This is a genomic window from Calothrix sp. FACHB-168, from assembly GCF_963889195.1.
In the GTDB taxonomy this organism is placed as follows: Bacteria; Cyanobacteriota; Cyanobacteriia; order Cyanobacteriales; family Nostocaceae; genus Aulosira; species Aulosira anomala_A.
Genome location: NZ_CAWPNJ010000019.1, coordinates 279679 through 337349, shown reverse-complemented (window position 1 = coordinate 337349; position 57671 = coordinate 279679). Strand labels below are relative to the sequence as shown.

Genomic DNA, 57671 nt, shown 5'->3' with positions numbered 1-57671 from the left:
ACCAGCGCATCTTTTATCTTTTATGAGATGCGCTGATTAAACCCTTGAGAAAACCATATCCTAATACCAATTGATTTCTGAAAAAATTTAAGTATATGTAGAAAATACTGCATGAATAAAACTCTTGTGGGGTGGACATCTTGTCCGCCCAGGACGGGCGAGACGCCCATCCCACAAGAAAATTATATTGCCATATTTTAAGGTTGCCACGCCACATAATACGGTGCGTTACACTTCGTGATAACGCACCCTACATATACTTAGATTTTTTCAGAAATCAAATCGGATTCCTATAGTTGAAGTAAAATTACAAGAAGGTTAAAAATCTTTGCATATACAAAAATTTACCTATTTAGCCTAAATTAAACCCAATTAACTGAATAACTTAACAACGCCAACAGACTTAATTTGCGTACAATCCGCATTTGCTTACGTATAAATACTGATGCAAATAGGTATATAAGCTGTTGATAATAAATCTTGGTTATTGTTAATGCAGAACTCCCTGATAACAAGTAATTTTTGACTATTAGGTAAGTTTTTCACATCTGAGGTCGAAAATATGCGGAGCGATCGCTTCTCATATCGTCCAGCTTTGGTATGCGATCGCCTGGTATCAAAAGCCAAAATAGTCGCAAGATATGGGTATTGAGGAGAACGATTTAACTTTTATTGTCAGTTCCCAAACCTATCCGACGATTGGCGTTAACCCTCTTCTGCAAAAGTTCACTGACACAATCACCACAAAACCTTAATTCTCAAATCTAATATGAGTATGACCTCTTGGTTTCGTAGACTCTCTGCTATTGCTTTTGCCATTATCGTTAGCTTAACGTTCTCTACATTGTCGGCTAACGCTGTCGTTTCAAGTGATTACAATAAGTTGCTTATGACTAACGCATGTGTTAAATGCGATTTATCAGGAGCCGATTTATCGAATAAAGATTTATATGGTAGCGCTCTCAGTGGCGCAAATCTATCAAACGCCAATCTCTCTGGTGCTTTACTCAATGATGCAACACTCGAAGGCGCTAACCTAACGGGAGCCAATTTATCGGGAGGCATCCTCATGGGGACAAACTTAAAGGAGGCTCATCTAACAGGGGCTAATCTAGCTGAGGCAGATTTATATAATGCTCTGATGAGTAATACAAGGTTATCAAACGCCAATCTCACTTCAGCTGATTTAGAAGCAGCCATTCTCTCTGATGCAGATTTGTCTAATGCATCCCTGACAAATGCCAAGCTAAGGGGAGTAATTCTCTCTCGTGCTAATCTATCGGGAACAGATTTGTCCAATACTAAGATGAGAAATTCAAGGCTATCACAGGCAAACCTTAGAGGAACTAAGCTATTTGGTGCAGATCTGTCTAATTCTCTCATGCCTGATGGAACTACCTATAATGGAGATGTCACTCAGTTTGGTGCCTATCAGTAAACTGAGAAAAGCTCAGAATTAAGCATGAAATGTTAGGTGGGTTGCAACTTTTGCTAACCCACTATGCAGCAAAATTTCTTCTTAATATCAGACATATTTGAGAAATTTTAACTCAATAAATACCTCTACAATTAGTTGCGGTTGAGCATAAAATTTTCACACCACACGGGAGCATCCCAATTTTGACGCAATACCCTAGAAGGGTATTGCTATACCAACAAAGCCTGCCTTCTTTTGCTAAAAGTTTGATAGCCTGCGTTCGTCGAAGACGTTCCCGAAGGGTAGGCAGGCTTCGTATTTCTAGCCCCACCCTTATAGGGTGAGGGCGTTTTTGCACATTTGGGATGCTCCCCACCACACAACAATATTTGTGATAACTTGTTTATAACTTGTTGTTAATTGTTCTCAACTCATCAAGGGTTGCTATTTTCTATATTGCTTTGCGCTCATCTTTAAGCTGGTACAATATTGTGTTTGAATTTTTGGAGTTGACCTTGAACCCAATTACCGCCTCTAGCTGTACATTGATGGCAAATTTCCCCGTAGCCGTCTCCATCATCATTACAGACAATTAGTCTGGCTGCTAGCATCTGAAAAGTTTGGCGACAAATTAAACAAACTTGACTACTTTTTTCACTATTGCATTCTATTTGAAATTGCATATTAATTCTCCTTATTTAAAAGCACTTAAATATGTTTATCAATAACATATTCTTTTGTATATCTCGCATCTGCAATACGAAGTGAATTCTGTAAATATTGCATGTGATTTTAACTACAATAAATTCGTAAATCAGAAAATACAGCAAGCATTTCCTGGTTTACCTTTTTTGTAATTAATTCAAGTTTCTGAGATGCGGCACCCATAATACAGCCCACTATATCCGCGTTTCGGTAAGCGTTGCCAACCTTACAGATACGGATATTTTTTTCATAAATTAAATAGGATTTCTATATTATTAAATTCTCTGAGTAACCGCATCTATTGAGGGGTAGGATTATGAAAATTAAAAGCTTTATTTTAGAATCTATGAGTTATTTTTGGGTAAAGAAAGCCACCTTATCTAGTCCTGCAGTCATATAAGCACAAGCCATGTGTGATGAGTTATACGCCCAACCTACCCTTCCTTGACGATCTACGAGGATACATCCCGCTTCACCTTTAACTTTAGATTTCAAAGCCTTTATTGCCATTTGTGCGGCTTCGTCTGGATGTCTGTTACTAGCGAGGAAATCGATCGCAGTTTTCGCCAAAACCACCGGGATAATCGACTCGCCATCACCTGTAGTAGAGCAAGCACCGAGTTTATTATCAGCGTATAAACCACAACCAACAAGGGCAGTGTCACCGACGCGACTACATTGTTGCTTCGTAATCCCGCCTGTAGAAGTACCAGCAACTAAGATACCGCTTGCATCTAAAGCTACACAACCAACAGTGTTAGGGCGATCGCTAACTTCTCGATCCTCTTTCCACTGTTCCCATTGCTCCTCGGCAATCAAGTCTTCTTTTTTACACATTTCAGCACCGCATTCGGTAGCAAAGCGTTCTGCACCTCGCGCTACTAATAGCCTGGGTTTATCATCCATAATTTTGCGGGCGACGGAGATGGGATGACGGATACCTTGAACGGCTGCAACTGCACCCCAACTTAAAGAGCCTTCCATAATTGCTGCGTCTAACTCTACTTCGCCATCGCTGTTGAGAGTTGCGCCCAGACTAGCGTTAAATGTTGGATCGGCTTCTAATACGCAGATGGCTGCTTCCACTGCTTCTGCAGCACTACCACCACTAATCAATACTGCCCAACCTGCTTCTGTGGCGGCTGTACAACCGACATGATTTGCAGCTACTTTTTCTTCGGTAATAGTTTTCGCTCCACCGTGAACGATGATAGTCGGTATCATAGAATTTCCTTTAATTAGTAAGAATGTTGCGGCATTGTAATTGATTCTGTAGGTTCATCGATGAGTTCGAGCGATCGCCTTTTTAATGTCTCTAAACCTAAGTGCTGAGTTGCTGATATAAACACAGATTCAGGGTATCTTTCTTGCGCTGCTACTAAAATTTCCTTGGTGACGCGATCGGTTTTGTTAAAAGCAATCAGAGTCTTTTCGGGAATCTCCGGCATTTCGGCTAGTATTTCCTCGACGCTGACAATATGGTTTTCCCAAGCTGGATGAGATAAATCCACAACGTGAATTAAAGCATCTGCCTCTATCACTTCCTCTAAGGTGGCGCGAAAAGCATCCATTAGCGGTGGTGGGAGTTCGTGAATAAACCCGACTGTATCTGTCAGCAAAATTGAGCGGCGTTGTTTTGTTTCCGGTTCAATAATTACCACCTTACGTGTTGTCGGATCGAGGGTGGCGAAAAGTTGATCTGCCGTGTAAACTTCAGCATTAGTTAACACATTCAATAAAGTAGATTTACCTGCATTCGTATAACCCACTAATGCCACAACGGGAATTTCTTGTTCTTGTCGTTGTTGTCGAATCCGGGCGCGATGTGCTTGTAATTGGTTAACTTCTTCTTGTAGTTGGGCAATTCGTCGTTGAATCACTCGCCGTTCCGTCTCTAGCTTAGTTTCCCCAGGCCCCCGTGTCCCAATTCCCGCACCTAATCTAGACATTTCCTGACCGCGACCGCGTAGCCGAGGTAACATATATTCGAGTTGTGCCAATTCTACTTGTAATTTTCCCTCTTGAGTCCGCGCCCGTTGAGCGAAAATATCGAGAATTACCTCTGTACGATCTACAACTCTTATACCTATTTCTTGTTCCAAATTGCGGGCTTGAGATGCAGAAATATCTCTGTCGAAAACAATCAAATTAGCACCAACTTTTTGGGCTAAAAGCTTGACTTCTTCCACCTTTCCTTTACCAACAACAGTTTGCGGATGGGGGCGATCGCGCTTTTGTCGCATGACATCGAGGACAATTCCCCCAGCACTTTCAACTAAACGCACCAATTCCGCAAGTCCATCTTCAAACCTTTGGGTAGATACATCATCGGTATGTACTCCAACCAATAAAACTCTATCTTGGTCAGATATGATGTCTTGAGAAAGAAATACACTTCCTCCAGCATCAGCAATTTCTTTTTCCCATTCCGCAACTAAAATATCGAATTCTTGTTCTGTTAAATCATCCAAAGTTAGAGGAGGCGAAATTACCCAAGGATTTTCTGGATCGGGGAAAAGATAAGCTAAAAAAGCGTCATCTATTTCACCATTAACTATTGTTAAAACTACCAAAGCATCTAAACGCTGATTTGTCATTGCAACCAACGCTGCTACATCAGGCGATTCAGATTTAACTTGAGTAGTAATACAACGAATTCCGCTTAAACGTTCTGCACTGCGCCGGGGTAATTCATCAGGTGGAATTTGCGTCTGATTTGGTGTTCCAACTGCAACGCGAATAACTTGTCCGCGCCGATTTATATAACAACAAATTTGGTGATGGATATCGGTACTTAAATTAGCTAAGGTTTGAGCAAACTCTGCCGTAATAAATCTATCTCCCGGTTCCCTTTGCTCGTAAAGCTGCTGTAATCGTTTAATTTGGCTAGCTTTTATTCCTTGAATATTGCCATAAATATTTTGCATAAAGTAAATAATTCACAATTAACTTTTTAATTCCGTATCTTATATTTTGATTCCTTTTATGTTAATTTAATCTACCAAAGGAAATAGGCACTAAACCTTTACACAATGCTTGTTTTATGTAATGTATTTGTAATTGGGCATGGGGCATTGGATTTAAAAATGTCTTTAATTTTGAATTTTGAATTGTTAACTTCTCTCTTCCAAGTAGCGGCAAATGGCACTATCAAGATGTGGCATTAATTCAGCGCGACTGCTACCGAGAACGCTGTAGGCTGGACGGGGAGCGATAAAACCTAATTCTTGGGTGGGTACAGAAATTAAACTGTTGACACTCACACCGGCTTTTTTGGCGGCTAATCTTGCCAAGTCAGCCCAAGCAATAGCGCCTTTATTTGCTAAGTGCCATAAACCGTTCTCGCCATCAATCAGCAAATCTAGGCTGGTATGAACGAGATCCGGTATGTATGTGGGAGAGACGATCGCATCTTCTGCGGCGACAAAGGGATTCCCCGCTGCTAATTGACGTAAGGCGATGGTGACGAAGTTGTACTCATCCCAGGGGCCGAAAAATGCACTGGTGCGAATCACCAAAGATGCAGGATTAGCTTGCAATACTAGCTTTTCTGCCAATACTTTGCTACAGCCATAGACATTCAAAGGAGCAACGTTATCAGTTTCCACATAGGGATGAGAAACAGCACCATCAAATACTAAATCTGAGGAGAAAGTCAGCAATGCTACGTCATGTTGGGCGCAAGCGGCTGCTAAAACTGCGGGGCCTTCAGCGTTTACCTTTAAACAAATATGGGGTTCCCGTTCGGCATCATCTACTCGCACATATCCCGCAGCGTTGACAACTGCCCAAGGTTGTAATTCATCAAGGACTTGATTAACGGAAGTTGGATTGGCAATATCCATATCTTGGCGTGTCAGCAGGCGATAGGATATACCTCTGACTTCGCACAACCGAGCAAAAGCCTTGCCCAGAGTCCCTGTAGCTCCAATAATTACCAAAGGACGAGGGGAAAGTTGAGAAGCAAATTCCTCTTTGTTTTTGCCACAGCTAACTGCTGGATAAACCAAACGTGTTGGACGATGCCACCAACCTGGGGTTTCAAGTATGGGGTGATTGGGTTTACGTCCTGCGGCTAAATCTTGTACCATTTTAGCGATCGCAGTTTTTCTGGGACGTAGCGATCGCAAATCGAATACCCCTGACTCGTAATATCCAACACAGCGAGTAAGTAAACTATTCCAATCAAAGCTGCCGAGAAGTGCCCAAGCTGTGACAGCGCGAACATCCACACCTTGTTCTCGTAGTTCTTGGGCTGCGTTCCAAACTTCATTTAGCCAGCGCAACTGTTCTTCACGGGTGCAACTGAGATGAACTTCCGTCACGGCTATGGGTAGTTGATAGCGTTCCCATGTCTCTTTGAGCAAGGTACGCGGGCCTGCTAAACCTTCAGCGCAAACTCTTACAGCTTCTACATCTGCATAGTTATCCCGCCCATTACCGCCACGGCTGCAAGCTGGATAATTTTCGAGATTTTCATCTAAAAAGCGATCGCTTGTCAGGTAGTGGTTAATGCCAATAATGTCAGGCGGACAGGGATTTTGGTTAAATACTTCCAGTTCAGCCTCGCTGATACCACAGTAGCGCAAGTAACCCCACATCGGATGAGTAGGAGTAATCCGACCCCATAATAAATCAAAACTCAACCAACGGCGCTCATTTTCAAATTCTGCTTGATAAGCCAGTTTTGCTGTACTGTAAGTCTTACCCAAATCCTCCGTTTGCACTAGTTTAGCATCGGGGTTTACTTCGCGGATAGCTTGCATCGAAAGTGCGATCGCTCGACATTCCCCCAACAAAGCACGGGCAAAAGTTAAAGTATCTCTACCATGAGGATACCAGTGTCCATACATCCCACTAAATCTAGCTGTTGTCAGTGGTTCGTTTATCGGCGTGTAATGGGTCACCCAAGGATAGCGTTTCGCCACCGCACGGGCAAAAACCGCTAATTTCTTGGGAAATTCTGGGTCTATCAAGCTCGTATCACGGGGGCCGCTACCATGATGCACTAAGCCCACAATCGGACGAATACCGAGTTCGCGCAAACGTTCTAATCGTTCATCTGCCCAAGACCAGTCAGCATTCTCTAAACCATTGGGCGCAATTCGTTCCCACAGCACAGGATAGCGAATCGCCTGTATCCCCAGTTCAGCAAATAAATCTAGGTCATCCAAGCGCGTTGCATGACCATTGCGTTCTAACTGATCGAAATACTCTTCACCCACACGATTAACAGTACACTCCACACCAGCCCACACTTCTAAAGGAAGTTGTGATTTCGTAGTGTTAAGTGTCGATTGAAAAGCAGAAGCCATAATTTACAACCCATACCAATTTTAGATTTTGGATTTTGGATTTTGGATTCAAAATCCTCACCGAACAGACAGAGGGGAAGGGCTTGCCCCATACGTGTCAACTTAACGCAAAACCCATCTACCGCAAGGAACTGAAGTTCCTTGCTAATAACCAAAGTCATCGTCAGATTCCTAAATATCTTCAAAATCTTGAGTCTACTTCAGTAGACTTGAGTTATTAGCCTTGGAATTCATTCCAAGGCGGATGACGCTTGTACAGAGGCTATTTTTAGCTTAAGTTGACACCAATGGGCTTGCCCCTACCCCCTTGCCTCTTTTCAAGCCTTAACCGCAATTTGCTTATACACAGTCAGAGCCTGCGCAACACATTGATCCATGTTGTAATACTTGTAAGTTGCCAACCGCCCAACAAAATATACTCCTGATGCGGCATCAGACAGCGCCTTATATTGCTTGTACATTTCGTTGTTTTCTGGACGCGGTACAGGGTAGTAAGGATCGCCCTCAGCTTTAGGAAACTCGTAGACAATGCTAGTTTTACTATGATCCTGACCAGTCAAATATTTAAACTCCGTCACACGGGTATAAAGATGCTCATTGGGATAGTTAATCACAGGTGCAGATTGAAACACAGCAGTATTGTGTGTCTCATGCTTAAAATCAAGGGAACGGTATGGTAGTTTACCGTAGCGATAATCAAAGAATTCATCTACAGGGCCTGTATAAACCATTTCCCTACAAGGAATTGCTTTATTAATCTCCCGGTAATCTGTGTTCAGCATTACCTTGATATTTGGATGATTGAGCATATTCTCAAACATCCGGGTAAAGCCGTGTAGTGGCATTGCCTGATAAGTATCTGTAAAATATCGATTGTCGCGGTTGGTACGGGTAGGTATACGGGCAATTACTGATTTATCTAGTTCTGATGGATCGAGTCCCCATTGTTTGCGGGTATAGCCTCGGAAAAACTTTTCATACAGTTCGCGACCAACTTTACTAACTACTACATCCTCACTAGTGCGGATTTGTTCGATTGGTTCAGCTAGGGATTTGTAAAAATCTTGTATCTCAAGTGAATTGAGACTCATCCCATACAACTTATTGATGGTGTCGAGGTTGATGGGAATCGGTACTAGCTGTCCATCTACACTAGCGAGAACACGATGTTCGTAAGAACGCCACGCAGTAAAGCGTGAGAGGTATTCAAAGACTTCGCGGGAGTTGGTGTGGAAGATGTGAGGGCCGTATTTATGTACGAGAACGCCATGCTCGTCATAATGGTCGTAAGCATTACCACCAATGTGATTGCGCTTATCTACAACCAGGACTTTTTTACCAGATTGAGTGGCGAGACGTTCCGCAATGACGCTACCCGAAAAACCAGCACCGACAATGAGGTAATCAAAGACAAAATCTCTAGTAATGATATTTGGTGCTTGGGTACTGGCTGCACCTTTAGAGTTGGCTTTATCTTCACTATCGCGAGCTGCGATCGCAGAATCAATCAGTTTCATCATCGACGCCCAAGTCCGATCCCAAGAAATCTTCTCTAGAAAGGCGTCTACTCGACTCAACCATTCTGATTTTCTGGTGTCTTCTCGCATTGCTTGTTCAGCAGCCGTGACGAAATCAGCCACTGTGTCTGCAATTCGTACCATATTCAACTCGCCGTAAGGACGCACCACATCGCGAATTGAGGTAGATACTACCGGTCTACCAGCTGCTAGATATTCTGGTGTTTTGGTGGGGCTAATAAAGCGTGTTGACTCATTACGCGCAAATGGTAACATCGCTAAATCCCACCCGGCTAAATAAGCTGGTAGTTCTTTATAATCTCTACCACCGAGATAATGTATGTTCTCGTGCTGTGGTAAAGCTGCGGGATCGATTTTCACCACAGGGCCAATAATTACTAAATGCCAATCTGGACGGGCTTCAGCAATCCCAGCTAGCAATTCTATATCCATCCGTTCGTCAACCACGCCAAAAAATCCGAGGCGCGGATGGGGAATATGGGCTTGATCTGCTGGTTCGGAAATTGTTCTCGCTTGCGCAAAGTGAGGAACATCTACGCTGCTAGGAAATGCATATACGTTGAGATGTTGATTAGCTTTACTTTCGTAGAGGCTTTGTCCGCCTGTAAATACGAGATCTGCAATTTTGAATAGTTCGGCTTCGTAATTCTTTAAGGTAGGTGATGCGCCTTTGAATGCAGACAATTCATCCATGCAATCGTAGATGACTGCTTGGGGTTGCAAGTGGCGAGTAAAAGCGATCGCCATTGGTGTGTAATACCAACATATATATTTATGGATATTATGCGCGGCAAATAACCCATCAATTAAGATTTGTAAATCTGCGTTGATTCTGTCTGCGCTCAAACCTTGTGGGAGATGGGGTAGAACCACGATTACACCAGTAGAATCTTCGCTGATATCTAACCTTCCCACGGGATCGTCAGAGAAAATTGGCTCTTCAATAAAGAAGACTCGTTTTCCTTGGGCGCAACGGCTTAAAAGATGCTGTGGCCTTTGATAGACGAAATTCCAGCGTAAATGAGATAAGCAGATAATATCGGGTGTATCTTGAAAGGTTTCTGTGATTTGGGTCTTTTTATTTGATGAAGCTATATTTAGGAGTGATTGAGATGATTGCGTCTCCTCTAAATGCGATCGCTTGTTTGTACTTTGCTTTGGCGAAATAATATTGCTAACACCATTGTTGTTAACTTTAGCTTGTTCACTTGCCATAGATGCTCTCAGTATTTCGATGATTAATTCTTACTAGCCAATCGCTAATACCTTTTCTGGTTCAGGTAGCACCAAACTCACTCTCAGGCAATGCAACATAGTTTGGCCTTATTTACCTATGGAATCGGTATAATCATTAATTTGTTGTATTAATAATAAATTACTATTAATTTTCGTATATCTCATCTATCCAAATAAATATAAAATCAATTTAGTTATTAATTCTTCAGTCTTATCTATTGTGGAAAAAATTGCTATTCTTGATTGCTAAATTAGCCCCGCAGATTAAATTGCTATAAATATGCAATTATTCATGAATTTTATCAGAAAAATGACAATATACTATAGTCAATCTTTTGGCAAATGACTGTATTATAGTAATTGCTAAATCTTGAGCTTTGGCGCGAAATTAGACTGATTTCCTCAATATATTCGTTTTAGGCAAAGATGCTAATACATAAAAGAAAAGATATTTACTGTGTATTATAAGTCTATGTGCGAGTTTTAGTCTGCCCGGTTGCGTACATATAATTAGATAAATATGGCAAAATGAATATATTAATTTTTCTAGATAATTATTAAAATTATTTTGTAGCCTTTATTACTTTCATTTTTAAGCGAATTCTGCTGTAAATAAGTAAATAAATTAATCTTGTTGATCTGAAAAACTATTTTCCCTCGCACCCAACTGTTTTAAAACTGCTTTTTGCCCTTCGCTTAAATTAGTGACTCCGGCAATGTTCATGCCTTCATAAAGGCGATCGGGTCGGAGAATCTGCAAACAATTACCTGTTTCAATGTTCCAAAAGCGAATGGTTTCATCGTAGCTGGCACTGACTAGGGTGTAGCCGCCATCTATTGTTAAATTGGCAAGAAACTTCACAGCAGAGATGACATTTGTGTGACCTTCTAAAGTTAACAGAGTCTGCTTTTTCTCCACATCCCAAAGCCGAATCAAATGATCGCTGTTTGCTGCTAGCAATCGCCCATCAGGGCTAAAGCTGACAGACATGACGACGCCAAATCCTTCCCAGGTGGCAACACAATCACCAGAATCGACATCCCAGAGTTTCACTGTTCCATCATGGGCACCGCTAGCTAGTAGATGCCCTTGGGGATGAAAGTCCAGAGTCCAAACGCGGGCGGTATGTCCCTGTAGTTCTCGCTTGAGATTGCCTGACAAACTGTCCCAAAATCGCACGATACCATCTTCAGAACTACTGGCAAACCAATGTTCCTGGGGATGGAAAGCGATCGCAAAAACATATCCTCCATGTTCTAGATCGATGGTACGCATCGCTTGTCCTGTCTCTATCGACCAAAAGCGAATGGTATTGTCATATCCACAACTAATTAACCAAGGTTGAGTCGGGTGAAATGCGACCCCAACCACCCAGCTTGTATGTCCTTTGAAGGTTTGTAAGCAGCGTCCCTGTTGCAGATCCCAGAGTTTGACGTATCCATCGTAGCTCGCACTCGCCACCCACGGTTGCTGCGGATGATAGTCAGTAGCGACAATGCGCGTTAAATGCCCTGACATGATTTGGCTGCACTTCCCTGTAGCCAACGACCACAGCCGGATACGACCATCATCTCCACTACTCACCATCTGGGTATAGCTGGGATCGAAGGCAATTGCCCACAAGCCTTGCATTTCTCCCTGAAAGGTTTTCCAGCACTGTCCAGAGTCTACTTGCCAAAATTTTACCTGAGCGGAGCCGCTACTGCTGATCAGGATTTGACCATCGGCGCTAAATGCTAGTCCCCAAACTCCCATCCGATGTCCCTGCAAAATTCGGATTTGGCGATCGCATTCAATATTCCACAGGCGAATGGTTTGGTCTTGACAAGCGAAGGCGAGAATTTGACCATTGGGACTAAAAGCTATGCCATTCATCTGCACTGTATCAATGGTCAAGGTACGAAGACATTTACCGGTTTCCACATCCCACACCTTGACTCCGCTATCGGCGCAGACACTGGCTAGGTAGGTTCCTTGGGGATTAAACCGAATCGCCCATAATGATTCAGAATGGTCATCTAATGTGCCTACGCACTCTCCTGTCGGGATCTGCCAAAATTTGACAGTGCGATCGCTACTGGCACTAGCTAGCAAATTGCGGTGGGGATGAAAGGCTAAATCTCGGATTGCACCTGTATGAACGCTCAACAAAATTGGATCGTTTGCTGTGTTGATATTTCGCAGTTGGATGGTGCCGTTTTCATGGCCACTGGCCAGCCATTGTCCATCTGGACTCAGTGCTATTTGCCAGATAGGACTATTGGTTTGCCAAGTCTTGAGACATTGCTTTGTTGCTAGATCCCACTGTTTGATAGTTTGATCGAAACTACTTGTAAATATTGTTTGCCCATCCTTGGCAAAAGTCACGCCAAAACTCCAATTTTGATGGGCACTCCAAGAATATAGCCATTGTCCTGTTGCCATCTGGTAGAAGAATAAGGTGCCATTCAGCCCCATCATCACCAGAATTTCACCATCGGGGCTGACTACCATGTTATTGATGTCGGTCACAGAATCGGCGAAGACACAGCTGGAAAAGTTGGCGTTGGCAAAGTTGACTTGTTGCAGGGGGGTATCGCGTAAATCAGCTTGGCGAATTGTTAAAAAAGAAAAGTCACTTGCTGTGAAATCGGTTTTGAGGTGGCTCAATAAGTTGATCAGATTTCCTGCGCCATAGCTTGGTTGGCTGGAGTGGCGCAAGGGGTGGAATTGTTGCTGTAAATGTTGAATCAGCGTGGTTGGACTGCCAAACTGGTCAACTAAGCGATCGCACAATCGCTCAACAATTAATCTTCTTTGAGTTTCGCGGATATAGTCTTTGGCGGTTGCTTTTAATAATGCATGGGTGGTGAGAAAATTCAATGCAGACTGACTCAATTCGCTTTGGGATAGATCGAGGATTTGTTCAGTCATGTATTCCATGACTACAGGCTGTTGCGTAAAGCGAGTTCCCTGTTGTTCCAACAAACATCGAAAGCTAAGTGCTTCTAGAGTTTCCAGCAATTTTCCTTTGGCAACTGCGGGGATGATATCGGCTTGTAGCTCGGCGATGCTTGTCCATTCGCGGTTAATCGCCAGCCAATACATAACATTTTTTTCTAATATCGATAACCTGTGGAATTGTTGATCTAATAAACGTCGAATGCCGTTAAAAATTAATGTATCTTCTTGCAAGAAATCACCAATGCTGCCATCAAACAATTCTGTAATTGAGGTAGCGATAATCTTGAGTGCTAAGGGACTATTACCATAGCGATCGCCTAACTCTTGCTTTTGTTTTTGGGTACCTACCAATCCCTTAGCCTGTAAAATCGCCTGGGCTGCTTCTTTGTCACCGTCGAGGCGTAGCGATCGCACGGCCATATCCATTCCTTCCAAGGTAGCGGCGATCGCGGGTTTTTCTCGACTGGTTAGCACTACACAACTTTGGTGTTCTACTTCTCCCACTAAGCGCAGTAACTCGCCATATTCGGCAAATTCCGGCTGAAATTGTCCAACTTGTTGGCTATCTAGGAGAGTTTCTAAGTTATCGAGAATTACTAAACAGCGAGATTGCTTTAAACAATTGAGCAGTTTTCTCAATTCTGGTTTTGTTTCCTGTTGATTGGAAACAAAAGGTACGATATCAGTTAACAAACTTTCTAAACTGGGGGCGTTACGGAGCGATCGCCAAATTACAAACTCAAATTTAGTCTCCAGTTGCTGCGCCAACTTCACAGATAATGCTGTCTTACCAATCCCGCCTAAACCCAAAAGAACAACTAAACGACAGTGTTCTTCTTCCACTATCTGCCTTAAGCGCTCCAACTCTAAATGGCGACCGTAAAAGGCTGAGACATTGATTGCTTCGCCCCAGTCGGTTTGAGTAGACTGCACAATCACAGGCGGTTTAACTTTGTCATTCTCTGTGGGTAAGAGGTTCCTTGGCTCCTCCGGTGCTGCTTCTAAGCGCTCCAGACACAGGCGAATATTTTTCTTACCGACAGATTGACCCAAGGCTTGGGAAAGCAATTCCCACAGGTGAGGACTGACTGTACGACTGAGATAAGCAGCAGAATAGCGCGTTACTGCCGCAATTTCCTCGTATGTTTTTCCCAGAATTGTCCCTTCTATGACAGCAATCTCTACGGGAGTTAGTTGTTTGCCAGTTTTCCTAAAAACACTGTCCTTAGCGATTTTCAGGGCTTTTTGCAATTCCATACGAGTTAAAGTCAGTCAGCAAATTAGGCATTAAAGATAGCTACCCTCTAAGTGCGGGGATTGTCAAAACTCTAGAAAAATGTGCTGTTGGAGATAATCGCCTAGGGTTTTGGAGGCATTTACCGCTAGTTTGAGGTTGATATTTAGGAATTTATCATAAAAACTTACGAAGTTTTACTATTGACTATTAACCACAAATCTGCATCACTTTTATCTATCTCTGAATGCTGGGTAAGGTGAGCATTATATATCTAGATTTGTTTAGCTAGAACCCTTGTATAACAGGCTTTTCTGGTGACATCAGTAAGTAAATACGAACTTTATCTTAATTTCATCAATTTTTCACATTCAAGAAGACGAATTTTATCTATCGACTCAATCAGTCAAACTAGCGAAACTATAAACAACAAGAGGTGAACAAACACCTACATAAATTATTCAATCAAAAGGAAACGAACTATGGACACTTTTCAAGTCAATTTACAATCCACATCCATCATTGATCTCAAATCAGTTTGCCGCTACTTCGAGCCTTATCAATACAGACATCAAACAGAGGCGATTAACTGGTTACAAACTCAATTGTCCTATCCCATTTTTCGTGAGTTTACCCAACGTTGGGAAAATGAAGTGGTTTCTCCCGATCCAGTGCTGCGGCTCAATAACTATGGTGCAGCCGTATTTGAGCTACAACAAATGCTGAATAAAACCGGAGCTAACCTGGTTACTGATGGTCAGTTTGGTGCCAAAACCCAAGCGGCGGTGATGCAATTCCAACGCAAACATCGCTTAACGGCGGATGGTATTGTTGGTAATCTCACTTGGGCAAAACTGAGAGAAATTGTTGATCCCCGCTATTTGTGGCAAATGTTCGACGCCTACAATCCCATCGACAACCCCCAGCAAATCCCCGCCTTAGATTGGCTACAAAACCGGATTTCGACCACGACTTTAACCGAATTCTCTCGCCGTTGGCGCAAAGCTTAAAAAGTAGAAAACCATGCGACACAATTGGTTAACTTGGAAATTCTATTGCTTTTCAGGGCTGCTGAGTGTTTGCATAGCAGCCGGTACTATACTCCCGGCTGCAACCTATGCTCAAGACTTTGACAATAGTTCAGAACGAGTTGCGACTAATATCACTTTGACTCAAGATGTCATTGATAAAGTAATCACGATCAATGAGTTCTCGCTGAATGTCAAAATGACACCGCAAGAGCGTCAGGAGTTTGGCAGCATCATGGCACGTTACTGGAACGCTGATGGCGGTAAGCTACAGCAAACTGTCAGCCAGTTGCTACCAGCCTACGATCAACTCATGCAAATGCCCGAAAAAACCCGCAAACTAGCGCGGCGAGCCAATACCCTTACCTTTCTTCTCGGGTTGGAACAGAATGCACAAGCGAAGGACGAAATTAGCATTCTGATGTTGCGGGCTTATCGTCGGGTGCATCCTCCTCTGTTGGCGGAAGTTCCGTTTGTTAGTGCCGAAGTTGCTGATGCTTTTATTGATGCCTACGTGTTTATTAATGAAGTCAAAAGTGGACGAAAAGCACCTACCATGAGCGAAGCCGCCCTGGCTAAAACTCGTTTAGGAATTGCTGCTGATTTCGCTCGGATGTCAGAGGCAAATCGAAACCAGTTTGTGGAACAGATGCAGCGAACAACCAACCTAATGCTGAACTGGGACAAAATGGAGTCTTGGGAACAACTGTTAACAAGAGCTGAGGTAGGTGCGCCCCTTTCCCCACAGGAGCAGCAAATGGTTCAGCAGATCCAGCAGCAATTAAACGGGCATTCTATGCAGATGATGGCCAATGAACTGAAGTTTATAGCCCAGAATCAACAAACAATTATGGGTAGCGCTCCCTATTGGAATCCTTCTAGCCAAGCGTGGGAACAAAAAGGTGGGATTGTCACCGAATATCGCTAACCTTTAGAGCCAGATTAAAGAGAAATTGAGGAATTACGCAGTCTCAGATATTTTTCATGCTTTTTGTCAATGGTCAATAGTCCATAGTCCAAAAACCTGAATTTTGACCATTGACTTTTGACTTTTGACCACCCTTGTGAGGGTTTTTGTGTTCGGTGCGTAAGTCCTAAAATGAGCTACACGCTTCAGGGCATGGCAGTGCCAGTGCCCCTACAATCAACGATCGTTTCTACCTTATCAACTGGCAATCTGCTGTAAAAGTAATTGCTGACAAATATATTCACTATCTATTTACTTGCAAAGGAGAACTCTCATGGTTAATGAAATTGTCAAAGTAGTAGCAGATACAACTTTAAGACGAGGCGCAACGGGAAATGGTGTGAAGGCAATACAAACCTTACTCAATTATCGGGGTGCAGGACTGACTGTAGATGGTGTTTTTGGTGCAAACACGGAAACACGAGTTCTTGAGTTTCAACGAGCAGTTGAACTGCTAGCGGATGGAATTGTCGGGACTAAAACTTGGAGTGCAATTCGCGATGGTATGGCTCAAGCTCGTGTTCCTGGTAGTGCAATTAATTTGAGAGCAACACCCGATCGCACAGCTACGATCATTCAAACTCTGCAATCCGAAGATAAGGTGAGGATTCTGGGTCGTTCTCCTGTTCTAGCTGAAGATTATCGCTGGTTTCAGGTAGAAGCCAGACAAAAAACAGGCTGGATACGTGAGGATTTAATTCGCTTATACAATCCTTTTACGATTCCCCTGCCGGTGGTGAATGGCGTGACTATTCAAATTCGCCCACGCCCTTGGTTTATGGAAATTGATCCGAAAATTGAAGCGGGAATTCGCAGTGCATTGACTTTGGGATTTCGCGATCGCATTCGCTATATGTTCCAATCTTTGGATTTCGATGGCACAGGGACAAAAGGAATCATCTTGGTTTACCTCTTGGGTAGCCAAGTTTGCGGAACTTCTGGCTGTACCTTGCTGGTATTGCAATCAACGGTAAACGGCTATCGCCTCATGTCGCGGATTCCCACAGTCCAACAACCCGTAATCATTAGCAATCAAAATATCAACGGCTATCCCGATCTGATTGTCTACACAGCTGGCGGTGGACTGACACCTGCTTATCGTCGTCTGCGCTTCAATGGTTCCAGTTATCCCACCAGTCCCACCTTAGAGCCTGTACTACCTGCTGGAACAAAGCTCACTGCTGGTGTAGTACTAGCAAGTCGCATTACACCTGACTTGGCTGCACCGTTAGTAGCAGTTTGAGCCAAGAAAGGCAGGGGGCACAGGAGTGGGAGCATCTTGCTCCCTAATCTCTAGGAAGCTTCCTAGAGCGCCATCACGACAAAATTAAGACCCCGCCCTTAATTACACATTTGCGATGCTCCCGACAAAATTGAATCATCGCCCTATAAGTGAGGTGATTCTCAAAATTACTTTTGCTTTTCTCTTATATCGACAAACCTAAACATCAACTAAACTTCGTCCATTTTGAAACCTGGAGTAGTGATGGCTCTCTAGCCCGCTACGAAGAGTAGGGAGCAAGATGCTCCCACTACTTTTAAAACTATGGTTTTCACAATAGATGTGGTTTAAATTATTAACTAGGAAATTATGTTTAAACTTCAAGCGCGATCGCACTTACTGCGAGCTTTTCTCCCAACTATAATTATTGCTTCTTGTGTGACGATGGCTTCTCATCCAGTCCAGGCTTACTGTCCAGGGTCTGGTCGCCCGCTAGAACAAGTAAACTCTCAAGTGAAACAACGCGCCATCCAACTGAAAAACGATCCTAATCAGTTTTTTGGCAAAAAGATGTTGGCAACCATTGGCGATCGCCGGATTACTTTGACTGCGGCTTTTGATCGCTTATCTGGACTAGAGAAACAACAGGTTCTAAATACTTTGCAACTCAATGGTTCAAGTTACGAAGTTTATACTGCCGATGGGCGATTGGTTTCGGTTCAGGGTGATGGCTGTAATCCACAGTATCTGTTGACGGAGCGCGATCGCTATCGTTGGTATCTCAAGCGTCCACCGATTTCCGCCCCGTTGCCAATGTTACAGGATGCTTTACGCAATGCTGGACAACCGATTTGGCGCAAAGTTAACCAGAGCATTCATCCTGAAGATGAGCGTAGAGCTAGATTAAAATTCTGGGAAACCGTAGGCTATGACAACCACAAACAAGGTTGGTGGATCGCTTGGGTGCCGGAAGGGGGTTACTTTGAAGTGACGGCTCGTAATGCGGATCATGTAAATCAACTCAAGCCTTATTTAGAAAATGCATTTCGTCAGTATCGCTATGTAGTGTTAGCGACCGATGGCACTCCCCTTTACGATACGCAAAAAGAGTTAGGCAATCCGTGGATATACTTACTAGGTAAAACTTCTACGCCTGCGGGCTGGAGTATTAGCCCCTGCGATGCTCAAAATCCCTTCCTCTGCGTGTATCGAAACAAACCCTATGTAGGCAGCGTCACATTCCAACGTTGGGCTTATGACAGCCATCCTATTCTGCAAAGGGAATTTACAAAACTTGGGTTAGTTCCCGGACTCATCACTTATAGCAACCCCAATGATAAAGCTAAGGTGCTGACAGCATTAAAAGCTGTGATTGCAGATTACTATAAAACGATTGAAAGCGATCGCGCGATCGGCTTCGGTAAAGGCTACAAGGTTCAGCTGTTACCACCAGAGGAAGTCAAAGTTGGTGGTTTACCTGGGTTGAGATATGGCTTTAAGGGTATCGATCCCTCTGGACAGGTTCGCGAGAAGTCTGTCAGCTATTTGGCATTTGATGGTAATTTAAACTTCATTATCACAGGCTACAATCAAGCCCTAGACTCTAATGAATTCAAAGACCTTACCAACTTAGAACAGTTTGAACCCCACTTGAAGATCATTGTAGAAAATCTCCAACTATCCGAGAGCGATCGCTAGTCTGCTTATTTTTTCACCTGGTATCAGTAGAGCTTGACTAAATAGGCAAATACTTTCCTAAAGTCAATACCTTAGCCAAAATAAGAGGGTAAAAAAATTTTGGCAAAAATTGCAAAATAACCAATACATAAGCCTTGAGCTTACAAAGTAGGTTAGAGACTCAAACCCTTGATATTGCGTTAGTACGCCAAAAAAAGCCTTGTGATAAATCCAGAAGGAATTTTTAGGGTTTATTGTTTTTCCCCAACCCCAGAGGAAAGGACGTTAATACATGAAATTACCCTCGTAAATTGGCAAAGGTATTGTAAAGTTACTTATAATTAGTCACCATGAACAACTTGACAGCGTTTTCACTGTCTGATACTTTAGAATCATTGCCGAAAACCAAGGCTAACTTCATATCTGGTTTGTAAACCACAGTCGCGTTCATTAGTAGCCAGCCTTTAAAAAGATCGAAGGTGATACCAAGATTCTTTAAATAGGTGGAAAATAATTTTGAACAATGGCTAAAAGCTTCAGAAAAAGATTGAACAGACCGCAAAATAGGCTCGGCTAGAGCCGAATTTACGCCTGTGGACAAGAATGAGCCGACTCCCTTGGTGGAAGCAGGAAGCAGACCCTCTAAAGAAAACTTTAGTTGAATGGCGAAGCTTAGATAAGTTTAGCCAAGTTTTGTATAGCAGGTTGTTGAAGTCAGCCTAAGAAAGTTCTTTGATCGACTCTTCAGAAATCCCCTTGACACTCCCCCGACTGCTTAAACCTCGCTTGTCTAGCGACACGCTGCGCGTTAAGCGAAGCTATGCCGAAGGCTTTACGCTCGTTTAAGCAAAAAGTCGGGGGATTCTTAAGAGTCCATAATCGAACTCGTAATGGTGTCTTCAGACCGGGGAAGCTTCACCCTTTAACACACAAGACTTGCTTGAGTGTGGCGACAACTTCAATCAAATCTGCTTGATTTGCCATTACTTGTTCTATCGGCTTGTAAGCACCAGGAATTTCATCTAATACACCTTCATCTTTACGACATTCTACACCTTTAGTTTGTTCAATTAAATCATCAAGGGTATAGACATTTTTGGCTTTATTTCTCGATAATAAACGTCCTGCACCGTGACTACAAGAACAAAAACTATGAGCATTACCTTTACCTTTAACAATGAAAGATTTTGCTCCCATTGAACCAGGAATAATCCCATAATCTTCTGTTTGAGCGCGAACTGCACCTTTACGAGTAACATACACATCTTCGCCAAAATGTACTTCTTTTTCGGCGTAATTGTGATGACAATTTACTTCTAATAAAGGTTTAGTTGCTTTACCACCTGCAAGATGTTTTTCGATAATGCGCTTAAATCGCGCCATCATCACATCACGATTAAAACGCGCATATTCTTGCGCCCATTGTAAATCGTTCCAGTAAGCCTCAAATTCTGGCGTACCAGCGACAAAATGTGCTAAATCTGGATCGGGTAAGTTATTATCTGCCATTTTTGCTAATTCTTTAGCTGTATTAATATGGCATTGAGCTAAATTATTACCAATGTTACGGGAACCAGAATGTAGCATTAACCAAACGTAGTTCTCTGTATCGAGGCAAACCTCGATAAAATGGTTCAATTTGTTACTGATTGCTTGCTTTGCTTATTTAATCTCCACAGTCTTATTTCAATACTGTTTCGACTTCTGCCTAGCACTTTCATCGAACACTCAACTGAATGGTTAGTTCAGAGATGAAAATTGCAATCGATCAAGTCATTTCTGCTTGATTCTATACCTTCTTGTTCGGTATAGTTCGGAGCACACCTTCATCCTAAGTAAATAGGATGCTCAAGTCCCTCTGCTCTCTACGGGGCGTTTTACCGCTTCCCTCGGTATTAGCAAGTAAATCTCTTAAGGTAATGCTGCAAAAACTGTCTGAACTCATCATCTGTTCTTTTACCTTTTAATTGGTTACAGTCTTGGCAAGTTATAGATATGTTAGTTATGTGGTGTAATCCGGTGCGACTTAAAGGTGTTTTGTGGTCAAATACGACTTGCTCTTTATTTAATTGAATTTGACAATAAAAGCAGCACGGATTTATTTCATATAATTCTTTTAAATCCTCTGCTTTTAACGGCTCTGACAATTTAATTATTTGTCCAGCCAAACCTTTTCGTCTTGAACCACTACTATTTAAAGACTTTGATCTTATATTCCAATATTGAGATTTGTTTTTTTACATCCATTTCTGAATTGCTCGGTCAGTTTGAACTTTTTTACACAACCTACAATATCTTCTATAACCGTCTTTGCTATCAGAGCGTTTTTCAAAGTCATCTATTTTCTTTGCTTTACCACATTTAGAACATATCCTTGTATTCATTTCTATACTTCTTATTTTACGATTTTTTTGTTGTTATATTACCGTAAATCAAGACCGAAGTATATAAAAGATTTACTATTTCTCAGCCTTCACCGATTTGGACGAGTTTTGATTACTGCATTACTACAGTAAGGGGCAATATTTTACCCCCTCCCAGAGAACCCATTTGTTTCATCGCTTTATTTTCTAGGTTTTGTACACCGCGATGCAAATCTTTAAAATCACTCCAATGTTGCCAATTAGTAACAGATTTGTCAACCTCTTTATTCTCGTTAAATCCAGTAGGAATTGCTGCTTCAATATCTAGACGAATTTTCTTGAGTTTACCTTCGAGTTTTTCACCAGTAAACGGCAGTTTAATAGCAGCCATACCGCAACCAATATCCACACCCACAGCAGCAGGAATAATGGCTTCTTTTGTTGCTAATACAGAACCAACTAAAGCACCTTTACCTAAATGCACATCTGGCATCAATGCTACATGTTTAAATACAAATGGCAATGATGCTACATTCTTTGCCATCTTGGTTTCTTCTGTCCCTAAAGGATGATTCGCCCAAGATAGCACTGGTGTTGGTGCAGTAATTTCTAACTCTTCGTAGGGCATAATTTTTCTCGATTTTCAATTTTTTGCTGGTAATTGGAAAGGTAAAACAAAATTAGATTTATTAGTCACGATACATTGTATAAGTTTACTTTTTTGACTGCTGTTACTTGGCTTTACCAAACTTAGAAAAGCGGTTACAGTTTTTTGCAGCCTTATGCCGCATACTACAATTGTAGTATGCGTATTTTCTAGATGTCAACTCAAGCATCAAAACTATCCTCAATCAAGAAAGAGCGATCGCTCAGGGCAAGCAAATAGCTGAGAAATATATTAAAATTTGTAAATAATATCACTGTGGTAGTAATAGCCTAATTTTATGGCGATTCCGCAAAATCTATTCTGGGAACGTTTTTTATCCCCTGTTGTCAAGTTTTTGATTGATGAAGCCGGGTTAGAACGTTACGCCCTAAGTATAGACTGGGACAAACAAAGCAATCGCTTTCAACGTGCTGATGTTCTCATCCCCACTTACTACAGTAACCATAAATTCCGGGGTATTGAGGGCGGTTATCTCAATCCCAAGGTAGTAGTTTCCTACGATCCAATTATGCAATACCTACTGCCGCCTAACGAATATCTAGTACGTCAAGCTTTGATTGATGCAATTAAAGTTAAACCGAGGCGCATACTCGATTTAGGTTGCGGTACAGGTTCTACTACCTTGATGTTAAAACAAGCTTTCCCGCAAGCGGAGGTGATTGGCTTAGATTTATCTGCTTATATGTTGGTAATAGCCGATAATAAAGCCACCAGTGCAGGTTTAGACATAATTTGGCGACATGGTAATGCAGAAAAAACAGCTTTCGGTGATGCAGCTTTTGATTTAGTCACAGCTAGTTTACTATTTCGGGAAATCCCTACGACTGTATCGTCAGCAATTGTGCAAGAATGTTTTCGGTTACTAGTTGCAGGAGGACAAGTATTACTTTTAGATGTGAATCAAAAGGCACTGCGTCAGCTAGAATGGCTCAATGATGCGATTGAAGAACCATATCTGAGGGAGTATGCTACTTTCAATCTGGATAAAAGTATGGAGCAAGCAGGATTTGCAACCTTACTAACCCAGGATGTCTGGTGGATACATCAGATAACTAGCGGCGTTAAACCCTTGGCGAAAGAAGATGTAACTATTCACAAACAAGTTCGTCAGTACGTATCAAAATCCACAGATAACGGTGATTTGGAGGATTTAGGTTCCCCTGTTTTTGGCATAAGCACATGAGTTTAAAGGCAGTTTTATTTGATTTTAATGGTATTATCATCAACGATGAGCGAATTCACCTCAAATTAATCGATGAGATTTTGATTGCCGAAAATCTCCAACCGCAACGAAATCATGAGCGTCAAGCGTCTCTAGGAAGAAGCGATCGCGCTTGTTTGCAAGAATTGTTCGCCAATCGTGGTAGAGTCGTTAGTGAAGAATATTTAACTCAGTTACTCAACCGCAAGGCGCAGAGTTATATCCTCGAACTAGAAAAATTAGAAAAATTGCCTTTGTATTCCGGTTTAGACGACTTGATATTTCAAGTGCGATCGCGAAGCGTCTCCAAAGGAGACTCGCACAACCTCAAAATAGGGCTAGTTAGTGGTGCAATTCGCAAGGAAATCGATTTAGTACTCGAACGCGCTAACCTAGCCGAACATTTTTCTGTAATAGTCGCTGGTGATGATATCACTACCAGTAAACCCAAACCCGATGGTTATCTGTTAGCAGTGGAACGCTTTAACCAAAAATATCCTGACTTAAATCTGCAACCACAAGAGTGTCTCGCAATTGAAGATACCCCCGCAGGTATCCAAGCCGCAAAAGCCGCCCAAATGCAGGTAGTAGGTGTGGCGAATACTTACCCATTCCATATGCTACAGCGTTGCTGTAACTGGACTGTGGATTATTTGACTGATTTGGAACTAGAACGAGTGATAGAAGTTTTTTCTCAAAAAGAGTTAAAATCAAAGGCAGAGTAATGATATAATCAAAAATAGTGAGAAAAAAGATTAGGATAACCGAAATCTTGAAATAAGGGGAATTAGCTCAGTTGGTAGAGTGCTGCGATCGCACCGCAGAGGTCAGGGGTTCGAGTCTCCTATTCTCCATTTGTCCATTAAATAATTATTGTCAGTTTTAAAGAATTATTGTCCAATTTTACATAGTTAGGGGACATAAGTTACGTATTCTCCTACCTTTCAGCCATCAATCCAGTTTTAAAGAATTATTGTCCAGAGTTGAAACCAGTTTTAAAGAATTATTGTCCAAAATGAGACTGGAAAATTTAGATATTGTAGATCCAAGTTGAAGATAGTACAGCAAGTATAAAGCTCTGTAATTACAAAGTACTAAGTACCTTGATCGGGAGTCAAAAATTTATCTTGCTTGAAAGGGATTCGTTTACAATCTCATCAACAAAATAATAAAGCGCCTTTGCTTTACTGGTTCAACTCAAGCAAAAGCTTAATTGCTATTAAACGGCTGCGTTACATCGTGCGATCGCAGCACTCCTTTCAAACTACCCTAACACCTAATTATACGATACAAAGAGGTAAACCTGAGCTTACGCAAAAATCATAGGCGTTGCATATTTGCAGGATGAATTCAGATTTTTGGATAAAGCTGAAAGTCGATTCTTTGCGCCTTTGCAACGGCAGTCGCTACAACGGGGGGAACCCCCGCAACGCGCTGCCTCGCCTTTGCGTGAGATAAAAATTATCCCATCAATCAGCAACGCCAAATCATACTTATTTTTGCGCCTTTCAACCTACTACCTAATATAACGCGAGGGTTATTGAAACATACCTCAGAGACTAAAAAATTTACATTCTCGGAGTTTTAATATACTATTTTTAACATCCTGAATAATGTAATCAATATCTTCATCTGTATGGGCTGTAGATAAAAATCCTCCATTTCCTCTCAACATAACTCCCCGCTCAAGCAGATGATAATAAAGTAAATCATAAGCTAAGAAAATTTCCGAGTTTATCGCATCTTCTTCGCTATTATCTCCTGAGTAAACCGGGCCAAAAATTGAACCGAAATTTGTCAGTTGAATAGGTAAACCTTCTCGATTAAAGTAATCATTCAGGGTTTTAACAAATTTAGTTGTGCGTAAATTCAATTCAGTTTGTAGAGTAGAATCTTGAGTTTTTAAATATTCCAAAACTGCTTTAGCAGCAGCTAAAGCTAGAGGATGTTTGCAGTAAGTTCCAGCAAAAAAAGTAGTGTTTTGGTGAGGCGATGATAAATCTCCGTAATTCCACATTCCACCATCGATCGCATCCATAAAATTAGCTTTGCCTGCAATGATGCCGATCGCAATTCCACCACCTACTATTTTACCATAGGCGGCAATATCTGCTTCAATGCCAAACCAAGCTTGCGCGCCACCTGGATGAATGCGAAAACCTGTCACCATTTCATCGAAAATTAATGCTATTCCCGATTTTTGGGTGATTTTTCTCAGTTGTTGCAGAAAGGCTTGGGGTTGTAGATCTAAATTTTCTCGTTGAACTGGCTCAACTAACACAGCAGCTAATTCTGGCGCGTAATTGGCGATCGCGTCAAGTGATTCTGGTTCACCATATTTTAAAACTAAAATATCTGCAACAAAATTCCCTGGTATTCCTGATGCAATTGGTACAGTTTGTAAATTTTTATCTATAATTTTTCCTTTCCCTAGCGTACCATCAAAATGTCCATGATAAGAGTGAGAAAATATAACAATTTTATTACGTCCGGTAACTGTTCTTGCCATCCGAATTGCTGTCATGATGGCTTCTGTACCTGTATTACTAAAAGCGACTCGCTCCATGTTTGTGAGTTCGCAAATTAGTTGAGCAACTTCACCAATAATTTCTGATTGGGAACCTAGTTGTATACCTTTTTCTAGTTGTGCGGCTAATGCTTCTTTAATAAAAGGTGGATTATGTCCGAACAGATTCACGCCATATCCCATGACTAAATCTATATATTCATTTCCATCCACATCCCATATTTTGCAACCAGAAGAATTTTGAGTCACAATAGGGTAATAAATTTCTTTGAGTAGGAATTGGAAATCAACAAAAGTTTTATTATCTGCTAAAAATGGGCGATTAGCTTGGGCTAGTTGTTTTGATGTTTTGGTTTTCTGGTTATAGCGGATAATAAAATTTTCTAAATATTCTCGCTGACTTATGGTTAAATTTACAGTAGATAATATTTCACTGAGTTTTTGGGTATCTGTTGGGTAATTGTCTTGGGCGATAAACATATATTTGAGTTGATTAACGATTACTTTTATTTAGTGCAGACAAAATAGGCTACAATAGCATCTTCTGTTTTTGCGAGAATATCTTCTTTGTTGTAGCATTCTATTTGGGAGAATCCTACATTTTTGAGTGCAGATATTATTTGTGTTTGCAAATAGCCTTTCACTAACCAAGTAATATCATGACGTTGCCAATTTTGGTTAATTAATTCAAATATAGTAATATCGATTGTACCAATTTTTTCTTCTGCGTTATAGCTCCGCCTTAATGCCCAAGCATAGTCATCTTGAATATCGCCAAGCATGGAATTATTCCAATCAGATTGATAACGCCGATCTAAGCTTAAGTCGAACATGAATATGCCATCGGGGAGGAGTGCTGTATATACGTTTTTAAATACTTTGGTTAATTCTTCGATGTTGATAATATGATTAAGTGCATAATCTGTTGAAATCACTCCATGAAAGCTTGATGATAATTGAAAATCGCGCACATCATTAAGGATAAACTGAGCATTGGGGGCGTTATTTTTGGCATATTCTATAAGTTTTTCAGAGCCATCAATTCCAGTGACTTGATATCCTTTTTGGTCTAGTTTCTGTGCTAAATGTCCTGCTCCACAGCACAAGTCAAGAATTTGGGATGTTTGGGGGAGATGGTTGAGTAGTAATTTTTTTATATCGGGGAGTAGTGATTCACTAACTTCTGGGCCCCAAGTTTCATTGATGATGCGCGCAAAGGAATTGTAAGCGGAATAATGAGTTGATGAAAGCATAGGTTTTGGGTTTTAAACGCAAAGGAAGGCGGAGGTTAGCGCAAAGTTTCGTAGATGAGAGATTTTCTGAGAAATTATTATGAATTGAGAGTTATTTTTCAACGCAAAGGAACGCAGAGGTTAGCGCAAAGTTTCGCAGAGTTTTATTGTTAGCTATGGTTGGGGGGATTTTCTAAGAAACTATTATGAATTAGGTAATAAAGGTAGGTATTTAAGAGTTGTTGATTTAGTGGTGGACAAGTAATTGTCGTTTCTGCTAATGCAGTTAGGGTATTTTGCATGTCAATTTGCTGGATTGGGGAATCTTCTGTATTGGTGTTTTGAGATTCTTTATGAGTAAGTGTTGCAACTAGGGGAGATAAGGGATTATTAGGCGATCGCTCAATTTCTTCTAATAGTTTGGAACGCCATTCTGGGTAGTCAATTGCTTGAAGTGGATAGCCAAAAGAGATGATTGAATTTACTACTTCTTCCCAAGCTAAAGGTTGAGGGTTGATGATGTGAAAAACTTTGCCTAATGAGGTTGGTTGTTGTGATAAATAAATTATGGCTTGACTGGCGTAATCTACAGGGGTTAAGTTAACCATTGTGTCATCATTGGGGACGCTACCGAGTTGGATACAACCCCGAATCATTCTGAAGGTATGATCGTCGATATTGCAAACACCTGTTTGACTATTTCCGGAAATTCTTCCAGGTCGATATATAGATATAGGAATTCCGCGATCGCCTGCAATTTGCACTAATTTTTCTGCTACCCATTTACTTTGTGTATAGCCACTACTAACATTTTTACCGTGATTGATAGGGGTATCTTCTCGAATTAGTTTTAAATTGGAATCAGCCGCATTAACAACACCAATGGTAGAAATAAAATGTACTGGCTTGACTTTAATTTGTGAGGCTAATCTTAATATTTCTTGAGTTCCTAATACATTGGCGGCTTTGAGTTGAGAATAAGGATAAGTGAAATTAACAAATGCACCATTATGATAAATGACATCAATTTTGGCGGCGATTTCTGCAAATTTATCGGCTGTCAGTCCTAACAGTGATTGAGATAAATCTCCTATTAAGGGAATAATGCGTTGATGGCAGCTTTCATCCCATAATAAATAAGATTTTAAATGATTTTGCAGTTTTTCTGTAGCGCTTTTAGTTGTATTCGCCCGAATTAAACAATAGATATCGGCTGTGGTTTTCTGTAGGAGTTCGTAAAGTAAAAAAGCTCCCAAGAAACCTGTTGCACCTGTTAATAAAATCGCTGTGGGTGGGGTGGATTGGTGGATATATTGAGTCGCAGGAATAATTGCTGCATCTAAAACAACTTCAGAATCAAGATTAATATCTAAAGTAGCTATTTGTGTGTTGTTTATTTGCGCAGCTAAATCAGCAACAGTAGGTGCATCAAATAAAACTTTTAATGGTAATTCTACGCTAAATATTTTGCGGAGCTTTGCCAAGAGTTGAGTGATGAGTAAAGAATGTCCGCCCAATTCAAAGAAATTATCGTGAATTCCTACTTGTTCTAAACCGAGAATTTCTGCCCAAATTTCCGCTAATTGTCTTTCTAAATCTGTACGCGGTGCTACATAAAGCTGTTCTAGTTCGGGACGAGTTTGTTCAGGATTTGGTAGTGCTTGATAGTCAATTTTACCGTTAGCTGTTAATGGTAATGCTTTGAGTAATATAAAACTAGAGGGTATGGCGTATTCTGGTAATTTATCTACACAAAAGTTGCGCAGAACAGTGGCGATCGCTTGATAATTTTGATGAATTGAGCGGAACTGAGGCGTAGTAACTATATATGCTATTAAACGTTTGTTACTATTTGTGTCTTCTGTAGTTGTCACTACTACTTCTTGCACGCCTGAATGTTGTTTAATTATGGTTTCTATTTCCTCTAATTCAATGCGGAAACCTCTGATTTTTACTTGGCGATCGCTTCTTCCGAGAAATTCTAAATTCCCATCATTTAAATAGCGTACTTTGTCACCTGTTTTATATAAAATTGCTTGAGAATTAGACACAAATGGATTTTGAATAAATCTGGCGTTTGTGAGTTCTGGTTGATTTAAATAACCTCTAGCTAATCCCGCACCCCCGATATACAATTCACCTGGTACGCCTATAGGTACAAGTTGTAATTTTTCGTCTAGAACATAAACTAGAGTATTAGCTAAAGGTTTTCCTAAAGGAACAGTAGATGATAGTTGTTGTGTTTGTTGAGGAATTGAGTAAGTTAATGCTCCTACGGTTGTTTCTGTAGGGCCATAATGATTAAAAATCTGACATTTAGGTGATAATTTTTGAATTTGATTTATTAATTGCCAATTGCTAGCTTCACCACCTAAAATTAAACTTTTTCGCGGTATAATTAACGCAGTTGGAGCTACAGCCAAAAGTGCAGTCAGATGAGAGGGAACTATTTTCAGATAGTCTATGGGATACTGCTGAAAATAATCGGCAAGTGCTTGCGGATCTGCGGCTGTTTCTTGGGGAATAATATGCAGACATCCACCAGTACATAATGAGGGAAAGATGACGGTATTACCTAAATCTGCGGCGAAGGTGGAAACTGTTGCAAAGCTAGCATTTTTCGCTAAGTTTAATCTGTCGATGATTGCGTAAATATAGTTAACAAGTTGGCGATGTTCGACTAAAACAGCTTTGGGTTTACCTGTAGAACCAGAAGTATAGATAGCATATACCAAATTTTCTGGCTTGGCTGTTGTTGTTAAATCTTCTGGATTGCTTTGGTTAATTAGTTCCCAGTCTGTATCCAGACAAATTATTTGTGTATTGTCGGCGGGAATTTTACTAATTAGCGATCGCTGTGTTAAAAGTACAGATACACCAGCATCTTGTAAGCGATAAGCTAAAGCTGCTGTTGGTAGTGCAGGATCTAGGGGTAGGTAAGCACCTCCAGCTTTGAGGATACCCAGGATTGCAACTATAGTATCGAGAGAACGCTCTATATATAAACCTACCAATACATCTGGCTTGACTCCTAACCCTTTTAAGTAAGATGCTAGGCGATTGGCGCGTAAATTTAACTCTGCATAAGTTAATTGTTGTTCTCCAAAGACAACCGCAATCTGATGAGGAGTTTGATTGACTTGTTCCTCAAATAGCTGATGAAAGCATTTATCTTGAGGATAGTTAGTCTGAGTGTGATTAAATTCTACTAATAATTGATGACGTTCTTCACTATCAATAATTTCCAACTGTCCTACAGACACATTTGGGTTAGTAACAACACTTGTAACTAAAGTTTGAAATTGTCTAGCTAAACGTTGAATAGTTTCGGCTGTAAATAGATGAGAGTTGTAAGCAAATTCTGTAATTAGAGAATCTTGCTGTTGAATGCAATTGAGTTTAAGTTTAAATCTTTCCCAGCAAACAAATTTTTGGTAAATAGAGAACTCTACACCATCAGCATGATATGTTTCTGGTGTTTCTTCAAATTCAAAACAAATCGGTAGACTTAGCCATTCCTGCTGACTACTTCTAATATCTGCTTCTAAAAAATATTCCTGATACTGTTCCCCTTGACGATGTTGTTCGCTAATATATGCTAAAACTTCTGTAAATTTAAATTCTGGAGTAAGCGGACAACTTAAAGGTAAAAATTTAGCTAATAATCCTAGAGTTTCATGTAGTTCTTCGTACTTTCTGCCATTATATAGATTATGGATAACAATTTCTGCTTGTTTGCTTAAGCGCTTAAGTAATATATACCAACAAGTCAAGAAAAAATTCCGATATTTTGTATTATTTGCTGCTACAAAATCAGCTATTTTTCTAGTTAAATCTCTAGTTAATGTAAAAGAGTAAATATCAGGTTGGAAATCTAGCTGACGATTATGACTTAATTCAAAATAAAGTTTTGGATATTCTATATTTTTAACTTCTTTTTCCTGCCAATAGTTTTTACCAATTTTGGCATCTTCTTCTGTTAAAAGCTCATTTTGCCATTCTGAAAATTGCAAATATTGTACAGGCTCATCTGTAAAATATTGACCCTGTAAGCAAAGAGTATAACTAAGGCTAATTTCTTTCACCAGATTCTGCATTGTCCAACCATCTGCATACAAAGATGGCAAACTGATAATTAAAATATATTGATTATCAGCTATAGACAATAACGAAAACCTTACCAAATCTGCTGTTTCCGATTGAGAAACTAAGCATCTTTCTTCTTGAAGTAATTCAGCTATCTTTAGTCTTTCTTCCTGCTCCTTAAAATTCCGCAAATTAATACAGCACCATGATATATTGCTTGATGCATTAATTACCTGAAGAGGAAACTTAATTCCTGGTCGGCGGTGAAAACCTGTCCGTAAAATTTCATGCCGATTAACAACTTTGTGCGTAGCCGCTTGCAAAACTTCTATATCAACTATTCCTGTTAACAAAATAGCAACTTGAGACACATAAATCTGGCTATCTTGTTGTAATAACCACAGACGCTTTTGTTGGGGAGAAAGTTGAAAACCTTCTAATACTTCACTTTTCATAATTCACTCCTAATTAAAAATTTCCAGAATTCATTGAAAGCGGTGGGAAACTCCATCCCCTTCTGGTTGTGTAGGGTGCGCGTAGGGCATTGATGATTTCTTCCCCATGCCCTATGCCCCATGCCCAAAAACGGAGTTTTTCATCATTTCTCCCATCGCTACCACAATTTTTCGTGGCCCCACATAAGGAAAGCGACCATGAGCAGTTAACATATTGTCCAACATCAATACATCTCCTTGCTGCCAAGGAAAGCTGATGGTAGCTTGTTGATAAACTTGATTAATTTCTGTCATCACTTCAGCTTCAATCGCAGAACCATCACCGTAATAAACATTACGTGGCAGATTTTCTTCGCCAAACATCGATAATAAAGATTCTCTAACCGTGGGTTCTAAACATGAGATGTGATGTAACTGAATTTGATTAAAAAATACTTTTTCTTTAGTGTGGGGATGATGAACTATTGCTGGTCTAATTTGGCGAGTGCGTAAATTATTATTTGCTAGCCATTCAAACTCAATCCCAGCTTGGTGACAATAATTTTCTACTACTGTTGTATCGTTAGTGTGAAAAAAGTCTTGCCAACTTACATCTAATCCTTCAATATAATTCCGAACATACATTAATTGCTTTTTCTCTAAAGTTTCTCTAATTTGAGAATCAAGCAGTTGATAAAGTTGGCGACAGTCTACAATTGGTGTTTCTCCTCCTTGTTGTGCTGGTTGCAAACAGAAAAACCAGATTTTCAACGGCCAGCAGTGCATGTGAGAACTTTCGTTATGAAAGAGAATTGCTTGATCTGCTGGATAAGGTGTAGAACCATAAACTTTACTACCTATTTCTTCCCGTGGTAAGTCGCCGTATTCACCAAATAATTCTGGACAAATAGCTTGCGCTAATTGTTCAAATCTCGCTACAGAATCAATCTGACAATCACGGAAAAGAATTGCGCCGTGATGTTGTAGCTTACTGCTGAGAAATTCTCGATTATTTTTAGCCCAATCAATAATATCAAACTCGTTAATATTTGGTTTAATTACCAAAGGAATTGTTTGTTCTGCTTGGAGATAATCGATTTTAATTAACTCTCCTGCTGGTAATTTAATGGATTTTGGTTTAATGCCCATAAATTTTTTAAATTTACTGGCTTCTTGGTTGATTTCTCCCATATTTTTTTGTTGTTTCTCAGCTTTAGTAAGCATATCTAAAGTATTGATTCGAGCATCTGGATTAGTGGCAATATTATGCAGAAGTTCTTGAAAATGTTCTGCCATACGCACGATTGTCTGTGTATCAAAAAGGTCTGCGTTATAACACCAACTAGCTTCAATTTCTTGCTCTATTTCTGATACAAACAAAGCTAAATCAAATTTAGCTTTTTGATTGTTGGTTTCTAAGGGAAGTAATGTTAAACCCGGAAGTTCTAAGTTACCTATAGGCACGTTATCCATCACCAATAACACCTGAAATAATGGTGTATGGCTTAAACTTCGTTCTGGTTGTAGTTCCTCTACCAACTTTTCAAAAGGTAAGTCTTGGTGATTGTACGCTCCTAAAGTTACCTCTCTGACTCGCTGCAAAAGTTCTCGAAAACTGGGGTAACCACCAAGGTTAGTGCGTAACACTAGCAGGTTGACAAAAAAACCAATTATTCCTTCTGTTTCGGCTCGGTTGCGGTTGGCGACATCAGTACCGATAACAATGTCATCTTGTCCGGTATAGCGGTATAGCATTGTTTGTAAACCAGCTACCATTGTCATAAATAGGGTGACATCGGCTTCACGGCTGAGTTTTTCCAGTGCTATAGACAGTTCTGGTGATAGTTTGAAGGTGTGGATACCACTACGGTTGGTGTTGGCTTTAGTTTGGGAGTAAGGTAAGTTGAGTACTGGTAAAGAACCAGCAAGTTGCTGCTTCCAGTAGCTAAGTTGAGTTTTTAGCATTTCTCCTTGCAACCACTCTCTTTGCCAAACTGCAAAGTCTGCATACTGAATAGATAATTCTGCTAAGGGAGAAGCTTCTCCATTTAAGTAAGCTTGATAAATAACTGTTAATTCTCTAATCAATATCCCCATCGACCAAGCATCAGAGATAATATGATGCATTGCGAACAGTACTATATGTTCTGTAGGGTTCAATTTTACGAGAGACAGCCGCAATAAAGGCGCTTGAGTTAAATCAAAAGGCTGTTGCGCCGCTTGGGTAATTAGCTGTTGTACTGCTGCTGCTTGAGCTGCTGTTGAAAGGGTTTGTAGGTCGATTACTGGTAAAGTTAATTGTAATTCAGGGATAATAGCCTGCACTGGTTGTCCATCTACAGTAATAAACTGGGTGCGTAAAATTTCGTGTCGTCTGATAATTTCGTTAATGCTTTGTTCAAGTGCTGTAATATTTAGCGAACCTTGAAGGCGAAAGCCATTGAAGATATTGTAAGCAGAATTACCAGGCTGCAATTGATCGATAAACCACAGTCTATTTTGAGCAAAAGACAAGGGTAATTTTACTTGGCGCGAACAGGGGAGAATGGGGTAATTTTGCCAGTTTTGCCCCTGCATCACCATTGTTTGAATTATGGCAGCTAGTTTAGCAATAGTAGGAGCTTCAAACAAACAGCGCAATGGTAATTCTAAATGCAAAATCTGACGAATTCGGGAAATTAGTTGAGTAGCTAGTAAGGAATGTCCACCTAATTCAAAGAAGTGATCGTGAATGCCTAATTTCTCAATTCCTAATACCTGTTTCCAAATTTCAACTAACATCTGTTGTACAGGTGTAGAAGCAGGAACAAAATTTGATTGTTGGATTAAATGTGTCGCGTCGGGTAGTGGTAAAGCTTGACGATCTAATTTACCATTTGGTGTTAATGGTAGTGCCTCCAAAATGACAAAAGCATTGGGTAGCATATAGTTAGGCAGCTTTGACTCTAAAAAGCGACGCAGTTCACTACTAGACAGTTGATTGGGAGCATCGATAGTGATATATGCTACTAATGTTTTATTACCTGCTTCAGCTTCTCTCAGCACAACTACACTAGCTAAGATACCAGGGTGTTGATTAATAACTGCTTCAATTTCTCTTAGTTCAATGCGGAAGCCTCGAAGCTTGATTTGATAATCCAGTCTGCCTAAAAATTCAATATTACCATCTGCTAAATATTTGGCTTTGTCACCTGTTTTATATAATCGTTTTTCTCCGTTCCAAAGGATAAATTTCTCTGTTGTTAAATCTGGGCGATGTAAATAACCTTGAGCTAATCCTTCGCCACCGATGTAAATTTCTCCGGGAATACCAATAGGAACTAGTTGGAGGTGTGAGTCTAATATATAAATTTCTGTATTCGCTAATGGACGACCAATGGGAACTAATTTATTATCAGATAACTTGATTTCTGTTGATTCAAAATATGTACTATCAATAGTTGCTTCTGTCACTCCATAAGAATTAATCAAGCGTGTTTCTTCGCCACAAATATGTTGAAATTCTTGGTATTCTTTAACATATAAAGTATCTGAACCAACTACTAGTAAGCGCATGAAGTGAAGATTTTGCTCAGTTCTTTCTAGATATTGAACTAAGTTCTTCAACACAACAGGAACAAACTCGGCACTATCAACTTTTTCTGCGAGCATGAGTTGATATAACTTTTCGGCTTCTAACAGCCATTCACGGGGACACAAGACTAACTTAGCACCACTACAAAGAGCGCGAATTAAATCCCCAGAAAAGACATCAAAGGCAAAACTTGCCATTTGCAAATGACTAGTTAGACAATCAAGCTGATAGGCTTTTGCCCAAGCATAAAATTTATTTACCAAACTGTGATGCGCGATCGCTACTCCTTTAGACTTACCTGTAGAGCCTGATGTATAAATTACATAGGCTAAATCATCTGGGGTGCTATGAGTCACCAGATTTACCTGACTCTGTTGCGAGATTATCTGCCAGTCTGTATCTAAACAAACTAGAGAGCAATTTTTAATTGGTAAGCTTGACAATAGCTTTTGTTGAGTTAGCAACACCGTAACTTGTGAATCATGCAACATGAAGCTCAAGCGTTCTTGAGGATAAGCAGGATCTAAAGGTACATATGCACCACCGGCTTTGAGAACTCCTAATAATGCCACAATCATCTCAATAGAGCGCTCGATACAAATACCAACTAGGACATTTTGATGTACTCCTAAGGAATGTAAGTAATGTGCTAGTTGATTGGCTTTGGTATTGAGTTCCCTATAGGTTAATTGCTGATTTTTATAGACAACTGCTACTGCTTCTGGAGTGCATTCTACCTGCTGCTGAAATAGTTCTTGGATACATTTATCGGTGGGATAGTCAACTGCTGTCTGGTTCCACTCTCGTAGTAATTGATGTTGCTCAAATGCTGTTAATAGTGGCAAATCCGCCAATCTTTGCTCAGGTTCGGCAACTATTGCGGCTAATAGCACCTGAAAATGTCCCAACATCCGCTCAATTGTACTGGCATTAAACAAATCAGTGCTGTACTCTATTGTTCCAGCTAAACCCTGTTCTGTCTCTGCCATTGTGAGAGCCAAATCAAAAATTGCTGTCTGTCTCTGTTCTGACAGCAAACTGAAAGTCAATTCTGGCAGTTTTAACTCTTGTACAGGCTCATTGTGGAAGTCAAACATCACATCAAATAGAGGGTTGCGATTGAGATGACGCTCTGGTTGGAGTTCTTCTACTAACTGCTCAAAAGGTAAATCTTGGTGCGCGTAAGCTCCTAATGTGACTTCCCGAACTTGCTTCAACAACTGACGAAAACTAGGATTACCAGCTAAGTTAGTCCGCAACACTAAGGTATTGACAAAAAAGCCAATTAATGGTTCTATTTCAGCCCGATGACGATTAGCGATCGCAGTTCCCACAACAATGTCATCTTGCTGACTGTAGCGATGTAGTAAAATTTTAAAGGCTGTCAGCAAAGTCATAAATAAGGTAACTCCTTCTTGCTGTGAGAGCGCCTTCAGAGCTTTGGTGAGAGACTCTGACAGTAAGAAGAATTTGGTATTACCTTGATAGCTGAGAATTGCTGGACGAGGATAATCGTGGGGTAAATCTAGTAATGGTGGGGTAGTGCCTAAGTGATTTCGCCAGTAAGATATCTGGCTTTTTATTACCTCTGCTGTTAAGTACTGGCGCTGCCAAACTGCAAAGTCTGCATATTGAATGGGCAGTTCTGGTAGAGGTGCGGGCTGGTTATTAGCTAAAGCTGTGTATATTTTTGCAACTTCTTCCACTAAAATTCCTACTGACCAACCATCAGAAACAATATGGTGAGTTGTAAATAATACTACATGTTCTATTGCATTCAGCTTGAGTATTGTAACTCGCAGTAATGGCCCTTGCTCTAAATTAAAAGGTTGCTGTGCTTCTTGTGCGGCTAGTTTTTGTACTTCCTGTTCTTGGAGGTTTGGAGTCAGGTTTTGTAAATCGACTAGCGGTAATGTCAAATCAACAGCTGAATTGATGACTTGGACTGGTTTATCGTTGACGATGGTAAAAGTTGTGCGTAATGTTTCGTGTCGCCTCATGATTTCCTTGAGGCTCTGTTTTAATATGGCAATGTTGAGTTGACCAGTTAGACGTAAAGCTGTGGGTTGATTATAAAAAGGATTGTTTGGTTCTAGTTGGGAGAGAAACCAAAGTCTTTGTTGGGCAAATGATAAAGGAAAATGGTTAGAATCCCGACTTTGGCGTGGGATTTGGGAAGGTGCAACGATCGCTTGTTTCTGATTGAGCCGTTGCAGCAGCAACTCGCGTTTTTCGGGAGATAATTGGGCAATACGTTGGTTTAAGTCGCTCATAAATCTGCTTTTTCCTCTAACTCTGCTAAAATCTCAGCTAGCATCGCCGCATCTGTTTGTTGCGCTAAATTTTGGGCTACCATTACCGCTAAATCTGCGACAGTCGGAGCATCAAAAAACTGACGCAAAGATAACTCTACTTGCAAAGTTTGACGGATGCGGGAAATGATTTGTGTAGCTAGTAGAGAATGTCCTCCCAATTCAAAGAAACCGTCATAAATTCCCACTCGTTCAACGCCGAGAATTTCTCGCCAAATTTGCGCGATCGCATTTTCTGTTTGGTTACGAGGAGCCACAAAGTTAGCAACTAATTCTGATGCAATTTGCTCTGGTGCTGGTAGTTTTTCGCGATCTATTTTGCCGTTAGTTGTTAATGGTAAACTCTTCAACTTTACAAAAGCTGAAGGAACCATGTATTCTGGTAGTTTTTCCTTCAAGAAAGCACGTAAATCTGATGATTGGGGAATTGAGGATTTTGGCTCAAAGACAATATAAGCTACTAAACGCTTGTCACCCGGTATATCTTCGCGACTGCAAACAATCGCCTGTTGCACCGCCGGATGTTGTTGTAATGTAACTAAGATTTCTTCTAGTTCAATACGAAAACCGCGAATTTTTACCTGATCGTCAACTCGTCCTAAAAATTCTAGATTTCCATCTGGTAAATAACGAGCTAAATCCCCTGTTTTATATAAACGATCAGATGGTGAATTATTAAATGGATGGGGAATAAATTTTTCCCTTGTCAGTTCGCTGAGATTTAAGTAACCCCTTGCTAAACTATCCCCACCAATATAAATTTCTCCCGGTACGCCAATGGGTACTGGTTGCAGATAAGAGTCTAGCAGGTAAATTTGTGTATTGGCGATCGCTTTCCCAACTGGTACAGTCGCACAATCAGCCCGAATTTGCTCGATAGGATAAGTCAATACGCCGACGGTGGTTTCTGTAGGGCCGTAGTGGTTAAAAATCTGACAATCTGGGGCTAATTGCTGAATTTGCGCAATTAACTGCCAACTACAAGCTTCACCACCTAAAATTAAGCGTTTTCGAGGTAATATTTCTTGAGATTGAGCAGTTGTGAGTAAAGCTGCAAGATGAGCCGGAACTATCTTCAGACAGTCAATGTTGTGGCGATGAAAATACTCTCCTAGTGCTTCGGGATTACTAGCCCGTTCTTGGGAAATTATATGCAGACATCCACCACCACACAAAGCCGGAAAAATCATGGTATTACCCAAGTCAGCTGCAAAGGTAGCAACATGAGCAAAGCTACGACAGTCAGAAAAATCGATTTTTGTGCCAATTCCCTGAAGATAGTTGCACAGTTGACGATGTTCAATTGCCACACCTTTTGGCTTACCTGTAGAGCCAGAGGTAAACAAAACATAAACTAAATTCTCTGGCTTAACTTCAGTTTGAAGATTTTCGTAACTTTGTTGAGCGATGATTGCAGAGTCTGCATCTAAACATAATACCTTTGGTGGATGCTGGGGAAGTTGTTTAAGTAACTGCTGTTGAGTTACCAAAACTTGCACTTGCGCATCTGCTAACATCTGCGCTAAACGCTGATGTGGATAGTTTGGATCTAAAGGTATATATCCACCGCCAGCTTTCAATATTCCCAGCAATCCAATTATCATGTCTAGGGAACGTTCAACATAAAGCCCTACCAAAGTTTCTGCCCCTACCCCCAGAGTACGGAGATAATGGGCTAGTTGATTGGCGCGGGTATTTAACTGTGTATAGGTTAATTGCTGCGCCTCAAAGACAAGGGCGATGTCATCGGGCGTGCGTTTGACTTGTTCCTCAAAAAGCTGATGAATACATCTATCTAGAGGCTGATTTACCCTCGTATGATTAAATTCTACAAGTAGTTGTTGTAACTCGCGATCGCTGAGAATATTTAACCGACTGATAGGGGTTTCGGGATGTGCGATCGCATCTTGTAATAATATCTCAAACTGTTCCGATAATGTTTTGATATCCTCGATATTATATAGTTGTTCATCAAAATGAAACTCACTAATTAAAGCATTCCCTTGCTGACAACAAGTTAACTTAATTTTAAATTTATCAATACAAGAGTAATACTTAACCCAAGAAAACGATAGATCCGCAACAGAATCATTTTCCTTTAATTCTGCAAACTCAAAAGCAACTGGACAAAAATTAGCCGATTTTAAACTATCTTCCCAAGTAAAATATTCTTGCCATTCCCTAGCATTACCTACCGCTTTATGTATCTGTTGTAATATTTCGCTAAATTTTATTTCCCCTGGGAGATGACAGGCGATGGGTAAATATTTTGATAATAATCCCAATGCTTGGTCTAATTCCGCATATTTCCTACCATCCCCAACAATCCCCACACATAAATCTGATTTTCTAGTAACTTTACCCAGCAATATCAACCAACAAGCCAGTAAAACATCAGCAATATTTACCTGATATTTTGAAGATATTAACTCTATTTTTTCAACTAGATAATTATCAATATTTAAAGATATACATTGCGGTTTAAAGCCACCCTGCGCAATTTGTTTATTTTCAAACCAAAAACTAAAATCATCAATCGCGGTAATATCTTGCTTGCGCCAATATTCTTTACCTAAATCTGAATCATCCGACTCTAAAAGTTGATTTTGCCATTCTGCAATATCAGCATATTGTAGCGGCTCATCATCCAGATTTTGACCATACAAGCAAGCCCTATAAGCAATAATAATCTGATTAAACAAATATCTAAGAGTGCAACCATCTGCAATCAAAGCAGATAAACTTAAAACTAAAATATGTTTATTTGCAGATAACCTGATAACAACCACTTGCAGAGGTGGTTTATTTTCCCCATCAAAAGGTAAACTTTTTAGCTCATTAAATATTTCATTTAGGCGAATTTCCTGCTCTATTTCCGACAAATCGCCAAGATATAATTCAGTAATCCCAACTTCATAATTATCTGCGATCGCCTGTAATGGTATTTCCATTTCTGGTAGACAATAAAAAGTAGTACGCAAAATTTCGTACCCCTCAACAACATTTTGCCAAGCAGATTTCAAAACATCAATATTGAGATTACCAGCGATCGAAACCGCACCTTGAACCCTAAATAGTGATACATCCTCACTCTTCGCTAACAACCAAATCCGCTTTTGCTGGGGAGATAATCTAAATCCCTCAACTGGTTCCACTCGCATATTAACAACACCCCTTTTATCACAATCAATAATCAAAAACTCTGCGCACCTCCGCGCTTCCCTCCGCGCACCTTTGCGTTTAAAAATCTTCCTTTCCCACTCACCCCAACCTAACCATCAGAAACCTTATACTCCTCCGCCATCCCAACCACAACCTTACGTGAACCTTGAAACGGCATCCTCCCATGAGCAGATAACATATTATCTAATAACAACACATCTCCCTCTTGCCAAGGAAAAATAATTGCTTCTTGCCAATAAATTTCTCTAATTTCGTCTAATATAGAATCTTCAATAACAGAACCATCACCATAATAAGCATTACGAGGTAAATCTTCTGTTGAAAAATCACTCAACAACTGAGCGCGAACAATAGAATCTAAACTAGATATATGAAATAAATGCGCTTGATTAAACCAAACTATTTCTGATGTTTGGGGATGCTGGGCAACAGCTTGACAAACTTGACGAGTTCTTAAGCTAAAACCAGAAGTTTCAGTATCTCTCCACTCTAATTCAATTCCAGCTTGATGACAATATGTTTCTACATCCAGCTTATTGTTAGTATTAAAAACATCTTGCCATGATAAATCTAATCCTACACCATAATTTCGCACATACATTACCCCTTTTTGCAAAAATTTTTCCTTAATTTTGGGATTGATCCGCGCAAAAACTCTGCGGCTATCAACAATAGGCGTTTCTCCCCCTTGCTCCGCTTTCTTAATGCAAAAAAACGCAATTTTTAAAGGCCAAGTACGGGAGTAAGACATTTCATTATGTAGAGGAATGAAATGATTAGCCGGATACTCTGTAGAAGTATAGATATTACCACTAACATGATTACGTGGTGTAGAACGGTAAGAATATTCCAGCAACTTCCCAGAAAGAGCTTGGATAAATTGCTGAAACTCAGCCACATCCTTGACATGAAAATCTCGAAATAGAATACCCCCATGCTCTAATATTTTGTTTTCAATCCAAGAGCGATTATTTTGAGTCCAAATAGCCAGATTTAAATTATCAAAATTTGGTTGAACAACTAGAGGAAGCGAGAATTCTGGCTGTAAATATGATGTCTGAATTAATTCTCCTGAAGATATATTTACAGACTTACGAGAAATAGAACTTAATTGTTTGATATTTGGTTTCGTCATTTAAGGATATTTCCTAATATTAATTATTTATAGAACTTACGCAATAATCCTCGAAAACCCTCTTTACTTCGTGTTCTTTGTGTTCTACCCTTCGGGAACGCCTTCGGCGAACGCGGTTCGTTTTTTCATTATTTTGTGTAAGCCCTGATCTATATATTCCGCACTGCTCTGCGTTTAGCTATTGTTAATTTTTGCCGCTCAGTTGCTTGTAAATTATTTTTTTTAATTTGCTGCTGTTCCCGATCAATTTGGTTTAAAAGTTCGACAATTTCCTGTAATTTTATCTCTGGTTTAGCAACAACATGCTGTATAATGACTTGAAAATGTTCAATCAATCGATAAATACTCGGCTTATCAAATAGGTGCGTTTTATACTCAAAATAACCCTGAATACCTGCTGAAGTTTCCCACATAGATAAAAGCAAATCATGTCGTACTGTTCGAGTTTCAATCTCGAATGGAGTTAAGATTAAATCTGGTAGTTGCAACTGTGGCATAGGATTATTGTCCAGAACAAACCATGCTTGGTACAGTGGATGATTATTTAAACTTCTTTGTGGTTGTAGTTCTTCTACTAGCTTTTCAAAAGGTAAGTCTTGGTGAGCATATGCTTCTAATGTTACTTGACGCGATCGCGCTAATAATTCCCGAAAACTAGGATTCCCAGATAAATCAATCCGTAACACTAAAGTATTCACAAAAAATCCAATCAGTTTCTCAATTTCCACTCGATTGCGGTTAGCAATGGGTGAACCCACTCTAATATCTAAAGTACCTGTAAAGCAGTAAAGCAAAACTTCAAAAGCAGCCAACAATGTCATGAATAAAGTCACACCCTCCTGACGACTAAGCACATATATGGCTTTGCTTAATTCTTGACTCAAAGTAAATGATTTCTCAGCACCTTGAGTAGTTTCATTCATCGAATTTACAGCCTGTCTGGGGAATTTTAACTGCGGATGAATATTACCTAGTTTTTGTTTCCAATAATTTAGCTGGGTTTGTAATCTCTCTCCTTGCAACCATTGACGCTGCCAAACAGCAAAATCTGCATACTGTATAGGTAATTCTGCAAATGGTGACGGTTTACCCTGACAAAAAGCTGAATACAGTGCTACGAATTCCTCAACTAATATCCCCATAGACCAAGCATCTGAAACAATATGGTGAATTGTTAGCAGTATGATGTATTCTTCTGGGTGCAACTGTACTAAATTCACCCTCAATAAAGGAGATTTAGTTAAGTCAAAAGGTTGTTGCGCCGCTTGTGTAGTCAAGTGACGTATTTGTTTTTCTTGTTCCCATAAAGAGCATTCATGCAAACTAATAATTGAAATAGCAAAATCTAAGCTAGGAGCAATAATTTGTATTGGTTGACCATCTACCGTTTGAAAGCTCGTTCGTAAAGCTTCATGGCGATTGATAATTTCCTGGAAACTTTGTTGTAGTGCTGCTAAATTTAATTTTCCTTGCAGTTTAACAGCCACAGATATATTATACGATGAACTATCTGGTTCTAATTGAGCTAAAAACCACAGTCTTTGCTGTGCAAATGATAGCGGTAAATTTTCTGCGCGTGGTATTGAAGAAATAAGCTGTTGATCGAAATCTAGAACTGAATTGTTATTAGATATCAAATTCAGGATATCTTGTTTGCGTCTAGCTAGTTCTTCTCTAATCGCTGGTGTGATTACATTTTTGGGAGCGCTACAACGTAAGCGATTATCTTCAACCCAAAGCTTAATATCTAAACTGCAAAGTTCAGCTAAAAATTCTGTAATAGTTTTCATAATTCTATCTCTTCTCGGTCATTTTCTAACCCATTTGGAGACACAAATTGCAATTGCTTAATTGTCAACATATTTTCAATAGTTGGAACAATTTGAGCAACTGTTGGTGCTTCAAATAAACTACGTAAAGGTAACTCAATCTTAAAAGCTTCCCGTAACCTAGAAATAGCTTGAGTTGCTAGTAAAGAATGTCCACCTAAATCAAAAAAATCATCGTGAATACCGATATGTTCTTGCTTTAATACCTGACCCCAAATATCAGCAACTATCTCTTCTGTAGGAGTACGAGGTGCAACAAAGCCAAATTCTGATTCATTTTGAAAACTTGGTATAGGTAATGCTTGGCGATCTACTTTTCCACTAGGTGCTAAAGGTAATGCTTCTAGCAAGACAATGAAAGAAGGTATCATGTGTCCTGGTAGTTTTTCTTGCAGAAAATTGCGTAACTCTGAGATGAGTTTGCTACTGTTTGTATCATCTCGAGCCAACTCAGATTGAGGTACAACATAAGCCACCAAGCGCTTGTCGTTAGGGTTTTCTTCTCTAACTACAACTACAACATTTTTAACTGCTTGGTGTTGACTCAACAATGACTCGATTTCTCCCAACTCTACGCGGAAACCACGTATTTTTACCTGATGGTCAATACGTCCGAGAAATTCTATATTTCCATCTAGAAGCCATCTTCCTAAATCTCCAGTTTTATAAATTAAATCTGGGCGATTTTCTGGTAACTTCTGAGCAACATCTGTAAACGGATTGGGAACAAAACTTAACTGAGTTTTTTCTTCATTTTTCCAGTAACCAGCACCTACACCAATTCCCGATACACAAATTTCTCCAGGAGCGCCAATAGGTAATAATTTCATTTGCTCATCGAGAATATAGAGATTGAGGTTAGCTAGTGGTTTTCCAATGGGAATTGTTCGTTGATTTTCTGGTAAAGGTTTATCAACAATAAATTGAGTGATATCATCAGCAGCTTCGCTAGGGCCATAAGCATTCACAATCTTGATATTAGGGTATATTTTCAGCCACTGATTTACCCATTTAATCGCTACAGATTCACCCGATAACATCATCCATTGCAAATCAGGTAGTTCCCTTTCTGCGTTTGGTAATTGCGAAATATATTCCAGCAATCCGCCAAATAAAGCTGGTACTAATTCCACAACAGTAATTTTTTCTGCTTTCAGTATTTTAAATAATTGTTCAGGAATAGCAACAGTTTCAATATCAACAATGACAGTCTTTCCGCCGATTAAAAGCGGTGCTAAAAATTGCCATATAGAAATATCTGTTGATGAAGGTGCGCTTTGTAAAAAGCAAAATTCTGCGGTTAATTTTAGCTCATCAAACTGGGCATAAATATGATTAATAGCACCATCATGTCTCACCATTGTTCCCTTTGGTAATCCTGTAGAACCGGAAGTATAAATCGTGTAAGCTATGTCACTTCCTTTGTTGACTGGCTCTATATTTTCTGGGGAAATATTACTAAAATCAAGTTGTTGGTAGATGATTAATTCCTGGTTATGAGTCCAATTTATATTGTCGGTAATGACTTCATCTAAACAAATAATAGACTTTAATTGAGAACATTTATCTATTAAGTCATTCAAAATATTTAATAAAGTAGCATCAGTCAAGAGAAACTTAACTTCGCTATTAGTTAACATATATTCAATTCGATTTGCAGGATAAGTACTATCAATAGGTACATACACTCCACCTGCTTTGTATATAGCCAGAATAGCAATCAAAAAATTTATGTCCCTGTCTTTAAATATACCGACCAAGTCGTCTTTACTCAGTCCTAGTTGACGCAATGTAATAGCCAACTGATTAGCAGCTTCATTTAGTTCTTGATAAGTTAACTTTTTTTGTTGATAAACTACAGCTATATTATCTGGGGTTTTATATACCTGCTGTTCAAATAACTGATTGATTGTTTGCTCAACTGGATATAATTGATGATTATTATTGAAATGTTTCAATAGCTGATATCTATCACATTCTGAGAATAAAGTAATATCTGAGATTTTTTCATTGATATTATTGAGAGCATTTGTCAAAAAATTACTGTAATATCTGCCAAATAAATTAATATTCTCATCTCGAAAAAGATAGTCGCTATACTCTATATTGAGATTAATGGATTCTTCATTAATCGAAAAAGAAAACACCAAATCGCAATCGTCATCAGTGATAATATTCTTATCGTGAATATTTTCTAATAAAACTACTACATTAAACAATGGACAACGATTAGACACTGATGGGATGTTTAATAACGAAATTAACTCTTCTAAATCGCAGTTTTGATTGTTGTAAGCACCGATAATTTCATCTTTAACTTGTAAAAGATAATCTTTGAAGGATATGTGAGATTTTACCTGAGTCCGCAAAGGAATAAATTTGGCTTTCACATCATTTGTAGCAATTTCTGTATATCTAGGTATTCCCGCGATCGCATCATTTTTGCGACTATATTTATATAACAAGATATTCAATGCAGATAACAGTATCCAGTAAGTTGAAAATTCAGAACCTCGACTGAGTTTGATGATTTTTTGAGATACATCATGGGATAGTTCCAAGCCCAGAGACTTGTTTCTCTTACAAGGAAATACAGGTCTGACATAATCCAGCATGAGATTAGTTTCTGGAAGCTCTCCTGATAACTTATTTAGCCAATAAATTTTTTGCGCTAATAAGTCGTTTTTATGTTCTTGTCCATCCATATTTATATGCTCCTAAAAAATACTGGTTGATTAATAAAGTCAATAAGCTTACTTACTTAATTTGGCAGACAGTCATTAAAAGCTTGCTTGAGGATTAAACAACCTTTTTGTAAAGTAAACATATCAATTACCAAAGGAGGTAAAATTTTAATTACTGTATCATTTCTACCTGCTGTTTCAACTATTAAGCCTAGTTCAAAACAACGTGATGTTATGCTTTTAGCAAAATTTTTACCGCCGAAATTTTGAACATCAATACCCCAAATCATGCCAATTCCCCGGATGATTATGTTTTCGCTAATTGCTGCTATCTCTTGAGTCAAAAAGTTTTTTAATAAAAGCTCTTTTTCTTTAACATCTAGTTCCAGAGAACTACTTTCTCTATACTCTAAAGCCGCCGTAGCTCCAATAAATGCTAATTGATTCCCCCGAAAAGTACCGTTATGTTCGCCTGGTTCCCATATATCTAATTCTGGTTTAATTAATAGTAGTGACATTGGTAATCCATAGCCACTAATAGATTTAGATAGTATGACCATATCGGGAACTATACCTGCTCTTTCAAAAGAAAAGAAAGCGCCTGTTCTACCACAACCGACTTGAATATCATCACAGATTAATAAAATATCATGCTCGTCACACAATTTTCTCAATCTTTGCATCCATTCAATGGGAGCAACAATCACTCCCCCTTCAGCTTGCACTGTTTCAAAGATAATTGCTGCTGGTTTTTCTATACCCGAATTGACATCATTTAAAACTGAGTCTATATATTTTATAGTGTCAAAACTCTCCATAAATCCGTAGGGGTAAGGCATAAAGGTGACATTATTTAATGTGCCAATTGTACCTGCCTTAATTCCCTTATTAGCAGTAATTGCTAAACTACCTAAAGTCATGCCATGATAAGCTCCCATAAAGGAGAAAATACCTGGATTCTTTTTGACTTTTCTTGCTAATTTTAAAGCTGCTTCTACCGCATTAGTTCCAGTCGGGCCGCAGAACTGAATCCGATAATCTAGCTGTTTTGCAGTTAATACTGTCTCATTAAATTTTGATAAGAATTTTTCTTTCGCAGAAGTATACATATCTAAACCATGTGATATTCCATCTGCGTTTAAATAGGATATGATTTGATTTTTGATATAGTCATGATTGTGCCCGTAATTTAAAGCACCCGCACCTGCAAAAAAATCTATATATTCTTGACCTGATTCATCATAAACAATGGAACCCTTAGCCCGATGAAATATTGTCGGGAAATTGCGACAATAACTTCTGACGTTTGATTCACATTTTTCAAAAATATTCATGGTTTTGGCTACTGTGATGAAAATAATATAATTGACTTAAACACAATCGAAATTTAATGACATTTGGTTTTTGAGTATGACTAATTCAGGATGGAGTTTTTGCTCTGTTAAAGACAATAATTCCTGAATAGTTAAATTCAAATTATTCGCCATATTTTCGAGTAATATTTTCAGATGCTCCAGGATATTTACAATAGTTGCTGCTGCAAAAAGTTGGAAGTCGTAATTAATGCCAATTGTCAGTTCTGAACCAGGATATCCAACTATCGTTAAAGGATAATTAGTTTTGTAAAAAGAATTATGTTCAGAAATATTTAAACTTCCCCATTCTTCCAAAAATCTGCCTGTTTTTTGGTTTTCAAATACAACAAAGCTAGCAAATAATGGCAGATTTCCTCGTACTTGACTACACTTTTGAACATCTACCAACGGGTAGTATTCATATTCCCGAATTTCTACTAATTGAGTTTGTAATTCTTGCAGCCAAGGTAATAAATCATCATCCATATTTACCTTGAGGTGTACTGGTAAGGTATTCACCATTTCCCCTACCATTAACTCTGCTCCTGGTAAATCTACTGGGCGACCGGAAAAAGTACAGCCATAGATAACATTATTTTTGCCACTATAGTGACATAGAAGTATCGCCCAAGCTCCTTGAACAAGGGTGTTAATAGTTAGGTGATGTTGTCTTGCTAATGTTTCTAAATTTTTTGTAGTTGCTGCCGATAAGCTAATTTGTATATCCTCGTAGCGTTCTTCTAAATTAGATAATTTCTGGGAATAAAGATTAGCTAAAGAAGTAGGCTCTGTGACTTCTTTAAGTTGCTGTCGCCAAAATTCTGCTGCTTGAGATAAATCCTGTTGTTGTAACCAGTTAATATAGTCTCCAAAGCAACTACCAGAAATTAAAGGCGCATCTTGATTTTGGGAATACGCTTCATAAATTTCAATAACATCCTTTAATAAAAAGGGAATAGACCAGCCATCAAGAATAATCAAATGCCAAACGCAGACAAGGTAGTAAACATTATCTTCTACTTGAAACAAAGCTAGGCGGATTAGAGGCGCTTGGGAAAAATCAAAACCCCGCAGGCGATCGCTTTTGAGAAAGGACTTTAATTTTGCTTGCTGTGCATCTGGCGCAATTCCCCGCCAATCTTGATATTCTATAGGGACTTCAACTTGGTCATGTACAACTTGTAATGGTTTTTCTAATTCTTCCCAATAGAAACTAGTACGTAATACTGTATGTAAGGCTGATAATTGTTGCCAAGCATGTTCAAAAGCAGAACGATTGAGATTGCCTTTAAAAGTGTAGATGTCCTGCATGTGGTAAAGTCCCAGTTCAGGGGCGTGCAGAGCATGAAACAAAATACCATGCTGTATGGGAGATAGTGGGTATATATCTTGAATGTCTTCTCTCATATTTTTTGATTTTTACTTGTTCGTTTAACTTTTGCTAAAAATCGGTCAAGTTCTGTTTGATTCAAGTTGGCTTTGGAGAAGTGAGCAGATGTATCCTTGTTCGTAACTTTTTGTTCTGCTTGAATTACATTTTGGGTAACAGCTACACTGGCTAAATTTGCCACTGTTTGATGTTGAAATAATTGTTTAACAGTCAGTTTTATCCCAGCTTGATTAGCTTTAGTAATGACGACAATCGCCACAATAGAATCCCCACCTAATTCAAAAAAGTTATCGAAAATTCCTACTCGATCCACACCCAAAACTTCTGTAAAAATTTCAGTCAGTTTAGTTTCTACAAAATTACGAGGTTTTACTAGTTCCTGATTGATTCCAAGTTTTGCTATATCCGGTGCAGGTAGGGCTTTGCGGTCAACTTTACCATTAGGAGTAAGTGGTAATGCTTCTAATATGACAAAAGCTGCTGGTATCATGTAATTTGGCAACTTTGTCTCTAAGAAACTGCGTAGTTCAGAAATCGTTGGTTTTAGCTCTTTTGTGGGGACAATATAAGCTACTAGACGTTGAGAAGCTGAATCTTCTCTTACCGTCACAACCGTTTCTCGCACTCCTGAATATTGGCTAATAACTGCCTCAATTTCTCCTAATTCAATGCGGAAACCACGAATTTTGACTTGGTGATCAATTCGACCAAGATATTCGATTTCTCTATTGGGTAAATACCGCGCTAAGTCGCCAGTTTTATATAAACGTGCTGATGCGCGATCGCTAAAAGGATGAGGGATAAATTTCTCTACTGTTAAATCTGGACGCTTGAAATAACCTCTAGCTAGTCCTGCGCCACCAATACATAATTCCCCTGGTACACCGTCAGGAACTAACTGATTATATTGGTCAAGAATGTAAAGTTGTGTGTTAGCAATTGGGGAACTAATGGGTACAGTTTTGTTAACAGTTTTTATTTGGCTCGCGGCTGACCAAATTGTGGTTTCTGTCGGGCCATACATATTCCATAAAGAACTACATCTTTGTAATAATTGACTCGCTAAAGGTGCAGGTAAAGCTTCTCCACCACAGAGAATTTTTAATTGAAGATTTTCATCCCAACCTGAAGCTAAAAGTAACTGCCATGTAGCTGGTGTAGCTTGCATGACTGTTGCTTTTGATGCTTTAATTTTTGCTGACAATTGGATGCCATCAGCGATAATTTCTTGACTAGCTACTATTAAACAAGCACCAACTATGAGAGGTAGAAAAATCTCTAAGGCGGCAATATCAAAAGAATATGTTGTAACTGCTAGTAATTTATCTTGAGATGTTAATCCTGGGGCTTGTTTCATGGAGTACAAAAAGTTACTCAGAGCCATGTGAGGAATTTGTACACCTTTTGGTTTGCCTGTAGAACCAGAAGTATAAATAATATAAGCTAAGTTCTCAGTTGTGAGTTGAGAAGATAAATTATTTTGGCTGTGTTGGGCTATGAGATGCCAATCACTATCTAGACAAACTATTTGTCCTTGATGCTGTGGTAATAATTCCAGTAATGAGGCTTGAGTTAGTAATACTGAAGCTTGGGTATCTTCTAATATATATTCTAATCTTTGTTGGGGATAATTAGGGTCAAGGGGTATATAAGCACCACCAGCTTTGAGAATTGCTAATAACCCAATTACCATTTCTAAAGAACGCTCGATACATATCCCAACTAATACTTCTGGTTTGACTCCCAGAGAACGTAAATAATGAGCGAGTTGATTTGCTTTGGCGTTGAGTTCTTGATAGGTTAATTGTTGATTTTCATAGATAACTGCAACGGCGTCTGGTGTTTTTTCTACTTGTTGTGCAAATAATTCATGGATAAATTCATCAACAGGATAGGTAATTTCTGTGTTGTGCGACTGTTGTAATAGTTGATGTTTTTCAGATGATGTTAATAATGGTAGCTGAGATAAACGTTGCTGTGGATTGGCGATAATTCCTTCCAGTAAGGTTTGGAAATGCCCTGCCATCCGCTTGATTGTGCTTGCTTGAAATAAATCGCTATTGTATTCAAAATTAGCAACTAAACCCTCGATAGTTTCTGTCATATCTAGGGTTAAATCAAATTTGGCAGTACCACTGTCAACAGGTAAATAATTTAAAGTTAAGCCAGGTAATTCTAAAGCTGACATCGATACATTTTGCAGCACAAACATCACTTGAAATAGAGGTGTATGGCTTAAATTGCGTTGGGGTTGCAGTTCTTCTACTAACAACTCAAAAGGTAAATCTTGATGGGCGTAAGCGCCTAAAGCAACTTCTCGCACCCGTTTTAGTAGTTCAATAAAACTGGGATTTCCAGCTAAGTTAGTTCGCAGTACAAGGGTATTGATAAATAGTCCAATCAGCCCTTCTAACTCGATGCGATCGCGGTTAGCAATTGGCGAACCGATCGCCAAATCTTCGCTACCTGTATAACGGTATAGTAAGGTTTTGAATGCTGCTAGCAATGTCATAAACAAGGTAGTTCCCTGTTGCTGACTCAACTGATTTAAGCCTACAGATAGCTGCTGGGGTAACTTAAAACTGTATGTAGCACCTTGAAAGCTTTGAAGGGGGGGACGAGGAAAATCTGTTGGTAACTCTAATAATTCTGGTACACCCTCTAACTGCTGTCGCCAGTAAGATATTTGCGATTCTAGTCTTTCTCCTTGTAACCATTGTCGCTGCCAAGCTGCAAAATCGACATATTGAATGGGTAATTCAGCTAATGGTGCGGGTTGTGCTTCAGAAAAAGCTTGATACAAAGTGACAAATTCACGCAATAAAATATCTGTTGACCAAGCATCAGAGGCGATATGATGCATTGTCAAAAGTAATATATTTTCTTGTTCGCTCAGGCGCAATAATTTGACTCGCAGTAAGCAACCATTATTTAAATCAAATGGTGTTTGTGCTTCTTCTGTCGTTTGTTTTTTAACTTCTAATTCTTGTTGATTGGCAGGTAAATTACTAATATCTAATATGGGCAATCGTACTGCTGCTGGTGGTAAGATAACCGCTACAGGTTGCCCTTCTATAGTTTGAAAATTAGTGCGTAAAGCTTCGTGACGGCGTAAAATTTCTTGGAAGGTTTGTTGTAAGGCTTTAATATTCAGGTTGCCCTGCAAACGCACAGCACTGGGCATATTATAAGCAGAACTGTGCATTTCTAACTGAGTCAAAAACCAGAATCGCTGTTGCGCAAAGGATAAGGGTAAATGAGGCGATCGCGCAATTCGTGTAATCTTTATTTCTTCAACCTGCGAGTTAGTTTTAGTGGCTTTTTCAATATCTTTAGCTAACCCGGCTATTGTGGGTTTTTCAAATATTCGCCGTAAAGGAAGTTCTATTTGAAAAATTTGTCTTATTTGGGAAATCAAACGAGTTGCGAGTAAGGAATGTCCTCCTAAATTAAAGAAATTATGGTGAATGCCTATATTGTCAATTCCTAATATTTCTGTCCAGATATTGACAAGCTGCTTTTCAATTGCTGTCGAAGGTGCAATAAAATCTGATGGGGATGATAATTGTGTGATATTTGGTGCTGGTAATGCCCACCGATCTAACTTACCATTAGGTGTGATTGGTAATGCTTCTAATGCCACAAAAGCAGCAGGTATCATATATTCAGGGAGCTTTTGCTCGAGAAATTCCCGTAAGTCTATGGCTAATTGCTCCTGAGAATGCTGTATAAAATATGCAACCAAGCGGCGATCGCCGGGAACATCTTCTCTAGCAATAACCACAGCTTCACCCACATTTGGATGTTGCTTAATAACTGCTTCAATTTCTCCTAATTCAATGCGGAAACCTCGCAGCTTAATTTGATAATCTAGTCTGCCTAAAAATTCAATATTACCATCTGCTAAATATTTGGCTTTGTCGCCAGTTTTATATAATCTTTTTTCCCCATTCCAAAAGATAAATTTCTCTGTTGTTAAATCTGGTCGATGCAAATAACCTTGAGCTAATCCTTCACCACCGATGTAAATTTCTCCAGTAATACCAACAGGAACAGGTTGGAGGTATGAGTCTAATATATAAATTTCTGTATTCGCTAATGGACTACCAATTGGTACTAGTGCATTCTCAGGTAAATTAATTTCTGTTGATTCAAAATATGTACTATCAATCGTTGCTTCTGTAACACCATAGGAATTAATTAAACGTGTTTGTTCGCTACAAAACCGTTGAAATTCTTGATATTCTTTGACATATAAGGTATCTGAACCAACTACTAGCAAGCGCATGAAGTGAAGATTTTGCTGAGTTCTTTCGAGATACTGCACCAAATTCCGCAACACCACAGGAACAAACTCGGCGCTATCAATTTTTTCTGCAAGCATGAGTTGATATAACTTCTCTGCTTCTAACAGCCATTCACGGGGACACAAGACTAATTTAGCACCACTACACAGAGCGCGAATTACATCCCCTGAACAAACGTCAAATGCAAAACTTGCCATTTGTAAATGACTTGTCAGCGAATCCAGCTGATAAGCTTGATTCCAAGCGTAAAATTTATTGACTAAACTGCGATGTGCGATCGCTACTCCTTTAGACTTACCTGTAGAACCCGATGTGTAAATTACATAGGCTAAATCATCTGGGGTGCTATTATTAACAGGATTTACCTGGCTATGTTGCGAAATTATCTCCCAGTCGCTATCTAAACTAACTATCGGTATATTTTCAACTGAAAGGCTGGATACTAGCTTTTGTTGAGTTAGCAACACAGAAACTTGTGAATCACTCAACATAAAACTCAAGCGTTCTTGAGGATAAGCCGGATCTAAAGGTACATAAGCAGCACCAGCTTTAAGAACTCCTAATAAGGCGATAATCATCTCAATAGAGCGCTCAACGCAAATCCCAACTAGTACATTTTTATTTACTCCTAAAGAATGTAAGTAATGTGCTAATTGATTGGCTTTTTGGTTTAATTCTTGATAAGTTAATTGCTGTTGTTGAAATACTACTGCTACTGCATTTGCTGTATTGTTTACACAGTTCTCAAATAACTGATGAATGCATTGATTTTGAGGATATTCAACTAAATTATTATTCCAATTATACAGCAAGTCATTTTTGGCGGCTGTTGTTAGTAGAGGTAAAGACGCAATTTGTTGTTCTGGAGTAGCAATAATTCCTGCCAGCAAAGTTTGAAAATGTTCTGTTATACGGTTAATAGTATTTGCATTAAATAAATCACTACTATATTCAAATTTACCTATAAGTTCTTCTTGCTGTTCTACCATATCTAGGCTTAAGTCAAACTGAGCCGTTGCACTTTCTGTACCTGATATAGTTAAAGTTAGTTCTCCTATTTCTAAAGCTGGCATGGGGCTATTATTAAGGGAAAACCAAACTTGAAAAAGCGGGTTATGGCTGAGATTGCGTTCTGGTTGAATTTCTTCTACTAACTGTTCAAAAGGTAAATCTTGGTGGGTATAAGCATCTAGTGTTGTCTGTTTAACTCTTGCTAATAAATCGAGAAAACTCGGATTACCACTGACATCAGTTCGCAACACTAAAGTATTGACAAAAAAACCGATTAACTTTTCAATTTGGGTAAGATTACGATTAGCGATCGCAGTCCCAATAATAATATCTTCTTGTTGACTGTAGCGATAAAGCAGAATTTTAAAAGCAGTCAGCAATGTCATAAATAAAGTAGTGCCTGCTTGCTGACTCAGTGCTTTGATTGCGGTGGTTAAAGATTTAGGAATAGTAAAAGTATGGGTTTTCCCTCTGTAAGATTGTACCGCCGGACGAGGATAATCTTGTGGGAGTTGTAAAACTGGTAAAGAGCCACTTAATTGTTGCTTCCAGTAATTTTTTTGAGATGTTAGTGCTTCTCCTTGTAAGTATTCTTTTTGCCAAATAGCAAAGTCTCCATACTGAATTGGTAGTTCAGCTAAGGATGAGGTTTTATCTTGACAAAAAGCTGGATATAGCGTTGCTAATTCATGTATTAATACACCTATTGACCAACCATCAGAAACAATATGGTGCATGGTAAATAATAATATATGTTCTGTTGGATTTAGCTGTATTAACTTTGCTCTTAATAACAAATCATTGTTGAGGTTAAATGGTTGGTCTGCTTCTTGTGTTGCTAGTTTTTGAATTTCTGCTGATTGTTGATTTATCGCTATTTCGCTAATATCAATTACTGTAATAGATAATGTTTTTGAAAAATGAATAAATGCTACAGGTTTATCTTCAATAGTTTGAAAATTACAGCGCAAAACTTCATGGCGTTTGATAATTTCTTGCAAACTATCTTGCAAAGCTTGAAAGTTAAGCTTTCCTTGGAGACGAACTACAGCAGAAATATTATAAAATGGGTTATCTGGCTCTAATTGTGCCAAAAACCATAGCCGTTGTTGAGAGAAAGATAACGGAACAGGATTATGTTGAGAACGACGGGGAATAAATTTTTCAGATTTATCTAGTTTAAGTTCACCTCGCAAGCGTTTTTCTAAAAGTGCTTGTTTTGCAGGTGATAGTTGAGAACGTCTCAGAGAAATTTCATTTTTTTTGTTATTCATAGTCATGCATAATTTTTGAAATATATGTACCCATTCCCATCTCTCAGAAATTAATTCGCCTGAAATTTAATATATGCAGGTACAGGCTGAATGCGGGTTAAATCATTTTCCAGAACTATCAAGCTATCATTATTAGCAACTTCTTTAAAGCCAGCAAATTTATAAGATATATACATCATGCGATTGCGATTATTAGAAACAAATTCTGCTAGGAGGCGGACATTATTGTTTTTAGCTAAACTCATGACATAATTCAACATCACTGTTCCCACACCTCTAGACATAACGCGACAAGACATGAGTAAAAGCTTGATTTTCCAAATATCCGCTTGACATTCAATTAATACTAAACCGATTTTTCCGTAGCTTCCATATTTATCTTCTAAACTAGCAATTAGCAATTTATGATTTTTGGAATTACGAAAATTATTGAGTTCATCATAGGAATATGTATAACCAGTTGTATTTAATTGGTTAGTGCGTAAGGTTAATTCTTCTGCGCGTTGTAAATCTTCTTCTTGTGCCAATGATATAGTAAAATTTATGTTGAGCGTAGCCAAGAATTCTTCTGCTGTTCCTACAAAATCTTTCTCAGCATTTTGACGTTCAATATCACTAAGATACATTAATCTTCTCATGGCAGAATCTTCCGTCAAAAACCGGGGATTCATCACAGCCATATCGAGAATATTACCAATTTTATCAGCATTAATACAAAGAATTTCTGGTACAGAAAACTTGACTTCTTCGAGTTCAAATAATTGATCATCAACAAAGGCGATCGCATCTATGCCAATATTCAATAATTTGGCAATTTCTTTGATAGAAGCTGCCTTAGAATTCCAGTTAATTTGGGGATATAAAAAATAATCCTTCAGTCCGAATTCTGCTAATTTAGCTATAGCTGTTTCACAATCATTTTTACTAGCAACAGATTGTAAAATTCCCCGCTTGTCTAAACTGTGAATAATATTTAATATATCTCTTCGTAAATAAACTTTTTCATCTTCTAATAAAACCCCGTGCCATAAAGTATTATCTAAATCCCAAACAACACATTTAATAACTTTTTTATCTTCTTGTTGACTATTCAAATTTGTTTCTTGATTACTAACCATAGTGAACCTTATCCATTCTTTTCCTATCTCATTATTAATGCAAAATATAGCCTTTTTTCACCCTCTAAAATACTTAATACATCACGCATAAAACTGAACAAACCTCTGCGAAACTTTGCGCTTAACTCTGCGCCTCTCTGCGTTAAAAATATTAATTTTCTACCTCACTCAACAAAAAATTATTACCCTAAACCTTCCTTATTAATTTACATTCCCAATCACTAGAAACGCTGGAAATAAAATAATCTTGATATCCTGATTCAGCAATTGTAATTTCTTGAATTTGAGTGCTACCTTCAATAATTTCCATAACTTTGGCATCCCGTAAATACCGTTCCACAGGATAATCACTACTACAACCATTTCCGCCATGAATTTGCACAGCATCATTAGCTATTTTAGTGGCTGCTGTAGATGCAAAATACTTGGCGATAGAAGTTTCTATAATCGAGTTAGGATGGTTAATATCTTTGAGATAACCGGCTTGATAACATAACAATCTTGCAGCTTTGATGTTAGCTATCATCTGAGTTATCTTTTGGCGAATTAATTGATGTTCTTTAAGGTAGACATCAAATTGTTTGCGATCGCTAGTATATTGGATGCAAGCTTCTAAACAAGCTTGAGCAATACCTACACAACCACAGGCTACACTATATCTACCATAATCAAGGGCAGAAGCAGCAATGTAAGCAAAACCAAAGCC

Annotated in this window: 28 protein-coding genes, 1 tRNA gene and 2 pseudogenes (1 of these 31 running past the window's edge); 8 read left to right on the top strand and 23 right to left on the bottom strand. The window is 39.3% G+C overall.

Features of this window, described 5'->3' with window-relative positions:
- Positions 1–429 precede the first annotated feature (429 nt).
- Positions 430–627, bottom strand: coding sequence for a hypothetical protein (locus tag AACW45_RS12530; protein ID WP_190628192.1), 198 nt, complete (start codon positions 625–627; stop codon positions 430–432).
- Between the two features lie 262 nt (positions 628–889).
- Here AACW45_RS12530 and AACW45_RS12525 point away from each other — a divergent pair, with 262 nt between their 5' ends.
- Positions 890–1438, top strand: coding sequence for a pentapeptide repeat-containing protein (locus tag AACW45_RS12525; protein ID WP_242045524.1), 549 nt, complete (start codon positions 890–892; stop codon positions 1436–1438).
- A gap of 452 nt (positions 1439–1890) precedes the next feature.
- On the opposite strand, the gene AACW45_RS12520 is transcribed toward AACW45_RS12525, so the two are convergent.
- The 6 genes from AACW45_RS12520 to AACW45_RS12495 all read right to left on the bottom strand — a co-directional run bounded on the left by AACW45_RS12520 (position 1891) and on the right by AACW45_RS12495 (position 14412).
- Positions 1891–2100, bottom strand: a complete 210-nt coding sequence (locus AACW45_RS12520) for a hypothetical protein (RefSeq protein ID WP_190628190.1) — start codon at positions 2098–2100, stop codon at positions 1891–1893.
- A 373-nt stretch (positions 2101–2473) separates the two neighbouring features.
- Positions 2474–3346 carry an isoaspartyl peptidase/L-asparaginase family protein gene (locus tag AACW45_RS12515; RefSeq protein ID WP_190628188.1) on the bottom strand — a complete coding sequence of 291 codons (873 nt, stop codon included), beginning with the start codon at positions 3344–3346 and terminating at the stop codon, positions 2474–2476.
- A 14-nt stretch (positions 3347–3360) separates the two neighbouring features.
- Positions 3361–5049 carry a GTPase HflX gene (gene hflX / locus AACW45_RS12510; RefSeq protein WP_190628186.1) on the bottom strand — a complete coding sequence of 563 codons (1689 nt, stop codon included), beginning with the start codon at positions 5047–5049 and terminating at the stop codon, positions 3361–3363.
- Positions 5050–5235: 186 nt separating this feature from the next.
- On the bottom strand, positions 5236–7437 hold the full coding sequence (locus AACW45_RS12505; RefSeq protein WP_190628184.1) for a family 1 glycosylhydrolase: 2202 nt from the start codon (positions 7435–7437) through the stop codon (positions 5236–5238).
- Between the two features lie 317 nt (positions 7438–7754).
- Positions 7755–10190, bottom strand: a complete 2436-nt coding sequence (gene glf, locus AACW45_RS12500; RefSeq protein ID WP_190628182.1) for a UDP-galactopyranose mutase — start codon at positions 10188–10190, stop codon at positions 7755–7757.
- A gap of 646 nt (positions 10191–10836) precedes the next feature.
- Entirely contained in the window at positions 10837–14412 is a 3576-nt protein-coding gene (locus AACW45_RS12495) for an NB-ARC domain-containing protein (RefSeq protein ID WP_190628180.1), read from the bottom strand.
- Positions 14413–14871: 459 nt separating this feature from the next.
- Between AACW45_RS12495 and AACW45_RS12490 the strand changes: the two genes are divergently transcribed.
- From AACW45_RS12490 to AACW45_RS12475, 4 genes are all read left to right on the top strand, one after another.
- Positions 14872–15399, top strand: coding sequence for a peptidoglycan-binding domain-containing protein (locus AACW45_RS12490; RefSeq protein WP_190551482.1), 528 nt, complete (start codon positions 14872–14874; stop codon positions 15397–15399).
- A 13-nt stretch (positions 15400–15412) separates the two neighbouring features.
- The gene (locus AACW45_RS12485) at positions 15413–16345 is read left to right on the top strand and encodes a hypothetical protein (protein WP_190628178.1); all 933 of its coding nucleotides are present in this window, start codon (positions 15413–15415) and stop codon (positions 16343–16345) included.
- Positions 16346–16658: 313 nt separating this feature from the next.
- Positions 16659–17627: a peptidoglycan-binding protein gene (locus AACW45_RS12480; protein ID WP_190628175.1), complete on the top strand. Its 969-nt coding sequence runs from the start codon at positions 16659–16661 to the stop codon at positions 17625–17627.
- A 348-nt stretch (positions 17628–17975) separates the two neighbouring features.
- Entirely contained in the window at positions 17976–19304 is a 1329-nt protein-coding gene (locus AACW45_RS12475; protein WP_190628173.1) for a hypothetical protein, read from the top strand.
- A gap of 894 nt (positions 19305–20198) precedes the next feature.
- On the opposite strand, the pseudogene AACW45_RS12470 reads toward AACW45_RS12475, so the two are convergent.
- The 3 genes and pseudogenes from AACW45_RS12470 to AACW45_RS12465 all read right to left on the bottom strand — a co-directional run.
- A pseudogene (locus tag AACW45_RS12470) lies at positions 20199–20918 on the bottom strand (RtcB family protein); the annotation flags it as partial.
- A 260-nt stretch (positions 20919–21178) separates the two neighbouring features.
- Positions 21179–21430: an HNH endonuclease gene (locus tag AACW45_RS38405; RefSeq protein WP_373462062.1), complete on the bottom strand. Its 252-nt coding sequence runs from the start codon at positions 21428–21430 to the stop codon at positions 21179–21181.
- A gap of 382 nt (positions 21431–21812) precedes the next feature.
- Positions 21813–22274: pseudogene (locus AACW45_RS12465) on the bottom strand (RtcB family protein); the annotation flags it as partial.
- Between the two features lie 316 nt (positions 22275–22590).
- Here AACW45_RS12465 and AACW45_RS12460 point away from each other — a divergent pair.
- The 3 genes from AACW45_RS12460 to AACW45_RS12450 all read left to right on the top strand — a co-directional run bounded on the left by AACW45_RS12460 (position 22591) and on the right by AACW45_RS12450 (position 24368).
- Positions 22591–23496, top strand: coding sequence for a class I SAM-dependent methyltransferase (locus AACW45_RS12460; RefSeq protein WP_190628169.1), 906 nt, complete (start codon positions 22591–22593; stop codon positions 23494–23496).
- Complete coding sequence (locus AACW45_RS12455; protein WP_190628167.1) at positions 23493–24239, top strand: HAD family hydrolase; 747 nt, start codon at positions 23493–23495, stop codon at positions 24237–24239. The genes AACW45_RS12460 and AACW45_RS12455 overlap by 4 nt, the downstream gene beginning before the upstream one ends.
- A gap of 56 nt (positions 24240–24295) precedes the next feature.
- Positions 24296–24368 (top strand) — tRNA-Ala (locus tag AACW45_RS12450).
- A gap of 698 nt (positions 24369–25066) precedes the next feature.
- On the opposite strand, the gene AACW45_RS12445 is transcribed toward AACW45_RS12450, so the two are convergent.
- From AACW45_RS12445 to AACW45_RS12385, 13 genes are all read right to left on the bottom strand, one after another.
- Positions 25067–26521 carry an aminotransferase class III-fold pyridoxal phosphate-dependent enzyme gene (locus AACW45_RS12445; protein WP_190628165.1) on the bottom strand — a complete coding sequence of 485 codons (1455 nt, stop codon included), beginning with the start codon at positions 26519–26521 and terminating at the stop codon, positions 25067–25069.
- A 26-nt stretch (positions 26522–26547) separates the two neighbouring features.
- Complete coding sequence (locus AACW45_RS12440; RefSeq protein WP_190628163.1) at positions 26548–27294, bottom strand: class I SAM-dependent methyltransferase; 747 nt, start codon at positions 27292–27294, stop codon at positions 26548–26550.
- A 149-nt stretch (positions 27295–27443) separates the two neighbouring features.
- A complete protein-coding gene (locus tag AACW45_RS12435; protein ID WP_190628161.1) occupies positions 27444–31814 on the bottom strand; it encodes a non-ribosomal peptide synthetase family protein in 4371 nt (1456 codons plus the stop codon).
- Positions 31815–31925: 111 nt separating this feature from the next.
- The gene (locus AACW45_RS12430) at positions 31926–37640 is read right to left on the bottom strand and encodes a non-ribosomal peptide synthetase (protein ID WP_190628159.1); all 5715 of its coding nucleotides are present in this window, start codon (positions 37638–37640) and stop codon (positions 31926–31928) included.
- Complete coding sequence (locus AACW45_RS12425) at positions 37637–40840, bottom strand: non-ribosomal peptide synthetase (RefSeq protein ID WP_190628157.1); 3204 nt, start codon at positions 40838–40840, stop codon at positions 37637–37639. The genes AACW45_RS12430 and AACW45_RS12425 overlap by 4 nt, the downstream gene beginning before the upstream one ends.
- A 110-nt stretch (positions 40841–40950) precedes the next feature.
- On the bottom strand, positions 40951–41997 hold the full coding sequence (locus tag AACW45_RS12420; RefSeq protein WP_190628155.1) for a TauD/TfdA family dioxygenase: 1047 nt from the start codon (positions 41995–41997) through the stop codon (positions 40951–40953).
- 149 nt (positions 41998–42146) lie between these two features.
- Entirely contained in the window at positions 42147–43787 is a 1641-nt protein-coding gene (locus AACW45_RS12415; protein WP_190628149.1) for a condensation domain-containing protein, read from the bottom strand.
- Positions 43784–46531 carry a non-ribosomal peptide synthetase gene (locus AACW45_RS12410; protein WP_190628147.1) on the bottom strand — a complete coding sequence of 916 codons (2748 nt, stop codon included), beginning with the start codon at positions 46529–46531 and terminating at the stop codon, positions 43784–43786. The genes AACW45_RS12415 and AACW45_RS12410 overlap by 4 nt, the downstream gene beginning before the upstream one ends.
- A gap of 56 nt (positions 46532–46587) precedes the next feature.
- On the bottom strand, positions 46588–47844 hold the full coding sequence (ectB, locus tag AACW45_RS12405) for a diaminobutyrate--2-oxoglutarate transaminase (protein ID WP_190628145.1): 1257 nt from the start codon (positions 47842–47844) through the stop codon (positions 46588–46590).
- A gap of 36 nt (positions 47845–47880) precedes the next feature.
- Positions 47881–49272, bottom strand: a complete 1392-nt coding sequence (locus AACW45_RS12400) for a condensation domain-containing protein (RefSeq protein ID WP_190628142.1) — start codon at positions 49270–49272, stop codon at positions 47881–47883.
- On the bottom strand, positions 49269–55847 hold the full coding sequence (locus AACW45_RS12395) for a non-ribosomal peptide synthetase (RefSeq protein ID WP_190628138.1): 6579 nt from the start codon (positions 55845–55847) through the stop codon (positions 49269–49271). The genes AACW45_RS12400 and AACW45_RS12395 overlap by 4 nt, the downstream gene beginning before the upstream one ends.
- 50 nt (positions 55848–55897) lie before the next feature.
- On the bottom strand, positions 55898–56965 hold the full coding sequence (locus AACW45_RS12390) for an HAD-IIIC family phosphatase (RefSeq protein ID WP_190628134.1): 1068 nt from the start codon (positions 56963–56965) through the stop codon (positions 55898–55900).
- Between the two features lie 187 nt (positions 56966–57152).
- Positions 57153–57671, bottom strand: the 3' end of a protein-coding gene (locus AACW45_RS12385; protein ID WP_190628133.1) for an acyl-CoA dehydrogenase family protein. The gene runs 666 nt beyond the window's last position; the window shows 519 of its 1185 coding nt (coding positions 667–1185); its start codon lies beyond the right edge, outside the window; the stop codon is at positions 57153–57155.

What these genes read in the sequence shown, in the direction of transcription:
- AACW45_RS12525 (WP_242045524.1), top strand. Translation starts at nt 890, where the DNA reads ATGACTAACGCATGTGTTAAATGCGATTTATCAGGAGCCGATTTATCG.
- AACW45_RS12520 (WP_190628190.1), bottom strand. Translation starts at nt 2,100, where the DNA reads ATGCAATTTCAAATAGAATGCAATAGTGAAAAAAGTAGTCAAGTTTGT.
- AACW45_RS12515 (WP_190628188.1), bottom strand. Translation starts at nt 3,346, where the DNA reads ATGATACCGACTATCATCGTTCACGGTGGAGCGAAAACTATTACCGAA.
- hflX (WP_190628186.1), bottom strand. Translation starts at nt 5,049, where the DNA reads ATGCAAAATATTTATGGCAATATTCAAGGAATAAAAGCTAGCCAAATT.
- AACW45_RS12505 (WP_190628184.1), bottom strand. Translation starts at nt 7,437, where the DNA reads ATGGCTTCTGCTTTTCAATCGACACTTAACACTACGAAATCACAACTT.
- glf (WP_190628182.1), bottom strand. Translation starts at nt 10,190, where the DNA reads ATGGCAAGTGAACAAGCTAAAGTTAACAACAATGGTGTTAGCAATATT.
- AACW45_RS12495 (WP_190628180.1), bottom strand. Translation starts at nt 14,412, where the DNA reads ATGGAATTGCAAAAAGCCCTGAAAATCGCTAAGGACAGTGTTTTTAGG.
- AACW45_RS12490 (WP_190551482.1), top strand. Translation starts at nt 14,872, where the DNA reads ATGGACACTTTTCAAGTCAATTTACAATCCACATCCATCATTGATCTC.
- AACW45_RS12485 (WP_190628178.1), top strand. Translation starts at nt 15,413, where the DNA reads ATGCGACACAATTGGTTAACTTGGAAATTCTATTGCTTTTCAGGGCTG.
- AACW45_RS12480 (WP_190628175.1), top strand. Translation starts at nt 16,659, where the DNA reads ATGGTTAATGAAATTGTCAAAGTAGTAGCAGATACAACTTTAAGACGA.
- AACW45_RS12475 (WP_190628173.1), top strand. Translation starts at nt 17,976, where the DNA reads ATGTTTAAACTTCAAGCGCGATCGCACTTACTGCGAGCTTTTCTCCCA.
- AACW45_RS12460 (WP_190628169.1), top strand. Translation starts at nt 22,591, where the DNA reads ATGGCGATTCCGCAAAATCTATTCTGGGAACGTTTTTTATCCCCTGTT.
- AACW45_RS12455 (WP_190628167.1), top strand. Translation starts at nt 23,493, where the DNA reads ATGAGTTTAAAGGCAGTTTTATTTGATTTTAATGGTATTATCATCAAC.
- AACW45_RS12445 (WP_190628165.1), bottom strand. Translation starts at nt 26,521, where the DNA reads ATGTTTATCGCCCAAGACAATTACCCAACAGATACCCAAAAACTCAGT.
- AACW45_RS12440 (WP_190628163.1), bottom strand. Translation starts at nt 27,294, where the DNA reads ATGCTTTCATCAACTCATTATTCCGCTTACAATTCCTTTGCGCGCATC.
- AACW45_RS12435 (WP_190628161.1), bottom strand. Translation starts at nt 31,814, where the DNA reads ATGAAAAGTGAAGTATTAGAAGGTTTTCAACTTTCTCCCCAACAAAAG.
- AACW45_RS12430 (WP_190628159.1), bottom strand. Translation starts at nt 37,640, where the DNA reads ATGAGCGACTTAAACCAACGTATTGCCCAATTATCTCCCGAAAAACGC.
- AACW45_RS12425 (WP_190628157.1), bottom strand. Translation starts at nt 40,840, where the DNA reads ATGCGAGTGGAACCAGTTGAGGGATTTAGATTATCTCCCCAGCAAAAG.
- AACW45_RS12420 (WP_190628155.1), bottom strand. Translation starts at nt 41,997, where the DNA reads ATGACGAAACCAAATATCAAACAATTAAGTTCTATTTCTCGTAAGTCT.
- AACW45_RS12415 (WP_190628149.1), bottom strand. Translation starts at nt 43,787, where the DNA reads ATGAAAACTATTACAGAATTTTTAGCTGAACTTTGCAGTTTAGATATT.
- AACW45_RS12410 (WP_190628147.1), bottom strand. Translation starts at nt 46,531, where the DNA reads ATGGATGGACAAGAACATAAAAACGACTTATTAGCGCAAAAAATTTAT.
- ectB (WP_190628145.1), bottom strand. Translation starts at nt 47,844, where the DNA reads ATGAATATTTTTGAAAAATGTGAATCAAACGTCAGAAGTTATTGTCGC.
- AACW45_RS12400 (WP_190628142.1), bottom strand. Translation starts at nt 49,272, where the DNA reads ATGAGAGAAGACATTCAAGATATATACCCACTATCTCCCATACAGCAT.
- AACW45_RS12395 (WP_190628138.1), bottom strand. Translation starts at nt 55,847, where the DNA reads ATGAATAACAAAAAAAATGAAATTTCTCTGAGACGTTCTCAACTATCA.
- AACW45_RS12390 (WP_190628134.1), bottom strand. Translation starts at nt 56,965, where the DNA reads ATGGTTAGTAATCAAGAAACAAATTTGAATAGTCAACAAGAAGATAAA.